The organism is Mitsuaria sp. CC2, assembly GCF_048957715.1.
Classification (GTDB): Bacteria; Pseudomonadota; Gammaproteobacteria; order Burkholderiales; family Burkholderiaceae_C; genus Roseateles.
The window spans coordinates 170,527-225,942 of sequence record NZ_JARVXN010000018.1 but is presented as its reverse complement, the minus strand read 5'-3'; the positions used below and the strand labels follow the sequence as shown (position 1 = coordinate 225,942).

Below are 55,416 nucleotides of genomic sequence, written 5' to 3'. Positions count from 1 at the left end.
CGGCAGCCGGTGGCGGTGGCGCTGTCGGACTATTACGGGCTGCGCCGTCAGATCATCCTCAGCGCCATCCTGCTGCTGGCGGCGGCGGTGCCGCTGAGCTGGTGGCTGGCGCGTCGCATGAGCCGCCCGCTGAACGAACTGGCCAACGCCATCGCACAGCGGCGCCACCTGAGCGAGGACGCGCTTCCCAGCGTCGGCGGCTACCGCGAGGCCGCGATGCTGTCGCACGCGCTGAACGACCTGGCGCACCGGCAGGCCGAGCAGGACCGCTCGCTCGCTGAGCTCAACGCGTCGCTGGAGCTGCGCGTCCAGGCGCGGACGCTGGAGCTGCATGAGGCGCTGCAGCTCCAGGAATCGAGCGAGCGCCGCCTGCGCACCATCGCGGACAACCTGCCGGTGCTGATCTCCTACATCGACGCGGAGGAGCGGCTGCAGTTCCTCAACGCGACTTTCCGGACCTGGCTGGGCATGGAGCCGGACGCCGCGTTGGGCCGGCCGCTGCTGGAGGTGATCGGCCCGGTGCTGCATGCGCAGCGGCTGCCGTTCCTGAAGGGGGCCCTGGCGGGCGTGCGGCAGCGCTTCGAGACGCGCTCGGAGACCAACGGCGTCGCGCGCGACATGCTCGCCGAGTACGTGCCCGACCTGCGCCCCGACGGCAGCGTGGCAGGCGTCTACACGCTGGCGACCGACATCACGCCGTTCAAGCAGGTCGAGCGTGAGCTGGACCAGCTCAGCCGCGTCGACCCGCTGACCGGCTTGCCGAACCGGCGCCAGTTCGAGTCCCGCCTCTCCGAGTCGATCGCGCGCACGCGGCGCAACCAGCGGACGATGGCGCTGATGTTCATGGACCTGGACCACTTCAAGGCGATCAACGACACGCTGGGCCATGCGGCCGGGGATGTGGTGCTGCGCGCCTTCGCCGACCGCGTGCGCGGGGCGATCCGCGAGACCGACCAGCTCTGCCGGCTGGCGGGCGACGAGTTCGTGCTGATCCTGGAAAATCTGCACGAGCCGCAGGCGGCGACGCTGGTCGCTGAGAAGGTGCTGGAGGTGGTGAAAGTGCCGCTGACCTTGCAAGGCCGAGAGCTCCAGCTGTCGACCAGCATCGGCATCGCCTGCCATGACGGCGGGGCGGAAAGCGATGTGGCGCTGCTGGGCCGCGCGGACGATGCGCTTTACGCCGCGAAGTCGGCCGGGCGAGGGTGCTGGCGGTTGGCGGACTGAGACGCGAGGAGTGCAGCGCGCACCCCGGCATCGGGTGTAATGCGCGCATGGTTGCCCGATCGACTCCCGCTCCCGCCACGCCCCAGCCGGCGCTCAAACCCGCGCTCAAGCCCGCGCTCAAGCTCCGCATGCGCGTCACCGTCGGTGACGTCATCGCCATCGGGCCGGGCAAGATCGCTTTGCTGGAGGCGCTCGATGCGACCGGCTCCATCACCGCAGCAGCGAAGTCGCTGGACATGTCCTATCGCCGCGCGTGGCTGCTCATCGATGAAACCAACCGCGCCCTCAAGCAACCCGCCGTCGCCACCGCCGCCGGCGGTGCGAAGGGCGGCGGGAGCGCACTCACCGATTCTGGACGGGCGCTGATCTCGCTCTATCGGCAGATCGAGGAGACGGCGCTACAAGCCTGCAAACCCGAGATCAAGCAGCTTCTGAAGCTCCTCGACTCCTGAAGGCAGCGCGGACGCCGGCAGCGCCGGTGCCCCTTTCCGCTCAATCTCCTCCTCGCCGCTCGGAATTCGCTCCAAGGGGCACCGGCGCCGCCGGCGTCGAGACACCGAGGTGTTCGGATCGCGCAATATCCTGGGATATATTGCGAGCCTCCTCTTCGTGTCCACCCTTCGAGGGACTCGCCATGCGCTCGATTCGCCCCATCCTGATCGCCCGCCGCGCCGCCGCGCTGACCCTCGCACTGTTGGCCACCGGGATCGCGCACGCCGCCGACGTGACCGTCTCCGCCGCCGCCAGCCTGACCAACGCGTTCAAGGAACTGGCCCCGGCCTTTGAAGCAGCGCATCCCGGGACCAAGGTGCAATTCAACTTCGCCGCTTCGGACGCGCTGCTCGCACAGATCGCCAAGGGCGCTCCGGTCGACGTCTTCGCCTCCGCCGACCAGGAAACCATGGACAAGGCCCAGCAGCAGAAGCTGCTGGTCGACGGCTCGCGCCGCAACTTCGTCAGCAACGCGCTGGTGGTGATCACGCCGGCGCAGAACGGCGTGCCGGTGAAGTCGCTGGCCGAGCTGCAGCAGCCCACCGTCAAGCGCATCGCCATCGGCAGGCCGGAAGGCGTGCCGGCCGGCCGCTACGCGAAGGCCGCGCTGGAGAAAGCCAACCTGTGGACCGCCCTCGAACCCAAGGCCGTCTTCGCGCAGAACGTGCGCCAGGCGCTGGACTACGTCGCGCGCGGCGAGACCGAGGCCGGTTTCGTCTACGCGACCGACGCCTTCGTGATGAAGGACAAGGTCCGCATCCTGTTCAGCGTGCCGACCGAAACGCCGATCTCGTATCCCATCGCCGTCACCAACGGCGGCACGAACGCCGACGGCGGCAAGCAGTTCCTGGACTTCGTCGCCTCGGCACCAGGTCAGGCAGTGCTGGCCAAATTCGGCTTCCAGAAGCCTTGATCGTTGCCCGCCCAGCGGCCCACAGCCGTCTGAACATCGGCCGCGACTGAGCCACGACATCGCATGGAATCCGCCTGGATCGCGCTCGCGCTGTCGCTGAAGGTCGCCGGTTGGGCGACGGCGCTCAACCTGGTGCTCGGCGTCGCCGCCGGCTTCGCGCTCGCACGGCTGCGTTTCCCGGGCCGGGAGCTGCTCGACGCCGTGCTGACGCTGCCGATGGTGCTGCCGCCGACGGTGCTCGGCTATTACCTGCTGGTCGTCATCGGCAAGCGCGGCTGGCTGGGCGCCTGGCTGTGGGACACCTTCGGCGTCAACCTGATCTTCACCTGGCAGGGCGCGGTGATCGCGGCGACCATCGTCGCCTTCCCGCTGGTCATGAAGTCCGCGCGCGCCGCGTTCGAGGGCGTCGATCCGCAGCTGGAGCGCGCCGGTCGGGTGCTGGGACTCAACGAATGGGCGCTGTTCTTCCGCGTGACGCTGCCGATGGCCTGGCGCGGCGTGCTGGCGGGCGTGCTGCTGGCCTTCGCCCGCGCGCTGGGCGAGTTCGGCGCAACCTTGATGGTCGCCGGCAGCATCCCGGGCAAGACCCAGACGCTGTCGGTCGCCGTCTACGAGGCGGTGCAGGCCGGTCAGGACGACACGGCCAACCTGCTGGTGCTGATCGTGTCGCTGACCTGCATCGTGGTGCTGCTGGCCGCGGGCCGGTTGGCCGGCCCGAGGAGCACGACATGAGCTTCGAGGTCCGCATCCGCAAGCAGGTCGAGGGCGGCGGTCGTCGTTTCGAGCTCGATGTCGCCTTCAGCACCGACGCGCGCCGCACGGTGATCTACGGCCCGTCGGGCGCCGGCAAGAGCCTGACGCTGCAGGCGATCGCCGGGCTGCTGAAACCCGACGAGGGCACGATCTACGTCGACGGCCATCCGGTCTTCGACAGCGGGTCGCGCATCGACGTGCCCGCCCGCGAGCGGCGTCTCGGCTACCTGTTCCAGGACTACGCGCTGTTTCCGCAGCTGACGGTGCGGCAGAACATCGCCTTCGCGCTGAAGCGCGGATGGCTGAATCCGTCGCGCCATGAGGGCGGCGAGGCGGTCGATCGCTGGATCCAGGCTTTCGAGCTGGAACGCGTGGCGCAGCAGCGGCCGCACCAGCTGTCCGGCGGCCAGCGCCAGCGCACCGCGCTGGCCCGCGCGCTGGTGAACGAGCCGCGCGCGCTGCTGCTCGACGAGCCGTTCTCCGCGCTGGATCCTGAGCTGCGCGGCCGCATGCGGACGGAACTCGACACGCTGCTGGAGCGCATCGGCATGCCGATGCTGATGATCACGCACGACCCCGAGGACCTGGCGCGCTTCGGCGATCACCGCGTGATGCTGCGCGACGGCAGGGTGCGAGACGCCGAGCAGGAAAGATCCTGACAGCGGTTGTCGCCCGGACCCTGAGAATCAGGCGTCATGGAGGGCGACGACATGCAGCAGTCGGAGACGGAAGGGGTCAGTCATTGCGACCTCGTCATGAAGGGCGGCGTCACCAGCGGGGTGATCTATCCGCGGCTGGTGGCCGGGCTCTCCGATCGCTACCGGTTCAAGAACATCGGCGGGACGTCGGCGGGCGCGATCGCGGCCGGGGCCAGCGCCGCGGCGGAACTCGGCCGCCAGCGCGGCCATGCCGGCGCGTTCGAACGCCTGGCCCGACTGCCGGAGGAGCTCGGAGACCCACTGCCGGGCGCAAGACCTGGCACCGGCCGCAGCCGGCTATTGACTCTCTTCCAGCCGGTCCCGGCGCTGCGACGCCATTTCGAGGTCCTGACGCGGGCGCTCGGCAAACCGGCGGGTGCGGCGGCGGCATCGGTCCTCGGCGGGATGGTGGCGATGCACGGTGCCGCGGCCTTGGCGATCACCGGCGTCGGCGTGGCGCTGCTGGTGCCGTACTTCCGACTGCTCGCCTCCGATGCGACTACCGGACCGTGGCAGAAGCTGCTCGCGGTCATGGGGCTGGCGATCATCGTTGCGCTGGTGACAGCGGCGCTGGTCGGGACGGTGCTGGCGCTCTTCACCCGCAGCCTGCTGCGCGGGCTCAAGGACAACGGCTACGGGCTGTGCAGCGGTCTGACGCAACCGGAGCAGGGCGGAGCTGGTCGGCCTGGAAAGCCTGGCGGGTCAGGCGGGCCGGGCGGATCAGGCGGGTCGGGCGCGTCGGGTGAGCAGACCGCGCTCACCGACTGGCTCCACGTCTACTTCAACGAACTCGCGGGGAAGAGCGTCGACGGACCGCCGCTGAGCTTCGGCGATCTGTGGGGACCGGACCCGGCGACGCGCCGGATCAACCTGGAGGTGATCACCAGCGCGGTCAGCCAGCAGATGGTCTACAGCATCCCGTTCCGACCCGGAACACCGATGTTCTATTACGACCCGCTGGAATGGTCGCGGCTGTTTCCGCAGGCGGTGATGGCGGCCCTGGCGGCGCCTTTCAGCGGCGGCCACGACGGTCCGGTGATCGAGAGCGCCCAGGGTCGCGAGTTGCGTCCGCTGCCGCGCCACGGCGACCTGCCCGTGGTGGTGGCGATCCGCATGAGCCTGAGCTTCCCGCTGCTGCTGTCGGCGGTGCCGCTGTATGCGGTGGACTGGTCGCGCACGGCCAACCAGCGCACGCAGACGGCCGTCCGCGCCGCCGCGACAGCCGAGGAGCGCCGCCGCCTGCGCCTGCGGGCGACGCGGATCTGGTTCTCCGACGGTGGCATCGGCAGCAACATGCCGCTGCACCTGTTCGACGCGATGCTGCCGCGGCATCCCACCTTTGCGGTGAATCTGAAGCGCCCGCATCCGGACCACGTCATCCGACCCGAGCATCCGGGCAACGACGGCGGACGGATCTACCTGCCCGAGGACGATCGCGGCGGTCGCCTGCGCTACTGGCCGGAACCCGATCTGGTCGACGACTGGGAGCGGCAGGCGCCGGGCGCACGAGAGAAGACACCGCTGGCGGCACTGGCCGGTTTCCTGTGGAGCATCGTGGGCACCATGCAGAACTGGCGCGACGAGATCCTGTTCCCGACACCGGGCTTCCGCGACCGCATCGTCCAGATCAGCCAGAAGCCTGACGAGGGCGGGCTGAACCTGACGATGCCCGCCGGCACGATCGCCGCGCTGGCGGAGGCCGGCGGGATGGCGGCACAACGCCTGATCGCGCGCTTCCATCCGGCGGGGGCCGAAGGCGGCGCGGGCTGGGACAGCCACCGGCGCGCACGGCTGACGACCTTTCTCGGCGTGATGCAGCCGGCGACGGTCGGGCTGGCCTCGGCAATGGGGATGGCGATGGGGACAGCGATGGGGGCGGCGGCAAGGACTGGCCCCGGCCCCGGCGGGAAAACGGACGCGCGAACGCCGGCCGATTGGCTGGTGCTGCTCGCCACCGATGCGCGCTACCAGCGTTCCTCGGGGCTGCGGGCCGAGGCGGCGCGTTTCCTCACCGGTCTGGACGAACTGGGCGCCGCCACCCCGCGCAAGCTGTCAGGGCAGGCACGCACGCTGGATGTGGGCTCGCTCAAGCCGATCCCTCAAGTGCGGTTGACGCCGCGGATCTGACGATCGCCCACCTCTGGTGCTCGAGGGCGAAGCGGCTCTTCGGCGATCGCGGTGTTCAGGCTGGATTGATCAGGTGGACCTGAGGTGGCCGGCGCCGCCCGGGCCGCTCGGGCGGTCGGTGGCGGAACGGCCGGCGAGGATCTCGGCCTCGCGCTCCGGCGCCAGCGTGGCGACGAGCTTGCTGGCGTCCCAGTCCGGTTCACGCGGGGTTATTGCCCAGGCGAGCGTGTCGGCCGCCGTTTCCTGGATGGCTCGGGTCGTGAGGCCCGCTGCCGTCGCGCGGGAGGCGTCACCGAGCAGCATGCCTCCGACCGCCGGATCCTCTTCGGGCAGCCAGAGAGGCAGCCCGGTCCACGGCGCCACGCCGAGCACAAGCAGCATGGCGTCCGGCTTCCAGCTGAAGCGGGCGTCGCTGCCCGGTACGGCCTGCACGCAGGCGTCCAGCAATTCCTTCATGGGTAGACGAGGGCCGACGGCGTTGAACGTGCCGGTCGTGCGCGACTCCGCAAGCGTCACGCAGAACGCGGCGAGGTCGCGCACATCGATGACCTGCACAGGCCGCTCCGGCCGTCCGGGGGCGAGGATCTCGCCGCCGCGGGCGACGCGTGTCGGCCAATAGGTGAATCGACCCGTCGGGTCATGCGGTCCGACGATCAATCCGGGCCTCACGACCGCCTGCCGGCCGGGCAGGGCGCGGGCGAGCGCCTCTTCAGCCCGGGCTTTCAATGGCCCGTACCCTTCGTTGCCTTCAGCGAGGGGCGTCGATTCGTCGAAGACGCGATGCGGCGGGAACACGCCGTACGCCGAGATCGAGGACACGAGCACCACATGCGGCGTCCCCGTGTCGAGCGCGGCGACGGTGCGCTCGACCTGCGCGGGGTTGAACGCGCTGCAATCGATCACCGCATCGAACGCACGACCGCGCAGCGCGCTCATGTCGCCGTCGCGATCACCGATGAGGCGTTCGACCTCGGGGAACAGACCCGGGCCGTGCCGCCCGCGATTCAGCATCGAGACCGTGTGACCGCGCGCCAGCGCGGCATCGATGACGTGGCGACCGAGAAAGACGGTGCCGCCGAGAATGAGGAGGCGCATGGCGCGATTCTGACCGCTGACCCAGCGCCATGCCGGGCCGGAATGAAAGAAGCCGGTTGCCACTCTCGTGACAACCGGCTTCTCGTGATTCTGGTGCGACCGGCAAGAATCGAACTTGCGACTAAGCCTTCGGAGGGCCCAATGATATCCACTTCACCACGGTCGCCGCGGGAAGCGGGCATTCTAGCCTCGTTCTGAGGCTCCCCGAGCCAAGCACACGCTTCCCGTCAAAACGGCACCACCGCGAACACCTGCGCGACCCTCGCGCAACACCTGCCCCACAGACGTGCCGACCTTGACGAAAGCCCCAGGGTGGGGCGACAGGGGGCTGGCTATACTGCCCTCGCTTCTGCTGTATCCGATTCGATTCGATCCACGAGGAATTCATGAGCGGAACCCAGGACCACGCCAACGCCCAGGACACGCACGCCGAAGGACACGACGCCCACGAGGGCCCGATCAAGACCCCCAAGCAACTGATCGTTGCCGTCTTCTTCGCCTTCGTCATTCCGATCGTGATCATCGTGATGCTCGCGAACTACGTGTCCAGCGAGATCAAGCCCGGCGCCGGGGGCTCCGGCCTCGAGGCCGAGGCCGTCGCCGCCCGCATCCAGCCCGTGGGCTCGATCGAGCTCAAGGACCTGAGCAACCCCGCCGCCATGAAGTCCGGCGAACAGGTCTTCCAGGCCCAGTGCTCGGCCTGCCACGCCACCGGCGCGGCCGGCGCCCCCAAGCTCGGCGACCATGACGCCTGGGGCCCGCGCCTGAAGTCCGGCTTCGACACCCTCGTGCACTCCGCCCTCAAGGGCAAGGGCAACATGGGCCCGCAAGGCGGCGGCGACTTCAGCGACTTCGAGATCTCCCGCGCCGTCGTCTACATGGCCAACCAGGGCGGCGCCAAGTTCGACGACCCCAAGCTCCCCGCCGCGGCCGCCTCGGGCGCCGATGCAGGCGCTTCGGCACCTGCCGCGCCCGCCTCTGGCGCTTCGCAGTAAACAGCCGCCGAACGAGCCGCGCGCTCCGGAGACACGAAAGCCGACCCATGGGTCGGCTTTTTCATGGGGATCGGTGGACCGGGCCGCTTCGCCAGGGTCAGGTCTTGCCCAGGTTCCCCCTCGGGTCGACAGGCGCCAGCACCACCCCGTGACGGGCGATGAGCTCGGCATGCGTGGCGTTCGACATCGTCCACTGGCCGGCTTCGAGCGTATCCGCCGCGGGGCCCATGTCCTGCGTATGGACCAGGCCCAAGCCCAGATCGGTCTCCAGGAACAGCCGATCCTGCTCGTCCAGCACCGCAGCGGCGACCTGCACTTCGCGTCCGGTGTGACTCAGCACGCGACCGTCCGGTTGCAGGCGCCAGATCCAGGGGGCAAGTTCGAGTTGCACGTAGACCCGTTGCGGCCCGTTCTGGAAGAACCAGGCCCCCTGATCGTCCGAGGCGTAGTTGCGATCGATGAAGCCGATCAGCTTGTCGTGCACGATGCGGCTGCCCTTCACCGTCGGAAACGGGCCGGCGGCCTGGATGCGCTCGTCGCGCATGTACCAGTCGCCTCGCGCGTCCAGCGCCAGCCAGCCGTAGCAGTGCGGCACGTTGGGCCACTTCTTCAGTGCCGCTTCGACGATGGCATCCATGCGAATCCTTTCCGTGCGGCTCAGAGCCGCGTCGCCAGCCAGTCGGTCACGCGCTCCGGCATCGTGCGCACGTGGCCGGGCGGCCGGCCCGACGGGAAACCGACATGCCCGCCCTCGCGCGGCTGCCACAGCGTCACATGCGCGCCGACATGGCTCTGCTCCGGCAGGCTGTGTGCCGGCACGAAGGGATCGTTGCGCGCGTTCAGCACCAGCGCCGGGATGCGGATCCGCGCCAGGTGCGGCTTGGCCGACGCGCGCAGCCAGTAATCGTCGACGTCCCGGAAGCCGTGCACCGGGCCGGTGAAGATGTTGTCGAACTCGTAGAGGTTGCGCACGCGCCGCATCCGCTCGGCATCGAAGAGGCCGGGATGCTGCTTCAGCTTGTTCATGGCCTTGGGCATCATGGTCTTCAGGAACATGCGCGTGTAGACCAGCTTGTTGAAGCCCTTGCCGATCGCGTGGCCGGCGGCCGTCAGGTCGACCGGAGAACAGACCGAGCACACGGCCTGGACCGTCGATGCGGCGCTCTCGCCGGCCTCCTGCGCCCAGCGCAGCAGGGCGTTCCCGCCGAGCGAGATGCCGACGGCGATCATCGGACCGCGATGCGAGGCGCGCAGCTGCTCCAGCATCCAGCCGATCTCGAGGTAATCGCCCGAGTGATACGCGCGCGGCGCGAGGTTGAGCTCGCCCGAGCACCCTCGGAAGTAGGGCATCGCGAAGGCCCAGCCGCGATGCTGCGCAACTGCGGCGAAGGCCTGCACGTACTGGCTCTCGACCGAGCCTTCGAGACCGTGGAAGAGCACGAGCAAGGGCCGTCCGGCCGGAGACGCCGCAGGATCCGTCGAGGGCGTCGCGGCGGGATCGACCAGATGTTCGACGTCCACGAAGTCACCGTCGGGCGTCAACCAGCGTTCGCGCCGGAACTGCGGCGGGGGGCCTTCGTAGCGCCGCGAGAACAGCACGGGCCAGATCGTCTGGGCATGGCCTCCGGGCAACCAGGGAGGTGCCTGGTACTGCATGGACAACCCTCTCAATGCAGCGTCGTGGGCGCGCCGGCGGACACGATGGCCAGCTCCTGCTTCACGTCCTGCGAGGTGCCCGGACTGGCATGGTGCGCGACCATGCGCCAGCCCAGCGCCGTCTTCAGGTAGACATTCGTCGCGACGACCCACGCGCTCTGCACGCCGTCCTCGTCGGTGATCTCGACGCGCTCGAGCACCTGGTGGATCGCCGTCTCGCCGTTGACCAGCTTGCGCTGGCACTCCGGATGCACGGGGATAGCACCTCTGGCGAAGATCTGCTCGAAGCTCGCCCGGATCGCCGCCGCGCCGACGACACGCGGCCCGCCCGGATGCACGCAGCAGACCTCGTCCTCGTCGCCCCAGACGGCCATCAGCCGTTCCAGGTCGCCGGCCTGCAGGGCCTCGTAGAACTGCGCTTCGGTGTCCTCGGGAGAGGCCAGCAGCAGGGCGGTCTGAGGCTTGCGCACCATGGGGCTCGTTCCTTGTTCAAGGGAGCGGGAAGGCCGGTCGCGGGGCGGCCGGCCGTCGTGGCTCAGTGACCGGAGGGCAGGTGCTCGCCGGCCTTCAGCTTGTACAGCGTGCCGCAGTACGGGCAGGCGCCTTCGCCGGTGTGGCTCAGGTCGATGAAGACGCGCGGGTGGTTGCTCCACAGCGGCATCTTGGGATTCGGGCAGAAGACGACGCCGGGACCTTGCAGGTCCTGGGCGGTGACTTCGACGGTGGCCTTGGGCGTGGTGGTGTTGGCGCTCATGATCTTGTTCTTGAAGGCTTGCGGAGGCTGGCGACCCGTTGCGGTACGACGGCAGAAAAGGCGGCGGAGACCGGGCCGGTCAGACCACGCTCAGCCAGTGGGCGTACTTGGGATTGCGGCCGTTGACGATGTCGAAGAAGGCCGACTGGATCTTCTCGGTGATCGGGCCGCGGCTGCCGCTGCCCAGTTCGATGCGGTCCAGCTCGCGGATGGGCGTCACTTCGGCGGCGGTGCCGGTGAAGAAGGCCTCGTCCGAAATGTAGACCTCGTCGCGGGTGATGCGCTTCTCGACCAGCTTCAGGCCCAGGTCCTCGCAGATCGCGAAGATGGTGTTGCGGGTGATGCCGTTGAGCGCGCCCGCCGACAGGTCGGGCGTGTAGACGACGCCGTTCTTGATGATGAAGAGGTTCTCGCCCGCGCCCTCGGACACGAAGCCCGAGGCGTCCAGCAGCAGCGCCTCGTCGTAGCCGTCCTCGGTCGCTTCCATGTTGGCCAGGATCGAGTTGGTGTAGTTGGACACCGTCTTGGCCTGCGTCATCGTGATGTTGACGTGGTGGCGGGTATAGCTGCTGGTCTTGACGCGGATGCCGCGCTTGAGGCCTTCCTCGCCCAGGTAGGCGCCCCAGGCCCAGGCGGCGACCATCAGGTGGATCTTGTTGCCCTTGGGGCTGACGCCCAGCTTCTCGCTGCCGATCCAGGTCAGCGGACGCAGGTAGCCGCTGGCCAGCTTGTTCTCGCGGACGACCGCCTTCTGCGCTTCCTCGACCTGCTCGATCGAGAACGGGATCTTCATGCGCAGGATCTTGGCGCTGTTGAACAGGCGCTCGGTGTGCTCGCGCAGCCGGAAGATCGCAGTGCCCTTGTCGGTCGGGTAGGCCCGCACGCCCTCGAAGGCGCCGCAACCGTAGTGCAGGGTGTGGGTCAGCACGTGGATCTTGGCGTCGCGCCAGTCCACCAGCTCGCCGTCCATCCAGATCTTGCCGTCGCGATCGTCCAGGGACATGGGTCTTCCTTTTGCGGTTCTGCCGCCGCGGACGGACCGCGGCGCTGCGAAGTCGGGGATTTTATGCGGCCGGTGTGTCGGCGGGGGGCGCCGATGCGGGCTCCGGGGCGCGGACCAGCGTCCATCGCGTGACCACGCTGTTTTCCATGACCACGTCCACCGCGTCGCCGCCGGTGTCGGTCCAGCGGTAGGTGTTCTCCTGGACCTTCACGCCCAGCGACTTGCACAGGCGGATCAGGTCGATCAGCTTCATGCCGGCGTGCAGCTTCGAGTTCAGCATGATCGCGCTGGAGACGTGGCCCAGCGGCGACTTCTGGGCCGTGCGCATGACGCGCATCAGCTGCGAGAACTGCAGCAGCAGATAGAAGATGACGGCGGAAGTGCCCAGGATGGCGCCCTTCCAGCCGAAGTAATAGATGCCGACGACGATGGCGGCAATGGCGAGAAGGATGCCGACTAGGCGGTTCATGCGGGGGAACTCCGAAGGGGGTAGGGCCGGATCCCGGAGGGATGGAGCCGAACCCGCGATTGTCGTCGGGCCGCGTCGGCGGCGGGTGTGGCGATTGCGGATGCCGGCGTCGTGGATCCCGACGCCGGCGCCGACATCGTTCCCGACGCCGCCGACGTCACAACCCGCGCAGGATCTCGATGGCGTCCTCGATGCGGGCGACCGGGTGAACGGTCAGGCCGTCGATAGGCTTCTTGGGTGCGTTGGCCTGCGGCACGACCGCGATCGAGAAGCCCAGCTTGGCGGCTTCCTTCAGCCGTTCCTGGCCGCGCGGCGCGGGCCGCACCTCGCCGGCCAGACCGACTTCCCCGAAGGCGAAGAAGCCCTTGGGCAGCGGCTTGCCGCGCAGCGAGCTCTGGATGGCGAGCAGCACGGCCAGGTCGGCCGCCGGCTCGCTGATGCGCACGCCGCCGACGGCGTTGACGAAGACGTCCTGGTCCATGGTCGCCACGCCCGCGTGCCGGTGCAGCACCGCCAGCAGCATGGCGAGGCGGTCGCGCTCCAGGCCCACCGACAGCCGGCGCGGGCTGGGGCCGCCGCCGTCGACCAGCGCCTGCAGCTCCACCAGCAGCGGCCGCGTGCCTTCCAGCGTGACCAGCACGCAGGAGCCGGGCACCGGCTCGCCGTGCGTGGACAGGAAGATCGCGCTCGGATTGGTGACGCCCTTCAGGCCCTTCTCGGTCATCGCGAAGACGCCGATCTCGTTGACCGCGCCGAAGCGGTTCTTGATCGCGCGGACCAGCCGGTAGCTGCTGTGGGTGTCGCCCTCGAAGTAGAGGACGGTGTCGACGATGTGCTCCAGCACGCGTGGCCCGGCCAGCGCGCCCTCCTTGGTCACGTGGCCGACCAGCACCATCGCGCAGCCGCCCGACTTGGCGGTGCGGGTCAGCTGCGCGGCGCATTCGCGGACCTGCGCGACCGAGCCCGGCGCCGAGGACAGCTGCTCGGAGTACATGGTCTGGATGGAGTCGATGACGCAGAAGTCGGGTTTCTCGACCTCGATCGTGGCGAGGATTTTCTCCAGGCCGATCTCGGCCAGCACGCGCACCTGGGAGCCGTCCAGGCTCAGGCGCCGGGCGCGCATCGCGACCTGCGCGCCGGATTCCTCGCCGGTGACGTAGAGGACCTTCATCTGGCGGGACAGCGCGTCGACCGCCTGCAGCAGCAGCGTGGACTTGCCGATGCCCGGGTCGCCGCCGATCAGCACCACGCCGCCGGTAACGATGCCGCCGCCCAGCACGCGGTCCAGTTCCTCCAGCGAGGTGGGGGTGCGCTCGAAGTCGCGGGCCTCGATCTCGGACAGGGTGGCGACGGGCTGGCTGCGGGCCAGCGCCTGGAAGCGGTTCTTGCCGCCCGTGGGCTCGGCGGCGGTCTCGACCAGGGTGTTCCAGGCACTGCAGGACGGGCAGCGGCCCAGCCACTTGGCGCTCGTGGCGCCGCATTCGGAGCAGACGTATTGGGATTTCTGGGTGGCCATGGGGCGCGATTGTCGCCGCCCGCGCTGTGGACAACCCTGTTGAGAAGCCTGTGGATGGGCGGTGATCCGGCTGTGGACCTGTTGTGCGCAGGTTGTGGGCCGGCTGTGGGTTGATCGTAGTCAACCCCGCAGCCCAGCTGTGGGAGACCTGTGCGCAAGCTGTGGGTCGGGTGTGTGCAACGGCCGTCCTGGACCCGGATCGGGGGTTGTTTCTTCCTCGTGAAACACCATCTGAAGAGCCCGATCTGCCGACCGCAGGCCCTCTGACATCCACACCTTCAGCACAACGACCGATGACCCTGCCTCACGTCGACCGCGTCCTGGAACGATTCAAGCGGATCCGGGCCGTGTTCTCGGAATCGTTCGCCAATACGCGTCCGCACTCGACGTCTTACGACTGGTTTTCGGAGAGCGAGGTGGCCAGCCTCGACCGCGCGAAGGACGTCGACGCGCCGGAGCACGTCGACGACCAGTCGTGGCGGGACCTGGACATGCCGGCGTATCTCAGGCGCATCGGCCAGCACGCAAGCCTGTGCGCCCGCCAGGCGACCTATCGACGCCTCAGGCGGGGGGCGATCGCCCAGCGTGTCGTCGCCGACCTGCTCCGGGCGCATTCCCCCGCTGAGCTCACCGCGTTGATCGAACCCGCCGGGCCGATCCGGGATGCCCTGCGCTGCGCCAGGGACGACATCACGCCGCATCTGTTCCACGGCGCCAGGATCGTCACCCCGGGCTGGACTGAATGTCTGTGGCTGGCGCCCTGGGGACTGGCCCTCATCTGGACCTTGCAATGGTTGTTCGCCTGGCCCGCGGTCGTCGGGATCGGTGCGACGCTGGCCTACGTGGGTCTCGTCGGCTTCGTGCAGATCCGGCTGTTCCCGCGCCTTCAGGAATGGAAGAAGCTCCGAGCCGGGCTGCTGCTGGTTCTCGCATCGGCCCGATCGTTCGGAGAGCTGGGCGTCACCCGCCGCGGCCGCCTGTACGGGGCGCTGACAGATGATCTGGCCGAGACGGACCGGCTCGCCGCGCTGATCTCGGGGCGTCTGTATGACCGCTTCGCGGCGATCGCGGAATACGCCAACCTGCTGGCGATGAGCGAGTACGCGACGCTGCGCGCGTCGGTGGAACGGTTCGAAGCCGCCCTTCCGTCGCTGCGCCGAGTCTATGAGCGAGTGGCGGAATGCGAGGCGGATCTGTGCTTCCTTGAGCACGCGCTCTCCGCCGGCCAGCTCTGCGTCGCCAGGCTGGAGACGGACGGGGATGTCGTCTTCACGGATCTGAAGAGTCCGCTCTTCGACGACTGCCAGCCGCTCAGCCTCAGGATGGGCGACAGGAGCCTGCTGCTCAGCGGGCAGAACGGCATCGGAAAGAGCACGCTGCTCCGGGCCATCGGCATCAACCTGCTGGTCGCGCGCGCCTTCGGCGTCTGCTATGCCGCCCAGGCGCGGGTGCCTCCGGTGACCGTCTGGGTGAGCATCGAGAACAAGGATTCGATCGAGGACCGCCAGAGCCTTTACATGGCTGAACTGCTGCGCGCCCAGACCCTGGTCAAGGCCGCCGAATCGGAGGGCCGGACGGCCTTCTTCATCATCGACGAGGTCTTCCGCGGCACCAACAACATCGAATCCGTGGCGGCCGGGGCCGCCGTGCTGCAGCACCTTGCCGCGCATGCGCGCGTCGTTGTCACCTCGCACAACCTCGCGCTGGGGAAGATCCTGCGGCGAAGCTACCGGCCGCTCCATCTGGTCAGGATGCAGGGGAAGGGACTGATCCTCGAGGACGGGCTGCTGCCCGACACCAACGGGATCGCGCTGATGGGCCGCTACGACTTTCCGCCGTCCGTCCTGCGGGAGGCGGACCGGGTGCGGGCCTGGTATGCCGACTACGTCCTTCAGCCCGGCGACTTCCCGCTGGAGGACGGCGCGGGCCGCGAACCGGCCCACAGCCCGCCGAAGGTCAGCGCGGCATTCACCAGCAGCAGCTCCAACCCCATCCGGTAGTTCCCGAAGAGGGTGGCCTGGTGGGCGTCGATCACCCAGCACAACGCCGGGGCCGCCAGTGCGACCCAGGGCAGCACGCCTGCGCGCAAGGTCCGCGTCGTCAGGATGCCGAAGGCGAACAGCCCCAGCAGCGGACCGTAGGTGTAGCCCGCCAGCTTCAGGATCACGGAGACCATGCTCGGATCGTCCAGCCAGCGGAAGCCCAGCGTCAGCAGCAGGAAGACGAGCGCGTAGCCCAGGTGCACCGCCTTGCGGATGCGGCGCTTGCGGGCCTCGTCCCAGTCGCGGCGTTCCTGCAGGCCGATCAGGTCGATGCAGGTGCTGGAGGTGAGCGCGGTGATGGCGCCGTCGGCGCTCGGGAACAGCGCCGAGATCAGCGCGACCACGAAGATCAGCTGCACCCAGGCCGGCAGGTGGCCCATCACGACGGCGGGGAAGAGCCGGTCGCCGTGGGCGGCGATGCCCTGCTGCTGCGCATACATCGTCAGCAGGCCGCCGAGGAACAGGAACAGCAGCACGACGGCGGTCATGATGGCCGCCATCACCATCATGTTCTTCTGCGCGTCGGCCAGGCGCCTGACCGAGATGTTCTTCTGCATCATCTCCTGGTCCAGGCCGGTCATGGCGACGGCGATGGCCGCGCCGGCGAGCAACTGCTTGGCCCAGTGCGAGGCGCTCATCGGATCGGTGACGAAGACGTCGGCGAGGCCGGCCGCGCGCATCGACTGCCAGCCCGACGCCAGGTCCAGCCCCAGCGCGTGGAGCAGGAACACGACGCAGATCACCAGGCCGCCGAGCATGCCGGTGGTCTGGAGCGTGTCGGTCCAGACGATGGTCTTGACGCCGCCTTCCAGCGTGTAGAGCAGGATCATCACGAGCACCAGCAGCGCGCTGAGCCAGAACGGCATGCCGAACTGGGCCAGCACCAGGTCCTGCAGGATGCGCACGACGAGGTAGAGGCGGGCGGTCGCGCCCAGGGTGCGGGACAGGATGAAGAAGCCCGCGCCGGTGCGGTGGGCGGCGACACCCAGCCGCGCGCCGAGGTAGCGGTAGATGGAGCTGAGGTTCAGCCGGTAGTAGAGCGGCAGCAGCACGAAGGCCACGACGGCGTAGCCGGCGAACTGGCCGATCATGATCTGGAAGTAGCCGAAGGCGCCGGCGCCGACCGAGCCCGGCACGCTGATGAAGGTCACGCCGGAGAGCGACGTGCCGATCATCCCGAAGGCGACCAGGCCCCAGTGGCTGTTGCGGTTGCCGATGAAGAAGCTGTCGTTGTCCGCGCGTCGGGATGTCCACCAGGCCACCGCCAGCAGCAGCGAGAAGTAGACGACGACGACGGCGAGCAGGACGGAGGCGGACATGGCGCGGGATTATTGGAGCGCCGGCGCGCGCGCTGCATTCCGAAATTGGCAGCAGGCATAACCGGGCCCCCCGCCGCCCATGCCCTGACCTTCGTCGTCGCCTGGGGCGCCGTGCTACAACTCCGCTCCTTCGAAGGAGTTGATCATGGAGTTGTCAGTCTGGCTGGGGTTTTTCGCGGCCTCCTGGGCCATCAGCCTGTCGCCGGGCGCTGGGGCCATCGCGGCGATGAGCGCCGGGCTGAATCACGGCTTCCAGCGCGGCTACTTCATGACGATGGGCCTGATCCTGGGCATCCTGACCCAGATCGTGGTGGTCGGCGCCGGGCTGGGCGCGCTGATCGCGGCCTCCGAACAGGCCTTCGCGGTGGTCAAGTGGGCCGGCGTGGCCTACCTCGTGTACCTGGGCATCCAGCAATGGCGCTCGCCGGCCAGGCCGCTGGTGGCTGAACAGGCCGAGGGCCGGCAGGTCTCGCGTCGCGACCTGGTGCTGCGCGGCTGGGGCATCAACGCGGTGAACCCCAAAGGCACGGTCTTCCTGCTGGCCGTGGTGCCGCAGTTCCTGAACCTGCATCACAGCCTGACGCAGCAGTACGCGGTGATCGGCGCGACGCTGGCCTTCACCGACGCCGTCGTGATGGCCGGCTACACGCTGCTGGCCGCCCGTGTGCTGCGGGCGCTGAAGTCGGAATCGCACCTGAAGGCGATGAACCGGATCTTCGGATCGCTGTTCGTCGGCGCCGGCGCGCTGCTGGCCACCTTCAAGAAGGCGGCTGACTGAGGCGCATGTCCACCGTTTCCACCTCCCACGCTTCCAATCGCTGGTTGTTCTGGGGCCCGACGCTGATCTGGGCCAGCACGTGGCACGTCATCCTCTACCAGCTCGCCTCGGGCGTACCGGTGCTCAATTCGGTAGGGTGGCGGTTTGGCATGGCCGCGCTGATGCTGGCCGGTTTCGCGCGCTGGCAGAAGCTGTCGCTGAAGCTGCCGCTTTCCGCGCACGGGCTGATGCTGGCGACGGGAATCGTCCAGTACAGCGGCAACTACTACTCCGTCTACGAGGCTGAACGCCACATCCCGAGCGGCCTGGTCGCGGTGCTGTTCTGTCTGATGGTGTTCGGCAACGCGCTGTCGGGGCGGATCTTCTTCGCCCAGCGGGTGACGGGCCGTTTCCTGGCGGCGTCGGCGGGCGCGGTGGCGGGGGTGGTGATGATCTTCTGGCCGGAGATCGCGTCGACGGGCGCCCGCCCGACGGCGGCCTACGGGCTCGCCATCGGCCTGGCGGCCGTGCTGGCGGCCTGCATCGGCAACGTGCTCACGCTGACCCTGACCCGCCGCGGCTTGGCCTTGGTGCCGGTGCTGGCGTGGAGCATGGGGTATGGCGCGGCATTCCTGCTGATCACGTCGGTGGCATCCGGGCAGGGCCTGCACTTCGCGTGGACGCCGGAATACGTGTTCAGCCTGCTGTACCTGGCGGTGTTCGGCTCGGTGATCGCCTTCGTCCTGTACTTCAAGCTCGCCCAGCGTGACGGCACGGCGCGCGCGGCGCTGACCGGCGTGGTGATCCCGGTCATCGCGCTGGGGATCTCGGCGATCTTCGAAGGCTGGCGACCCACGCTGCTGGCGCTCGCCGGCATGGTGCTGTGCCTGGGGAGCATCTATGTGGCGACACGGCCGCAGCGGTGAGCGGCACGTCGCTTCCGGTTCGCACTCTCTCCCTGAGCTCTTGCTGATGGGCTCCCACTGAGGCGGGAACCGGGGTCGAGTCTTGCGTAATAGCAAGGTCGCCCGCTTCATTCGACCAGACGCTTCGTCCTCGATGACGGAGCGCCTCTTGAGCAATTCCGTCGTTAACCAACTAGGTTAATATTCGATGGAAAAGAACAAGGCACATTACCCACTCAGCACGGTCAAGCAGTTGGTCTCCCAAGGCGGTATTCGAGCGACGCTCTCGGCGTCCCTGGGAGCGGAAGCGTTGGGCGTCGACGAAGAGGCAAGGGTCAGGGTGGTCCTGGCGTTGAGCCAGGGAGACTTCTACAAGAGCATGACCACGTATCACGACCATCGCGAGTGGCAAGACGTCTATCGGCCCACGACATCACGAGGTCGGCTCTATCTCAAACTCACCGTGGTGGAGGAGGTTGTGCTTGTTTCGTTCAAGGAGCTGTGAGATGAAATGTCCGGCTTGCGGATTCGCGAAGACGGTGCACGACACCCGTGATATCGAACATGTCTACAAAGGCATGTCCACGACCATCCCCGCAGTGACCGGAGACTTCTGCCCAGTCTGCGATGAGGTGACGATGAGCATGGACGAATCGGGTCGCGTCATGCGCGCTGTGCGGGCGTTCTCCAAGCAGGTGAACGCCACGCAGGTCGATCCGTCGTTCATCGCGGAGGTCCGCAAGAGGCTTGCGCTGGATCAACGCGAAGCCGGAGAAATCTTCGGCGGTGGCGTGAACGCCTTCTCCCGCTACGAGACCGGCAAGACGCAGCCGCCGCTCGCGTTGATCAAGCTGCTGCGGCTGCTCGATCGCCACCCGGACCTGCTGGAAGAGATCAGGACTTGATCGCTCCTGCCGCGCGGCGACGCCGAGCCGCGAATCCGACCGCTGCCACGCCGGCCAGCATCAGCGCGTAGGTTGACGGCTCCGGCACCACGGCGCTGAGCGATCGCATGCTGAATCCGGACACGGTCCCGGCATAGGTGAACATCGTCATCCCGCCGTCCGCGCGGTTGTGCGTCATCAGGTCCACCGAGAAGGAGTTCCTGCAGCCGGCGCACCAGAAGTCCTGGTTCATGCGGTCGATGAACTGGCTGGTCGTGAACGACTCGCCGACGTTGGCCGACGTGACCGCAAAGGGCGCCCAGTTGAACAACTGCACGTTGGCCCACAACGGCGAGCCGTCGGCCTGATTCCACGCGCCGCTTCGGGTCATGCCCCAGATGTCCGTCTTGTCTTCGGGAGGGCGCATTCCCGCGTAGGAGTTGCTCTCCCGGTAGTGCAGGGCGTCCTTCTGTCCCTGGACGGGATCGGTGGGCGCCGCCACGTTGGCCCATGCCAGGAGGCCCGACGGCAGCAGGAGCGGTTCCGTCGAGGCGTTCAGCGACTGTCTGCCCATCGTCTGGCTGCTGAACTCGGCCTGAACCGGCCGCCCGTCGGCATCCGTTGCGGGATAGCTGAAGACCATGGGGTCGTCCATCCCGGCCGCCTTGCCGATGTCGACGACCCATTTCTGCGAGAACGACAGCGGTGCGAGCGGGGTCACCGTCAAGACGCCCTCCGAGCATGTGCCGCAGAACTCGTAGGTGTAGGACGAGGTGAACGTGCCCGTGAAGGTCACCTCGATGCGCTCCGCGTGCGCGGGCGCCGCAGCCATGCTCGTGACAGCCGCCAGGGCGAGCGTCAGCCCGCCGATCTTCTTGTTCATGGAAATCCTTCCCTCTTCGGGCGGAATTCTCTCCGTGTCAGCTTTGCAAAGCGCCGCGCAGCCCCCTCGAACGGAGGGGGTGGAACGATCCCTTACCTCTTCAGCGTGTCACTTCACCCAACCGATTTCCGCGGCGGTCGCCGGACCGACGAGCGTCTCGCTGAGACCCGCGGGGACCCGCAGTTCCCCCTCCCGGACCGGGACGCGGCCGGCCATCAGCTCGGCCGCTGTCTGCGGGTAGCGCGGCTCCTGCCGCGGCGCCGCATAACCGTCGGGGAAGACCGGTGCCAGCGTCGCCCGGTCGTACTTGTCGCTCGCGCCGAAGGTGTGCAGCGCCTCGTGCGCGATGACGACCTCGTTCTGCGCCTGCTGCGACTTCATCGCGAACAGGTGCACCAGGCCGAGCCGGCCTTTTTCCAGCCCGATCGAATGCGGCAGCGCGCCGGCGAAGTCCGGCGGGTGGTACATCAGGAAGAGCTTCACGTCCGGCACCGGCGAGCTCGGCGGCGTCTGGCGCCACGCCCACCAGCGCATCCGCAGGCTCCAGGAGATCGCCGACAGCGGCCCCGCGTCGCGCGGCGGCGTCGGCGGCACGACCCGGACCCTGCCGCCCAGCACGAGGCGGACCGGCTCGGCCAGCGACACGCCGTAGCGGGCCGCTTCCTGCCGGAAGTAGGGCGCCAGGCCCGCGAAGGCGGACTCGTCCAGGCGTTCCAGATAGAGGTCGGTCACCGCGTCGCCGGAGGCGTTGATCGGATACAGCGTCACGACCTGCGGTCGCTTCCAGGATTGGGCCTGCCAGCGGCCGATCAGCGTCGTGCCCGCCACCGTCACCAGGATCCCGAGCAGGATCAGGATGCGGAATGCCTTGAACATGGGGTCTCCCTCGAAAGTCCTCGGGTCGGGGCGCTCACTCGCCGCGGACCTTGCCGCGCCCGGCCTTGATGTCGCCGCGCTGGCTCTTGGCTTCCAGCCGGCGCTTCTGCGAGCCGTAGGTCGGCTTGGTCGCCCGGCGTGCCTTGGGCGTGTGCGCCACGCTCTGCGCCAGCGCGATCAGCCGCGCAATTGCGTCGGCGCGGTTCTGCTCCTGGCTCCGCGACTCCTGCGCCTTGATCACCACGACGCCCTCGGCCGTGATGCGCTGGTCGCTGAGCGCCAGCAGGCGTTCCTTGATCAGCGCCGGCAGCGTCGAGCGCCGGATGTCGAAACGCAGGTGCACCGCGCTGCTGACCTTGTTGACGTTCTGCCCGCCCGGACCGCTGGCCCGGATCGCGGAGATCTCCAGTTCCCAGTCGGCCGGCGTCCAGTCCAGGTGCATGACGCCGACGGAGGCAGTCCGAGGCGAAGGTCGGCGCGCCGGGCCTCAGCCCAGCGTCTCGACGTGCACCGGCACGCGCTTCGTCACCGCGCACATCAGCTCGTAGCCGATCGTGCCGGCGGCGCGCGCCACCTCGTCGATCGGCAGCACCGAGCCGTGCGGGCCCTGGCCCCAGAGCGTGACCTCGCTGCCGATCCCCTCGTTCGGCAGGTCGCTCAGGTCCACCGCGAGCATGTCCATGGACACGCGTCCGATGGTCGCGCTGCGCCGGCCGCCGACCAGCACCGGCGTGCCGTGCGCGGCGTGGCGCGGATAGCCGTCCGCGTAGCCGCAGGCCACCGTGCCGATGCGCATCTCGCGCTGGGCCACGAAGCTGCTGCCGTACCCGACGCTGTCGCCTTCCTTCAGATGCTGGACCGCCAGGACCTTGGCCCGCAGCGTCATGGTCGGCTTCAGATCCCAGTGGGTGATGTCGTGTTCCGGGAAGTCCGGCGCGCTGCCGTAGGTCATGATCCCCGAGCGCACCCAGTCGGCCCGCACCTCCGGGTCCGTGCTGTGACGCAGGATCGCGGCGCTGTTGCTCAACGTGCGCGAGCCCGGCAGGTCGGCGGTCGCCTCCTTGAAGACGGCGGTCTGGTGCGCGATGCCGCGCGGGCCGTCGGCGTCCGAGAAATGCGTCATCAGCGAGATCTCGTCGACCTGCGGTAGTGCGTTCAGCCGTGTCCAGGCGCCGCGGAACGCGCTCGGCGTGAAGCCCAGCCGGTTCATGCCGCTGTTGAGCTTCAGGAACACCCGGTGCGGCTCGTGCGTCTTGTGCATGGCCAGCCAGTCGACCTGCTGCTCATGGTGCACCGCGTGCCAGAGCTTCAGCCGCGAACAGAGTTCCAGGTCGCGCGATTCGAAGCAGCCCTCCAGCAGCAGGATCGGACCGCGCCAGCCCAGGTCGCGCACGCGCTGGGCCTCGTCCAGGTCCAGCATCGCGAAGCCGTCGGCGCTGCGCAGTGCGTCGAAGGCGCGCTCGATGCCGTGACCGTAGGCGTTGGCCTTCACGACCGCGAACACCTGCGCGTCGGGCGCGCAGGCGCGGGCGCGGGCGATGTTGTGAGCCAGCGCGGGCTGGTGGATGAGGGCTTCGATCGGACGCGGCATGGGCACACATTGTGCCGCGCCACGAACAGGTTCGCGCCCTCGGGCGGTGCGACGGGGCGGCCCCGCGCGGCCTCCGGGACGGCGGAAAAGCGGGACCGGATAGCACAGAGACACTGTCCCGTGAAGCGCTGTTACGAAAACGAGCGCGTGCTATAAACCCGCCGCAGCGCTGCCCTTTCCCCACCCCGTGGACCCAGCGTGATCACCGCAGTTCCAGGTATGCCGGGTCGATGAAAAAAGGCTTCTACACCATCATGTCAGCGCAGTTCTTCAGCTCGCTGGCTGATAACGCGCTGTTCGTGGCCGCCGTTGAACTGCTCCGCACCAGCGGTGCCGCCGAATGGCAACGCGCCGCCCTGGTGCCGATGTTCGCGCTGTTCTACGTCGTGCTCGCCCCCTTCGTCGGCGCCTTCGCGGACGCGGTGCCCAAAGGCAAGGTCATGTTCTTCTCCAACACCATCAAGGTGCTGGGATGCCTGAGCATGCTGGTGGGGGTGCATCCGCTGATCGCCTACGCGATCGTCGGCCTCGGCGCCGCCGCCTACTCGCCGGCCAAGTACGGCATCCTGACCGAACTCCTGCCGCCTTCCCAGCTGGTGAAGGCCAACGGCTGGATCGAGGGGCTGACCATCGCGTCCATCATCCTGGGCGCCGTCTTCGGCGGACAACTGATCGGCGACAGGGCGTCCGCCTGGCTGCTGGCCATCGACGTCCCGTTCATCGACACCGGCATCGACACCGCGCCCGAGGCGGCCATCGCCTTCATGGTGGTGCTGTATTTCATCGCGGCGCTCTTCAACCTGCGCATCCCGCGCACCGATTCGCCGCTGCAGCCGATTTCGCACAACGCGGCCGACCTGGTGCGCGAGTTCGCCGCCTGCAATTCGCGGCTGTGGCAGGACAAGCTGGGCCAGATCTCGCTGGGCATGACGACGCTGTTCTGGGGCGTGTCCGGGAACATGCGCTACATCGTCTTCGCCTGGGCCGCCGCGGCGCTGAGCTACGGCACGACGCAGGCATCGGCGCTGGCCGGCGTGGTGGCGATCGGCACCGCCGTCGGCGCGATCGTGGCTTCCGCGGTCGTGCGCCTGGACAAGGCCACCAGCGTCATCCCGCTGGGCATCGGCCTGGGCCTGTTGATGCTGGTGCTGAACTTCATCAACAACCTGTGGGTGGCGATTCCCTTCCTGATCCTGCTGGGCGGGATCGGCGGCTACCTGGTCGTGCCGATGAACGCGCTGCTCCAGCATCGCGGCCACAACCTGATGGGCGCGGGCCGCTCCATCGCCGTGCAGAACTTCAACGAGCAGGCCTGCATCCTGGGGCTGGGCGCGCTGTACACGATGCTGACCCGCTTCGGCACCTCGGCCTTCGGCTCGATCACCATCCTCGGCCTGCTGGTCGCCGGCACGATGTGGGTGGTCGGACGCTGGCACGAGCACAACAAGCGCCAGCATCCCGAAGAGCTGGAGCGGCTGCTGGCCATCGCGCGCAGCGACAAGCACTGAGCGGAGCTTCCGCTGAAACGAAGACGGCCCCTCGCGGGGCCGTCTTCGTTTGGGGGGGCCTCAGCGCCGCGCGCGTCCCCGCCCGGTGGGCGGCGTCGCCACGACGATGCCGCCGGTGGTCAGCACCTCGTCGATGTGGGCCGACCAGGCGCTGCCGATCTTCAGGCAGCCGCTGTGGTTGAGGTGGATCTCGTTGTGCCAGTCGCCGCTGATGCCGCTGGCGCCCGGCGTGGCGGAGGCCAGCGGGACCGCGGTGGAATCGAACACGAACAGCCCCGGGAACTGCTCCTTGTCCGCCATCAGCGTCTTCAGGAACTGCGCCAGGTGCATCACCATGAGGCGGCTGACCGCTGCCCAGTCCGCGGCGGGAATGGAATAAGCCTTCAGCGCCGGATACAGCCAGGGACCATGGCCAGCGTCCTCGGCGCCGGCCGGACGCGGCATCGGCACCGCATAGCAGTGCATGAAGACCGGCTTGCCCGCCGAGGCGCCCTGATCGCGCAAGGTCAGCAGATGCCGCAGGTTGGCCTTCAGGTAGTCGGCGTAGGTCTCCCAGCCGGGTTCCGAGAAGTAGCGGCCGACCCCCGCGGAAGGCGGACCCCATTCGGTCTGGTTGCGCAGCAGGCGCAGGTGCAGCGGCACTTCCACGCCGTCGATCTGCGTCGGCGTCTGCGCCGCCTTGATCAGGTCGTTGCCGCCGACGGACATGAGGATGCCGTCCCAGACGGGGGCGTCCGGCGCGGTGAGCAGGCGGACGAAGTCGGGCGAAGACGCCAGTTCCACGACCTTGGACAGGCTCTCGCGCTGTCCGGCGCAGTTGATCGCGACGGCCGGCTTGGTCAGCACCAGTTCCTGGAGCAGGTTCGCATGCGCGCTGAGCTTGGCCTGGGCGGTCGAAAACCAGGAGTCCCCTTGAGCCAGCAGGCGCCAGTGATAGCCCTGCAGGTCGGGCCCGGGCTGGGACTGCAAATCCTCGGGGGCAAAACAGGCCAGGTGATCCAAGAAGCTCTCCCTACTTTGGTGGACGGGTCACACGCGACAGGGTAGGCCGCGTGCATGACAGGCGCACGGCGCCCCGATTGGAGGTCAGGGTCAGTCCTTGCGCCATGCTACAAACCCTGGGCATTGTTGGCCGGTCCGCAGGCCGGTTCCAAGCCCTGTCGGGGGGACTGTTGCACAAGCCCCACCCCTTGTGCGCATCTGTCGTGCCTCCTGTCCCCTCCTCTGTCCCTCCCTCTGCCGCTTTCCGTCTCCAGTTTCCGAATGCCGATCCTCGCCTTGATGCTCAACGCCACCATCTGGGGGCTGTCCTGGTGGCCGTTCCGACAATTCGAGGGGGCCGGCATGCACCCCTTGTGGACCACGGTGATCCTGTACGTCCTGTCCCTGGCCGTGGTGCTGGGGAGTCAGCGGGGCGCCATGGCGGAATGGCTGCGCTCCCCCGGGCTCTGGGTGGTGACGCTGGCGGCTGGCATGACCAATACGGCGTTCAACTGGGGCGTGTCGACCGGCGATGTGGTCCGGGTCGTGCTGCTGTTCTATCTCATGCCGCTGTGGGCGGTGCTGCTGGCTCGGATTGTCCTGGGCGAGCCGCTCACGGTGTCGGCCGGACTGCGCATCGCCCTGGCGCTGGGAGGCGCCCTGGCGGTGCTGGCGCCGGCGGACGGCGGCTGGCCGCTGCCGTCCAGCCTGCCGGACGTGCTGGGGCTGGTCGGCGGCATGACCTTCGCGTTCAACAACGTGATGCTGCGCCGCGAGGCCGCCCGCAGCCCCGGCGCGCGGGCGCTGGCGATGTTCGCCGGTGGCGTGCTGGTGGCGGGACTATCCGCCTCGGCCATGGCCGGCCGGGGCCTGGCGCCGTGGCCGTCGCTGCCGGGCGCGGCCTGGCTGCTGCCGCTGGCGGGCATGGCGTTGTTGTTCTTCATCTCCAACCTGTCGCTGCAATACGGGGCGGCGCGCCTGCCGGCCAACGTCACGGCGGTGGTCATGCTGACGGAGGTGCCGGTCGCGGCGATCTCCGCGCTGCTGCTGGGCGGCGGCACGCTGGACGGGAAGACTGCTGTCGGCGGCGCGGCCATCCTGGGCGCGGCGATGCTGGCGGCGCTGGAGCGGCGTCGCGCCTGAACCCTGTCGCCGCGCTAGGATGCACCCCGGGCCACCCGGGCCGCCACGAGCCCCCGGGCCGTCACCACGATCACGAGGAGGTCCCCCATGAGCGCCAATGGCAAGACTGCCTTCGACTTCGACGCTGTCACCATCGCCGGTGAGCCGGTCGAGCTGTCCCAATACCGCGGCCGCGTGCTGCTGGTCGTCAACACCGCCAGCGAGTGCGGCTTCACGCCGCAGTTCAAGGGTCTGGAGGACCTGTGGCGCGATTTCCAGGCGCGCGGACTGGTGGTGGTCGGCTTCCCGAGCAATGAATTCGGCGGCCAGGATCCCGGCAGCAACGAGGAGATCTCGTCGTTCTGCCAACTGAACTACGGCGTGAGCTTCCCGATGATGGCCAAGGTCAAGGTCAACGGCGGGGAAGCGCACCCGCTGTGGCAATGGCTCAAGGGCGAGAAGCCCGGCATCCTGGGCACGCAGGCGATCAAGTGGAACTTCACCAAGTTCCTGATCGGCCGCGACGGACAGGTGCTGAAGCGCTTCGCGCCGAACGACGCCCCGGCCGCCATCCGCGGCGAGATCGAGGCGGCGCTGGCGGAGTGATGGCGGAGTTGGGGCACGTCGCCCAGCACTTCACGCGGTTTGCGCAGACCGACGGTGCGGACGATGGGCTGTATCAGGCGCTCGCGGGCATCATCGCCGCCGATCCGGCGCTCATGGCGCTGCTGCTCGACGCTCCGGCAACGCAACGCAAGCCGGTGCTGCTGCTGGCCGCGCTGCACGATCGGATCCTGGCCGGCGAGCCGCATCCGCTCGCCGCGTACTACGCCAGCGTCGGCGGCACGCGGGCGCCGGACGGCGAGCTGGCGGCGCTGCTGAGGGACTTCATCCGCCGCGAGGACGCCGCGCTGCGCGCGCTGATCCGCATGCGCACCACGCAGACCAACGAGACGGGGCGCTGTGCCGTGCTCCGACCCGTCCTGCAGGCGCTCGCCACGCGACTCGGAGGCACCGAGGACCAACCGGTCGAGCTGGCCCTGTTCGAGTTCGGCTGCAGCGCCGGCCTGCTTCTGGGTGTCGATCGCCATGCCTACGACGACGGGGTCGAGACGACGGCCGGTGAGCGTCCCGATGCGCCGTTGATCGCCACCACCTGGCGTGGCGAGCGCCCGGCCGCGCTGCTCGGTGCGCCGCGCTGGCGGGCGAGCCGGCGCATGGGCGTCGACCTGCAACCGATCGATCCGGCCGACGAGGCGGGCGCCCGCTGGCTGCGCGCCTGCCTCTGGCCCGGCGACGCCGCGCGGCGGGAGCGCCTGGACCGGGCGTTGGCCGACGCCCGTCGACACCCGGTGCCGCTGCTGCGCACCGAGGACGGTCTGGCGGCGCTTGAGCGGTGGATGGACGAGCTGCCCGCCGGCGTCACGCCCGTGATCTTCAACGTCTGGGTGCTGGCCTACTTCGAGCCCGAGGCGTTCAAGGTCCACGTCGCGCGCATCGAACGCCTGGTGCGCGAGCGCGGCCTAGCCTGGATCAGCGGCGAGGTCGGCAAGTTGGCGCCGATGGACTCGCCGCCGGCGTGTCCCGCGGGCGCATCACCTGGCAGCGGTACGCTGTGGACGCTTCAATGGCGCGATGGCGCCGAGCTTCGCACCGAAGCGCTGGCGTGGTCGCACCCGCACGGGCGATGGATCGAGTGGCTCAGGCCAGCGGCGTCAGCTTGATCAACTGAAGCGGAGCGCCCAGCAGCGCCGGTGCCTTCTTCGCGAAGGCCTGGAAGTGCGGCATCGCGCGGTGCGCCTCCAGCGCGGCTTCGTCGTCGAACTGCTCGTGCATCTGGAAGGTGCCGGGCGACTCCTCCAGCTCGAACAGACGGTAGTCGCGGCAGCCGGGTTCCTGGCGGGTCGGCGCGACCAGCGCGGTCAGTTCGGCGCGCAGGTCCTCGCGACGGCCGGGCGCGGCGACGATCACCGCGATCATCGTCACGGTGCGGGAAGAGGTGGGAACAGGGGAACTCATGGGTGGGTCCATGCAAGTGCTGTGGAGCGTCGGATGCTAGGCGCCCCGGGCACGTCGCGACAGCCCCTCGCACACGAAACACTTTCAACCCGGCCGCAAGGACGCCGCCCCGATAGGATGGCCGCTTCCTTCGCTCCCGAGGGGGCGGTTCCTTCAAGAACGATCTGGAGACCTCGCCGATGACCGCTTCCCTTCCCACCCTGCGCCGCGCGGCGCTTGCCCTGGCCGCGATGACCGCCCTCGGTGTGACCGGCGCGCAGGCGCAGACGGTCCCCGAGCTCCACGCGCTCGCCGCCAAGGAGCAGCCCGCGCTGATGAAGACGCTGCAGCAGCTGGTCGAGATCGAGTCCGGCAGTTCCGACCGTCAGGGCCTGGACCGCATCGCCGGCGTCATCGCCCAGCGCCTGCGCGAGCTCGGCGGCCAGGTCCAGCTGGTCGATCCGGACAAGACCATCGCCGCGCCGACCTCCGACGCGGGCGACGGCCCGGCCAAGGTCGGCCAGGTCGTGCAGGCCTCGTTCAAGGGCGGCAACGCCAACGGCAAACGCGTGATGCTGATCGCGCACATGGACACCGTCTACCAGCGCGGCGGCCTGAAGCAGCAGCCCTTCCGCATCGACGGCAACCACGCCTACGGCCTGGGCATCGCCGACGACAAGCAGGGCGTCGCCACCATCCTTCATGCGCTGGCCATGCTGAAGTCGGTCGGCTTCAAGGATTACGCCGAGATCACCGTGCTGATCAACGGCGACGAGGAGATCGGGTCGCCCGGTTCCAACGCGCTGATCACGAAGCTCGGCGGCGAGCATGACGCGGTGCTGTCTTTCGAGGGCGGCGGCGGCCCGACGACGCCGGAGACGGTGCGCCTGGCCACCAGCGGCATCGCCTCGGTCGACCTGAAGGTCAAGGGGCGCTCGTCGCATGCGGGCGCTGCGCCGGAGAAGGGCATCAACGCGCTGACCGAGCTGTCGCACCAGATCCTGCAGACGCGCGATCTCTCCGATCCCAAGCGCGGCCTGCATCTGAATTGGACCTTGTCCAAGGCGGGCTCGGTCCGCAACGCGATTCCGGAACGTGCCGAGGCCCAGGGCGATGCGCGCGCGGACCGTTTCTCCGATTTCGATGCCCTGGAAGCCGAGCTGCGCAAGCGCATCCAGAACAAACTGGTCCCGGACGCGGAAGTGACCCTGAGCTTCAACCGCGGCCGTCCGCCGCTGGCGGCGACGGACGCCTCGCGCGCGCTGGGCGCGAAGGTCAAGGCCCTGGCCGACGAGCAGAAGCTGGAGCTCGTCGTGCGCGACCGTCCGACCGGCGGCGGCACGGACGCCGCCTATGCGTCGCTGGCGACCAAGGCGCCGGTCATCGAGGGCCTGGGCGTGCGCGGATTCGGCGCGCACAGCAGCGACAGCGAGTACGTCGTCGTCGATGCCATTGCGCCGAAGCTGGTCCTCGTCACACGTCTGGTGATGGCGATCGGCAGCGGCAAGGCGCTCTGATCAGGCCTTCGGGTACAGGACCATCTGCGTGCAGCGGAACAGCGCGATCGTCTTGCCGTTGTGCGTGACGGTCGCGTCCCAGACCTGCGTCGTGCGGCCCATGTGGACGGCGGTGGCGAGGCATTCGATGACGCCGTCGCGGGCGGTGCCCAGGTGGTTGGACTTGAGTTCGACCGTGGTGAAGTTCTGGGCGCCGTCGGGCAGCGACGAGATGCAGCCGTAGCCGCAGCAGGTGTCGGCCAGCGTGACGACGCTGCCGGCGTGCAGGTAACCGTTGGGGGCCATGACCTGCTGGGTGACCGGCAGGCGCGCGAAGACGCGGCCCTTCTCGACCTCGACGATCTCGATGCCCATGTGGCCGGGCAGGCAGGCGGCGCCGCGCGCGTTGAAGTCCGTGATCATGTGATTCTGTAGAGCGGGTAATGCGAAGCCCGCATTGTCGTCGGCCTGTATCGGCGCCTTGGCAGGCGGGCTGTTCCGGTGCGGGCGGGCGGGGCTGGGGATAATGGTGCGAGCCGATAGTCCAACGTGGAGTTTCCAGCATGTTCCAGCACGTCGACGCCTACGCGGGCGATCCCATCCTGAGCCTGAACGAGGCCTTCCAGAAGGATCCGCGCACGCAGAAGATCAACCTGTCCATCGGCATCTACTTCGATGATGACGGTCGCATCCCGATGCTGGACTCCGTGCGCCGGGCGGAGCTGGCCGTGGTGGAACAGGCCGGCGCGCGGCCGTACCTGCCGATGGAGGGCGCGGCCAACTTCCGCACCGAGGTGCAGAAGCTGCTCTTCGGCGCCGACAGCGAGGCGCTGCAGGGCAAGCGCGTCGCGACCATCCAGGGCGTGGGCTCGTCGGGCGGGCTGAAGGTCGGCGCGGACTTCATCAAGCGCTACTTCCCCGACAGCGCGATCTACCTGAGCGACCCGACCTGGGACAACCACCGCGCCGTCTTCGAGGGCTCGTACATCGAGTGCCGCAGCTACCCGTATTACGACGCCAAGACCGGCGGCCTGCGTTTCGACGCGATGCTGCAGGCCTTGTCGGAAGCGCCGGCGCGCAGCGTCGTGCTGCTGCACGCCTGCTGTCACAACCCGACCGGCGTGGACCTGTCGCAGTCGCAGTGGGACGCGTTGATCCTGGTGCTGAAGGAGCGCGAGCTGATCGCCTTCCTGGACCTGGCCTACCAGGGTTACGGCGACGGGCTGGAGCAGGACACCTTCGCGATCCGTGCGCTGGCCGCGGCGGGCTTGAGCTTCTTCGTCGCCAACAGTTTCTCCAAGAACATGAGCCTGTACGGCGAGCGTTGCGGCGCGCTGTCGGTCGTGTGCCCGGACGCGGCGCAGGCGGCGAACGTGCTGGGGCAGTTGAAGTTCACGATCCGCCGCAACTACTCCAATCCGCCGATGCACGGCGGTCAGGTCGTGGCCAAGGTCCTGGGCGACCCGGCGCTGCGTCCGCTGTGGGAAGGCGAGGTCGAGGAAATGCGTGAGCGCATCCTGGCGATGCGCAACGCGCTGTTCGAGGTCGTTTCGGCCAAGGTGCCGGGCCGCAACTTCGACTACTTCCTGAAGCAGCGCGGCATGTTCAGCTACACCGGCCTCACGCCGGAGCAGGTGGATCGCCTGCGCGAGGAATTCGGTGTCTACATCCTGCGCTCGGGCCGCATGTGCATCGCGGGCCTGAACACGTGCAACGTCGAGGCCACCGCGAACGCGATGGCGGCCGTCCTCGCCTGAGGGGAAGACGGGGGCGGGCACCCCCCTTGCGCGCATTCAACAAGGTTATGGGTAGCGGCACCGCTTTCATTGGCTGAGGGTGTCGTGAATCCGTAACCTTCCGGACCATTCAAGAATGAATTCGTCCGGGATGAAGCAGCTAGTCGTGATCGGTGGGGGCGTCGTGGGCGTCACCACCGCCTGGGCCCTGGCGGAGGCGGGGCATCGGGTGACGCTCGTGGAGCGCGAGGCCGCGCTGGGCACAGGCGCGAGCCGTGCGAACGGCGGGCAGCTCAGCTACCGCTATGTGTCGCCGTTGGCGGATGCCGGCGTGCCGCTGAAGGCGCTGCGCTGGCTGCTCGATCCGGACGGTCCGCTGCGCTTCAAGCCGGACGGCACCACCGCGCAATGGCGCTGGCTGGCGTCCTTCCTGGCGCATTGCCGCGGGCCGGTGAACCAGCGCACCACCGAGCGCCTGCTCGAACTGGGCGCGTTCAGCCAGCAGTGTTTCGGCGAACTGCAGCGGCATGCCGCGCTGGATGCCATCTCGCTGCGCACGCCCGGCAAGCTGGTGGTGTATCGCAAGCCCGAAGAATTCGCGCGAGTCGCCGCCCGGACGCCGAGCCGCGGGCCGGAACGGGCGTTGACCCGCGATGAATGTCTGGCGATCGAGCCGTCGCTCGGCGACGGCGGTGCGCATTGGCTGGCGGGCGGCATCTTCACGTCCGGCGAAGCGGTGGCCGACTGCCATGCGCTGAGCGTGCAACTGGGCGAACGCCTCGCGCGCCATCCGAATTTCAGGGGCCGGGTGAAGGCCAACGCCACCGGTTTCGCCGTCGAGGGCGACCGTGTCGCCGCGCTGAGGACGGACCAGGGTGATCTGGTCGCGGACGGCATCGTGCTGGCCGCCGGCCTGCAGAGCGCGGCACTGGCGGAACTCGTCGGCATACGGCTCCCGCTGTATCCGCTGAAGGGCTACAGCCTGTCCGCGCCGATCAACGGCGTGCATCGACCGCCCACGGTCAGCGTCACGGACTTCGAGCGCAAGACGCTCTACGCCCGCATCGGCGACCAGCTGCGCGTCGCCGCGATGGTGGACCTGGTCGGCGACGACACGAGCATCGACCCGAAGCGCCTGGCCGCGCTGCAGCGCAACGTCCGCGAGACCTTCCCGAAGGCGGCCGACTACGATCATGCCGTGCCCTGGGCCGGCCTGCGTCCTGCCACACCGAGCGGCGCGCCCATGCTCGGCGAGACACCGATGCGCGGGCTGTGGCTGAATGTCGGCCATGGCGCCCTGGGATTCACCTTCTCGTTCGGCTCGGCCCGCATCGTGGCCGACCTCGTGTCCGGCAAGCCCAGCCCGATCGCGCTGGACGGCCTGCAACTGCGCGCCGCCTGAGGGGCCGCAATGACGGCGGCCGCCAAGCCCGTCAAGCCCGTCAAGCCCGTCAAGCCCGTCGCGCTGGACGCCGCCTCGCTCGCGGAGGCGCTGCGCGCCGCGGTGCTCGCGCAGGACTTCGGCGCCACGCGCGATCCGCAGGACGACGGCCGGCCGATCCGGCATTTCCCCAGCATCGATCTGGCCGTCGTCGCGTTCCCGGAGGAGGGCGCGCCGGTCGCGGCCAACGTGCTGTTCTCGCGGGAGCATCCCGAGGGCCTTGTCGCCGACATCGCGGCGGATGCGGGGCCCGTGCGCAACATCCGCTACCTGGCCGATCAACGCGACGCCGACGGCCACTCGATCGCCTGGCGGCCGACGTCGGATTGGTCCGCGATGGACTGGGTCCCGCTGGCCGGCGAAAGCGGCGACCGCGTGGTGGCGCCTTATCCGGCCTCGTTGCTGAAGCTGATGCTGCTGGCGGGCGTGGGCCGACTCGTCGACCTGGGACGCGCCGGCTGGTGGCAGCCGCTGACCTACGCCGGCCGTGAACGCGCGGTGTCCGACTGGGCCTACGACATGGTCACGTGGAGCAGCAACGAGGCGACCTCCGCGCTGGTGACGCTGATGCATGCCGCCGGCGCGATCCGTCGCGACGGCGGGCGCGAGGTCCGAAACGAGCTGCACACGCTGTTCGCCTCGCTCGGTCTGACGACGCTGCGTTTCGCCAATACGACGGCGGAGGGCGGCTGGGGCAACGGATCGGGATCGGGCGTGGGCCAGATCCAGATGACCGCATGGGACACGGTGCGGCTGTTGTGGTGGCTGGACCCGGTGGCGCCGCGCGCGCCATGGCTGCGCGCCGATGCGCCGCGACTGTCGCCCGAGAGTCGCAACCAGGCGATGCACGCCTTGCAGGACCAGGCGCTGCATCAGGTGCTGTCGAGCAGCGCGCTCGGCGGCGTGCCCGGCTGGGTGCCGGGGTTGCCGGCGCGTCTGCCGGGGCGTTGGCTCATGCCGGACGGCGGGCTGCATGCAGGCGAGGTGTCCCTGCCCGGCGACCTGCGCCGTTTCGCGACCGGCGGCGAAGTCTGGTTCGCGCACAAGACCGGCAACACGGAGAACTACACGTCCGATGCGGGCATCGTGCGCGGCATCCTGCCCCGACGCCGGCATTACCTCATCGCACTGCTGAGCAACCTCGGCTCGCGCTATGCGCCGCACCCCGACTGTTCCACGACCTGGCGCATCCCGGCACTCGGCGCCGCAATCGACGCGCGGATGGCAGCGTGGCTGGAGTCCTGATCCATGGCTGACGACACCTTCCTGCTGCCTCCGCTGCCCGAGCGCGCCTGCCTCGGCGTGATTGCGCCTGCCGGTCCGCCGAGGGATGGCACGCTCGACCTCGTGGTGCCGATGATCGAGCGGCTCGGTTTCCGTGCGAAGGTTTTTCCCGGCTGCCAGGGGCCGACCTTCCTCGGCCACCTCGCCGCGGACGATGGCCGTCGCCTCGCCGATCTGCACGAGGCATTGGACGATCCCCAAGTCGATGCGGTGATCGGCCTGCGCGGCGGCTACGGCTGCCTGCGTCTGCTCGACCGCATCGACCGCGCGCTGCTGCACCGGTCGACCAAACCGTTGATCGGCTACAGCGACCTGACGGCACTGCATGCGCTGCGGCAACAGCTCGGCATGGCCGGATGGCACGCGCCGATGCCGGCCTCGGACTGGCACAAGGGCGAAGCCGGATGGACCGATGCCGTCGCGCTCGCCGAGCGCCTGCGCCGCGGCCTCCGTGCCGGCGATGCGCTCGGTCCGGCGCTCTCGCCGCATCCGCTGAATCGCGGATCGACGCCGGTGCGCGGCCTGCTGAGCGGCGGCAATCTGGCGGTGCTCGTCGCGCTGATGGGCACACCGTTCATGCCGGACCTGCGCGGCGCGATCCTCTTCCTCGAAGACATCGGCGAGGACCCCTACAAGATCGATCGTCTGCTGTGCCAGCTGCGCCTGGGCGGCGCGCTCGACGACATCGCCGGTGTGCTGCTCGGCAGCTTCACCGACGCCGACGCGCCCGACGAGGTGCTCGCCGACTACTTCGGCGAGCTCGGCATTCCGGTCCTCGCCGGCTGGCCGAGCGGCCACACGACGCCCAACGTCCCGCTGCCGACCGGCGTCGCGGTGACCTTGGATCCGGGCGAGAGAACGCTGAGGGCCTGAGCGCTGCGCCTCCCCCAACAGGGGGCCGCCTTCAGGACGAATCAGTCCTGGGCATGACCTGTCACTCAGTCGTCTCGCAACAGTGCGAAGAGGTCGAAGTGGCGAATGTCGTCTATCTGGTCGAAGGCTTTCAACCGTGGATGCGCAAGCAGGAACTGCGCAGACGCGGACCTGTGCCGCGCCGTGGCGGAAATGGAACGCGGGCTGATCGATGCAAATCTCGGTAGTGGACTCATCAAGAAACGGATCGCACGATCCGGGGCCGGCAAACGCGATGGGTATCGCGTGATCGTGGCCCATCGACAAGACGCTCCGTGGTTCTTCATCGAAGGTTACGCGAAGAACGTTCTCGCCAACATCGAAGCTTGGAGGCTCGACAGCTGCAAGCAAACGAACGCTCTCCTGAAGGAGATGGGCGCCGATCAATTGGCGAATGCCGTCGAATCAGGATTCTTGAAGGAGGTGATCTGTGATGCGCAAGCGCAAGTGCGAATCGATTGACCGAATGGTGAAAACTGGACGAGCCATGCACGCTCGCGGGTGGGTGAGCGACGAACGAATGACACGTCTGGCATGGTGCGGCATGCCACCTCCTGCGCCGCTGACGCCGGAGGAAGTCCGAGCCATCCGGGAGGCGGAGGATCTGAGCATCTACACCTTCGCCAACATGCTCAACACGACGGCACGCCTGCTTCGCCGGTATGAGCAGGGCATCACTCGCCCCACCGGGCCCGTCCTGCGCCTGTTGCACGCGATCCGGGAACAGGGCATGGGGCGCGTATTTCCATTGACTCCGCGCATTCCGGACGCCAAGACGTAAAAAGCCCGCCGGTCTCCCGGCGGGCTTCGCATCTGCGGGCCTGTCGCGAATGGCGGCAGGCGGTGCCTGATCAGAAGAACTTGTAGTCCAGGCCCAGCGTGAACGAGCGTCCGCGCGGGTCGGCCACACGCGGCTCCCACGAGCTGCCCGACCCGGTGTTCGTGTCGTAGCTGTTCGCGAACGGCGGGTCCTGGTCGAAGAGGTTCTTCACACCCACGGTGACCGTCAGGTTCTTGATGCCGCTGTAGGCCACGCTGGCGTGGTGCAGGTAGTACGGCTTGACCCACGGATCGAAGGCCGGTGCCGACGCGTTGCCGTTGGCCACGCCCGGCGGGACGTAGCCGTAGTAGCCGGTCGAATACTGCTGGCGCAGCGTCCAGGCCCAGTCGCCGTACGAGTAGCTGATGTACGCGCTGTGCTTCCAGCGGATGCCCAGCTCGCTCGACCGCGTGAACTGGCCGATCTCGCTCGGGCCGAAGGCCACGTTGTCCAGCAGCTTGGAACGCTTCTTCAGCAGGTAGGTGCCGTCCAGGCCGGCGCTCAGGCGGCCGCCGTTCATCGGCGTGCTGCCGCGCATCGACAGCTCCAGGCCACGGGTCTGCGTCTCGCCGGTATTCACCCAGCGGGTGTCCACCGTCTGCAGCGCCCCGCTGGCGTCGCGGAAGAAGGCCTGCGGGAACAGCTGGTAGTTGTTCAGGATCTGCGTCAGCGTCAGGCTCTGGATCTGGCCGTCACGACGGATGTCCCACAGGTCCACCGAGGCGCTGAAGTCCTTCACCGGCTGCCACACGAAGCCGATGTTGGACATCTTCGACTCTTCCGGCTTCAGGTCGGGACGACCGCCGAAGAGGGTGTTGAAGGTGACCGCCTGGCAGCCCGGCGCGTTGCTGACCACGTTGGTCGGGCAGGTCGCCGGATCCGGCACGCCGGCGCCGGTGTACGGCGATTCGGTCACGCCGTTGAACAGCTGGTTGAAGGTCGGCACGCGGAAGCCGGTGCTGTACGACGCGCGGAACACCAGGCTGTCGATCGGCTGATAACGGATCGAGGCCTTCGGGTTGGTCGTGCTGCCGAAGCCGGTGTACTTGTCGTAGCGCACCGAGAGGTTGAGGTCCAGGCCCTTGACCACCGGGATGATCGTCTCGCCGAAGATCGCACCCACCTTGCGCTTCACGCCGTTCAGCGCGTTCACGTTGTCGAACGGCGCGTTGAACACCCAGGTGTTGATGTCGTTGGTGTTGACCGTCTGGTTGCCGTCGAAGCGGTACTTCTCGATCCGGTAGTCCACGCCCACGGCTGCCATCACGTCGCCGGCCGGCAGCTTGAACAGCGGGCCGGAGGCGGTCGCGTCGTATTCGTCGGTCGTGTACTTGCCGCCGTAGAGCTTGGTGCCCTCCGCCGAGATCGCGTCCAGCGCCGCCAGCGCGGCCGGCGTCTGCGACTGGCCCGCCAGCAGGAAGGGGTTGAGCACGCCGGTGTTGATCAGGTTGGCCAGGCCCACCCAGTTCTGGTAGCCGGTGCCCAGCACCGAATTGCTCTTGCTGAAGGCCTGCGAGGCGCCGACCTTGTAGTCCCAGTCCTTGAGGAAGGGCAGCGGGCCGTCCATGCTCAGCAGGTAGCGGCCGGTGTCGGTGGTGGTCTCGAACTCGCGCTGGCCGCACTCCATGCAGCGCCAGCGGAAGGCCAGCGGCTTGCCGGCCTGCGACGCCAGCGACGGGAAGGTGCCGACCAGCGCGTTCCACACGGTCTGGTAGCTGGCGCCGCTGGAGGGATAGGCCAGGCTGCGGAACGGGCTGGGCACGGTGGTGCCATTGGGCAGGCCGATCGTCGCCGTGGCGCTGCCGCTGCTGATCTGGTTGGCCGAGAAGATCTTCTGCGACTCGGACTTGCCCAGCAGCACTTCGCCGGTCAGCGTGTGCTCGCCGAGCTTGAGCATGCCTCGCGTCACCAGGTTGGTGTTCTTCACCGGCTGCTGGATCACGGCGGCCTTGCCCGAGTCCCAGGCGCAACCGAACTGGTTGGCCGGCGACGCGGCGGCGGAGTTCCACAGCTTCTCCGCGTACGGGGCCATGCCCGGCTGCGAGGCGCAGCCCGCGCCGCCCGGCAGATCCAGGATGTTGGCGCTGGTGATGGTGGTGCCGTTGTAGACCGGCGCCGTGATCGTGGGCGAGAAGAAGACGGTGGCGAACGGCGTGCCGCGCGTGTCCGGGGACAGGCCGCGCTCGGGCTGGAAGCTGTTGACGAAGTCGCGCTGCGAGCCGTCCAGGCGCTTGTTGTCCGTCATGGACAGCACGGCCATGACGTTGAAGCCGTCCTTGTCGATGTTGCCGACGCCGCCGGTCACCGAGCCGCGGTAGATGTTGCCGCCGCTGTGCTGCGTCACGTCGGTGAAGCCGCTGACGGTCAGGCCGGTGTAGTCCTTGCGCAGGATGAAGTTGATGACGCCGCCGACGGCGTCGGTGCCGTAGGTCGACGAGGCGCCGTCCTTCAGCACTTCGACGCGCTCGATCGCGGCCATCGGGATCTGGTTCAGGTCGACGACGCCGCCGTTGAGGCCGTGCGCGGCGATGCGGCGGCCGTTCAGCAGGATCAGCGTGGCGTTGGCGCCCTGCAGGCGCAGGTTGGCGGAGGTCGCGCCGTTGTTGCCGCGGGACTGGCCCGACACCACGTCCGCGTTGGAGGCCAGGTTGTCCAGCCCGTTGCCGTTGGAGGAGAGGGTGGCGATCAACTGCTCGGCCGACACGATGCCCTGGCGGTCCAGGTCGCGGCGCGAGATGGTCTGCACGGGCAGCGCGCCCTCGTCCTGGATGCGCTTGATGCTCGAGCCGGTGATCTCCACCCGCTCGATCTTCTGGACTTCCTGCGACCAGGCCGCCGCGTGGGCGCCCAGTCCCACCACGACGAGGCAGCGGGCGAGTTGATTCAGTTTCACGACCTTCTCCTTGTTAACCGGTCCGGCGTCCTGGAACGCCTCCAACGACTGCGGCCGTCCGATGCGAGGGCGACCTGTGGGTGTTGCTGTTGCTTGGGGCTGTGTTGCGAGCTGTGAACGATCTTCAAGCACGAGCGGTTTTCACCGTCATAGGAACGTCACCCATTTGTTGTTTCCGTCCCGATGAATGCTTGTCTCGCGCGTATAACCTGCGGGAATGCAGCGGGGCCGGGAATATACAGTCGCTGCTCATGCGAGCCTTCCCCGCCCTCCTGCCCACCGTTCTGGTCCTGGTTGCCGCGCTGGCCACGAGCGGCTGCGCGACCCTTGTCGATACCCCGCCGGCGCCGGTCGAGACCGCGCTGCGACAGTCCGGTGTGCCGGCCTCGTCGCTGGCGGTGGTGGCCTATCCGCTGGACGCGCCCGGCACCGGGCTGCGCCTGAACGCGGACCGGCCGATGGCGCCGGCCTCGACGATGAAGACGATCACCGCGGTGGTGGCGCTGGACCGGCTCGGCCCCAACAGCCGGGGGCAGACCCAGCTGCTGGCTGCGGGCGAGGTCCGCGACGGCCGTCTCGACGGTCCGCTGGTGCTCAAGGGCGGCGGCGACGCGGATCTGGACTGGCCCGCGCTGTGGGCGATGCTGCGCGAGGTGCGCGAGCGCCACGGCGTGCGCGAACTGGCGGGCGGCATCGTGGTCGATCGCGGCCTGTTCAACCCCGCGCGCCTGGACATTGGCGCGCCGCGTTTCGACGAGCAGGCCGAGTTTCCGTACAACGTGATCCCGGACGCGCTGCACCTCAACGGCAGTCTGCTGCAGTACGACTTCTGGTCCGACGACCGCAGTCTGACGGTGCGGCCCTACCCGCAGTTCGGCGGACTGGCGATCGACACGAGCGCGGTGCTGCTGAACGACAAGCCCTGCAAGGACTGGGACGACGACTGGAAGCCGTCGCGCTTCGAGGCGCTGCCCGAGGGCGGCGGTCGGCTGGTGCTGGCGGGTGAGTTCCCGCGCGGGTGCCAGGTCTCGCAGTCGCTCAACGTGCTGGACCGCCAGTGGGAGACGGCGCAGGCGCTGCAGCAGCTGTGGGGCTCGCTCGGCGGCACGCTGTCGGGCGAGATCCGCGAGGGCGCGACGCCCGAAGGCGCCCGTGTGCTGGCGCAACACCGCGACCGCCCGCTGGCCGAGTTGCTGCGCCCGGTCATGAAGGCCTCCGACAACGCGCTGGCGCGGATGCTGTTCCTGCGGCTGGGCGCGTCGGCGGTCCAGCCCGGCGAGGACACCCGCGAGGCCGCCGCGCGCGTGGTGCGCGAGTGGTTCGCCGCGCAGAAGATCGACACGGCGGGCCTGGCGCTGGAGAACGGTTCCGGCCTGTCGCGCAGCGAGCGCGCCTCGGCCGCGCAGATGGCGGCCATGCTGCAGGCGTCGGCCCGCGGCGCGCACGGTCCGGAGCTGCTGGCCACGCTGCCGGTGGCGGGCGTCGACGGCACCTTGTCCCGGCGTTTCAAAGGCACGGCCGCCGAGGGCCGCGCGCGGATGAAGACCGGCACGCTGCGCGACGTCGTGGCGCTGGCCGGCTTCGTGCCGGACTCGACGGGCAAGACCTGGATCGTGGTGGCGATCGTCAACGACGATCAGGCGGCCAAGGCGCGTCCGGCGATCGATGCGCTGGTGGACTGGGTGGCCCGGCGCTGAACGAGCACCAGCACCTGGCGACTCGAGCTGGATCTAGAAACGTCGCAGCGGCGTCGGGGAGATCTTCAGGGCGAAGGTCTCGAGCTGGCTCAGGCACTGGACGCCCTGCCTGGGCTGGGAGCAGGTTTCCAGCTCGTCGATGAGCTGGTTGAAACGGTCTCGATCAGCCTGCGGAGCGCGGGCCAGGTGATCGAACGCGCCCTTGTCGTAGCGTTTGAAGAACTGGTTCCGATTGAGCAGGAACTCGGCGGCGAGGTCTTGCGCCTCCCGGGGGGCGCTCGTGGTCGAGTGCGACAGCCATTCCGAGCTGGCCAACTGGATGCGCTTGAATTGGTCGATCTGCTGATGGAACCCGTCGAGTTCGCCACGGCGGGCACGATCGCCGAGCTGCAAGGCCAGGGCCTGGAGCCGGTCGCCCCACCCTTGGAGGGCCGCCCGGAATGGTGCGCCGTAGAGGGGTTGAAGTTCCTTTGACGCCCAGTTGAGCACCTGCCAGTGCTTGCGCCAGACTTCGGCTTCCTGGATCGCCATGTCAGGCGTGATCGCGCAAGCCGCGCCGCTGGCGGCGCCTGGGTTCCAGGCGTCGCCCAGCCAGGAGTCGCACGCAGGTGAGGGGGTGTTGGGGAGCATCGGACAAGCCCATCGCCAGTGGAAGACGTCCTGAGTCATCCGGACGATCGGAGCATCCGACACCCATCAGCGTCGGCGACGAACTCGCAGGCCGTCGCCTCCAGCGACATCCTTCGACGCGGTCACCTCAGAGCACCGCCGCCGACAGCAGCCGCAGCGTGCCGGCCCGGGCGTCCATCTCGGCGGGCTGGCCCACCGGCACGGTGAACTTGCGCTTGATGTGGCCGATCATGGCACCGCGGTACACGGGCACATTCAAGGGCAGGAAATAGTCGTCGAAGACCTCGTCCAGGGTCAGCGTGCCGAAGCTGCCGTCGCCGGGGCCGCACTGCGTGAACTTCCCCAGCACGACGCCGGCCAGCTGGTCGAGCGCGCCGCACAGGCGCAGCGTCGACAGCATGCGGTCGACGCGGTAGATGTACTCGTTGACCTCTTCCAGGAACAGGATCGCGCCGCGCGTGTCCGGGAAGAAGGGCGAGCCCGCCAGCGAGCTCAGCACCGCCAGGTTGCCGCCGACCAGCGGTCCGCGCGCGACACCCGGTCGCAGTGTGCTGATGCGGTCCTCGCGCTGGACGAGATTCGCGCCGCGCTCGCCCTGCGGGTTCTGCAGCAGGTCCGGCTCCGCATCCATCGCGACGGCGCGGAAGTGCTGGAGGGAGAACTCGTTCCATTCCGAGCCTGCGACCGGACAGTGGAAAGTGATCAGCCCCGTCTGCTTGTGGATCGCGTTGACGAGGCTGGTCAGGTCCGAGAAGCCGCCGAAGAACTTCGGCTTGCGTCGGATCAGCGCGTAGTTCAGCTTGTCGACGATGCGGTTGCAGCCCGAGCCGCCGGTGAGCGCCAGGATCCCCGCGACCTCGTCGTCGGCGAAGAAGTCGTTGATGTCCGCCGCGCGCTGCACGTCGGTGCCGCCGAACTGGCCGTAGCGACCGCGCACGTTGGCCCCGAGCTTGACCTTGAAGCCGAGCGCTTCAAGCGTTTCGACGGCAATCTCCAGCGGCTCGCGCTCGTAGGTGGCGTTGGCGGGACTGACGAGGCCGATCGTGTCGCCGACCTTCAGCCGCCACGCGCGAAGCAGCGGCGGCGCGGCCTCGGTACGCGCGCTGCGGGCAGTGCCGGCGGGCGCGGCGGTCTGCGCCTGCGCGCCCGGCAGGGCGCCGGCCAGCGCGGCGGCGGTCGCCGAGGCGGCGCCTGTGAGCATCATCCGACGGGAGGCGGTCATGGAATCTCCGGAAGAAAGTGGCCGCGGCCGAGGGCTTGGCGGCGGTCGATCAGATCACCAGCGGCAGCTCGCGGCGGACGCGCTCCCGGTCGCCGAAGTCGAAGTGCCACCACTCGGTGCTGATGGTCTGGAAGCCGGCATGGCGCATCGCCGCGCGCAGCCAGCCGCGGTGGCGGAGCTGGTCGGCGGTCAGCCCGCCGGACGCCAGTTGCTCCGCCTCGAATTCGGGATGCGAGGCCGGCGTCATCTCGTCGAAGCCGGTGCCCATGTCGAGCTCGCGGCCCTCGGCGTCCAGCAGCGTGACGTCGACCGCCATGCCGAAGGAATGGATGGAGCGCCTCGCCGGATGCGCGAGGTACTTGGTCAGCGGCGTGCCTTCGAGCTCCGCCCACAGCGCCTCCTGCACGCGTTGCGGCCGCAGCGCGTCCAGTACGACCAGCGTCACGCCGGGGCAATGCCGGCCCAGGTAGGCGGCAGCCTCCGCCACGGCGTCCGCCGATTCGCGCCTCAGGTAGGCGCAGTCCAGGCCGCCGTAGACGGCGCGGCCGACGAAGTTGTCGGGCGTCGCGTAGCGCAGGTCCACCGCGATGCCGGGGATCGTCAGCAGCGCGCGGAACTCGGCGTGCGAGGCGATCTCCTCGCAGGGGATGGGCGGGGGAGGGGCATTGGCGACGGAGGCGTCCGGGATCATGGCGAGGCGAAGCAGGGCAAGGCGACGTGGAGCCGGAAGATCAGACGCCGGAGCGCGTCATGCCAGGCTCTCGAGGTTGGCGCGGGCGGCATCCCGCAGGTAGGTGACCAGCCGGCGCGCGGCCTGCGCCAGCGGCGCGCTGGCGGAGGTCAGCAGGTACAGCTGGACGCTCATGGCCGGCGCCAGCGGACGCACCTTCACGCGGGTGCGGTCGGCCGAGGCGGCGGTGAAGGGATCGACGGCGGTCATGCCGACGCCGGCCTCCACCAGCGCGCGGGCGAGCTGGTAGGTCTGGACGGTGATGCGGCTGTCGAGGTGACGGCCTTCGGCCTCGCTGGCGTTGTGCAGCATGTGGCCGAGCGGATCGTCCTCGGCCATCGCGATCAGCTCGGACTGGATCTCGTCCAGCGGCAGCGGACCGGTGCCTTGCGCCTCGGGGCTGTGCATCGGGCACAGCGCCATCATCGTGCCGCTGGCCAGCACCTCGGCCTTGATGCCGGGATGGCGCGGGTCCTGCAGGCTGAGCGCCAGGTCGGCTTCGCCGAGCAGCAGCGCGGAGACGATCTCGCGCGTGTGGTTGGTGCTGAGCTGGCAGCGGCTGCGCGGGAAGGCCTGCGCCCAGTGCGTCATCGCCGCGGGGATCACCGAGGCGCCCAGCGTCGGCGTGGCCATCAGGCGCAGCGATTCGGATTCGCCGCTGCGCAGGTTGGCGGCCAGGCGCCGGATCGCGACCAGGTCGCGGTTGAGCTTGTCGATCTCGACGAACAGGCGCTGCGCTTCCGGCGTCGGATAGAGCTTGCCGCGGACGCGGTCGAACAGCGGCATGCCCAACTGCAGCTCGCAGTGCTGCAGCACCTTGGTCACGGCGGGCTGGGAGATGTGGAGCAGCTGCGCCGCGCCGCTGATCGTGCCGGCCTGCATGATCGCGTGGAAGACTTCAATATGACGAAGACGCATGGTCACTCGCGGTAGACGTTCTCGAAGACAACCCCACCGTTCGGCTGCATCTTGAAGCCTCGCAAATCCTTGCTGGTGGGGATGTACACCGTCGAGTGTGCCATCGTGATCCACGGGCGTTCCCGCTTGAAGATCTCCTGGGCCTTTTCGTAGAGGGCGATGCGTTTGGCCTGATCGGCCGTCGCGCGCGCGGCATCGATGAGGCGCTCGAACTCCTGATTGCAGAACTTCACGCCCGACTTGTTGGTCGCGCAGCTCAGGTTGGGCGTCAGGAAGTCGTCGGCGTCGCCGCTTTCGCCAGACCAGCCGCTCATGTAGACCGTGTGCTCGCCGGCGTTGGCGCGCTTGAGGTACTCGCCCCATTCGTAGGTGCGGATCTGCGCGCGCACGCCGATGCGGGCCCAGTCCTGCTGGATCAACTGCGCCATCAGCTGGCCGTTCGGATTGGTGGGGCGCGTCACGGGCAACGCCCACAAGTCGAGGTCCAGTCCGTCCGGATAGCCGGCCTGCTTGAGCAGCGCCTTGGCACGGTCGGGGTTGTACTCGTTCCGGATCGACCGGTTGTAGCCGGGGATCGCGGGCGGGAAGGGATTCACCGCCTGCATCGCGTCGCCGCGCGGGAACAGCGCGCGGAAGATCGCGTCGCGGTCGACTGAGATGTCCAGCGCCTCGCGTACGAGCCGGTTGTCGGTCGGCGCCTTGCGCAGGTTGAAGGACAGGTAGGAGATGTTGAGCGCCTGGATCTTCTCCAGCTTGATGCGCTCCGGATGGCGGTCGATCGCGGCGACGTCGATGTCGCGCAGCGGCGAGGTGATCTGGCACTCGCCGGCGAGCAGCTTCTGCACGCGCACGGGTGCCTCGCGGCTGATGGTGAAGATCAGCTTCTGCGTCTTCTGCGGCTCGCCCCAGTAGTCGGGGTTGCCTTCCATGCGGACGACGTCGTCCTTGGCATAGCTGCGGAAGCGGTACGGGCCGGTGCCGATGGGCAGGCGGTTGATCTGCGCGGCCTTGCCGTCGCGCAGCAGCTGGTTGCCGTACTCCGCCGACTGGATGCCGGCGAAGGCCATCGCGAACCAGGTGACGAAGGTGACGTTGGGCTGGGTCAGCGTGAAGCGGACGGTGCGATCGTCCAGCTTCTCCATCTTCGCGATCGCCTTGGCCAGGCCGAGGTTCTGCGGATAGATGAAGTTGGCGGGGAAGGCCTTGTTGAACGGGTGCTCGCGGTCGAGGAAACGGCCGAAGGTGAAGAGCACGTCATCAGCGTTGAGCGTGCGGGTCGGCGTGAACCAGGGGCGGGTGTGGAAGCGGACGTTCTCGCGCAGCGTGAAGGTGAACTCGCGGGCGTCGGGGCTGATGGTCCAGCTCGTCGCGAGGGCCGGCTGCAGCGCGGTGCCGCCGCGCTCGAAGCGCACCAGGCCCTGGAACATCTGGTTGTTGACGTTGTTCGTGCTGGCCGAATCCCATAACCCCGGGTCGAAGCCCTCGGGGCTGGCGTCGGTGCAGTACACGAGCGGCTTGACCGCGGCGGCGCCGGCCGCATGAGCGGCGGGGAATGCGACGGACAGGAGCAGGGCCAGCGAGAGGGGGAGGACTGAGCGCATCGGGAGGAGGGCAAGCCGGCGCATTGTGGAAACGCCGCTCCCCAGGTCACAACTGAAATGGGCGGGTTGGACCATAACACTGGGTTATGTGGAGCCCGTCGCGCCTGTCGCCCCACCCTCAAAGGACATCACAAGCCACGAGCCGTCCATCCACTTCCCGCAACTCCGGCCGCACCTCCGCGCAGCGCGCGACGGCCATCGGGCAGCGTTGATGGAACGCGCATCCCGTCGGCGGCTTCAGCGGGCTGGGCAGCTCGCCGTGGATGCGGATGCGCTGGCGGCGGTCGGCCGGGCGCAGCGCCGGCGTGGCGCTGATCAGCGCCCGCGTGTACGGGTGCAGCGGGTGCGCGAAGACGCGGCGCTTGTCTCCGTGCTCGACCACGCGGCCGAGGTACATCACCATCACCTCGTCCGCCACATGCTCCACCACCGCCAGGTTGTGCGAGATGAACACGTAGCCCGTCCCGAACTCCTCCTGCAGGTCCATGAAGAGATTCAGGATCTGCGCCTGGATCGACAGGTCCAGCGCCGACGTCGGCTCGTCCGCGACGACGATGCCCGGCTGCATCACCATCGCCCGCGCGATCGCGATGCGCTGGCGTTGGCCGCCCGAGAACATGTGCGGGTACCGCTGCAGGTGCTCCTGGCGCAGACCGACCTTCGCGGCCAGCGCCTCGATGCGTTCCCGGCGCTCGGCGCGGTTCAGCGGCGTGTTGATCACCAGCGGCTCGGCCAGCGTCGACGCGATCGTCTTGCGCGGATTCAGCGCTGAATACGGGTTCTGGAACACCATCTGCACGTCGCGTCGCAAGGCCTGGCGCGCCGACGCGTCGGCGGCGTCGCGTCCGTGGATGCGCAGATCGCCGGAAGTCGGTGTCTCGATGAGCGTCAGCGCCCGCGCCAGCGTGGACTTGCCGCAGCCGGATTCGCCGACCACCGCCAGCGTCTTGCCCGGCGCGAGTGAGAAGCTGACGCCGTCCAGCGCCCGCACCGTCGCCTTCGGTGCGAACCAGCCGCGGCTCACGCGGTAATGCCGGGCGAGGTCGCGCGCCACCAGCAGCGGCGCCGTGCCGGCGCTTGCGCCCGCAGCGACAGACTTGTCTGGCGCGGCATTCATGCAACGGACCCCTTGATCAACGGATAGAAGCAGCGCACGCCTTCGACGACGTCCGGACGCGCCTCGCGGCAGTGCGGCTGCACGCGCGCGCAGCGTGGCGAGAAGAGGCACCCCGTCGGCCGGTCCAGCGCGCCCGGCACGATGCCCGGCAGCGCCTGCAGCCGACGCGCGCCGCGGTTGTGTTCCGGGATCGCCGCCATCAACGCCGCCGTGTACGGATGCTTGGGCGCCTCGAAGACTTCCGGCAAGGGGCCCGTCTCCACCACCTGGCCCGCATACATGACGGCGACGCGCTGTGCCATCTCCGCCACCACGGCCAGGTCGTGCGTGATCATCACCAGCGCCATGCCCTGCTCGCGCTGCAGGCACAGCAGCAGATCCATGATCTGGGCCTGGATCGTCACGTCGAGCGCCGTGGTCGGCTCGTCGGCGATCAGCAGCTTCGGCGAGCACGCGATCGCCAGCGCGATCATCACGCGCTGGTTCATGCCGCCGGACAGTTCGTGCGGATAGGCCCTCAGCCGGCTCGCGGCGTCGGGGATCTCGACCTGCTCGAGCAGTTCCTTGGCCCGTTGACGCGCCGCCGCCCCGCGCAGGCCGAGGTGGGTGCGCAGCACTTCCTCCAGCTGGTGGCCGACGGTGTAGCTCGGGTTGAGGCTGGCCAGCGCGTCCTGGAACACCATCGCGACGTCCTTGCCGATCAGCCGGCGCCGCTGCGACGCGCTCATGCCCAGCAAGTCCTGACCCTGGAAGCGCAACGCCGCGGCGTTCACCTGTCCGGGCGGATCGATCAAGCCCATCAACGCCATCATGCTCACGGACTTGCCGGAGCCGGACTCGCCGACGATGCCCAGCACTTCGCCGGGCGCGACGTCGAGGTCGACGCCGTCCACCGCCGGGAACGCACCGAAGCGCACGCGAAGATCGCGGATCTCCAGCATCACGAGACTTTCTTCAACCGGGGATCGAGCGCATCGCGCAGCCCGTCGCCCATCAGGTTGACGCTCAGCACCGACAGCAGGATCGCGAGACCGGGCAGCGTCACCACCCACGGCGCGCGGACGATGTAGTCGCGCGCGGACGACAGCATCGTGCCCCACTCCGCCGTCGGCGCCTGCACGCCCAGTCCGAGGAAACCGAGGCCCGCGGCTTCCAGGATCGCCGCCGAGAAGCTCAGCGAGGCGTTGACGATCAACGGCGCCAGGCAGTTCGGCAGGACCGCCGAGAACATCAGCCGCCAGGTCGACGCGCCCGCCACGCGGCTGGCGGTGACGTAGTCCTTGCCGAGCTCCGCCATCGCCGCGGCGCGCGTGAGCCGGACGTACTCCGGCAGGCTGCCGACGGCGATCGCGATCACCGTGTTGGTGAGGCCCGGGCCGAGCACGGTGATCACGCAGATCGCCAGCAGCAGACCGGGCAGCGCCAGCATCACGTCCATCACGCGCATGACGACGGGCGCTAGCAGCCGTTGGTGGAAGGCCGCCAGCAATCCCAGCAGCACCCCCGGAATCAGCGACAGCACCACCGACGCCAGGCCGATGCCGAGCGACACCCGCGCGCCGTGCAGCAGTCGCGACAGCAGGTCCCGGCCAAGTTCGTCGGTGCCGAGCAGGAAGCGCGTCTGGCCGCCGTCCATCCAGATCGGCGGCGTCAACATGTGCTCGCGGTACTGCCGCACCGGATCGTGCGGCGAAATCCAGGGCGCGAGCAGCGCCGCCACGGCCAGCAGCGTGAAGACGATCAGCGCGACCAGCGCGCCGCGGTTGGCGGAGAAGCCGTGCCAGAACTCGGCGAACGGGCCGGGCGGTGTGACCGCCACCGTGGCCGTTGAAGTGGAGGGAAGGGCGCTCATGGACGTCTCATCCCTGTTTGCGAATGCGCGGATTGACCACGCCGTAGAGCAGGTCCACCAGCAGGTTGACCGCGATGAAGGTGCAGGCCGAGATCAGGATCCCCGCCTGCACCACCGGATAGTCGCGCCGTGCGATCGCGTCGATCAGCCACTTGCCGATGCCGGGCCAGCTGAAGATGGTCTCGGTCAGCACCGCGCCGGCCAGCAGGCTGCCGACCTTCAGGCCGATCACCGTGATCACCGGGATCAGCGCGTTGCGCAGGCCGTGCACCAGCACCACCCGCGCCGGTGACAGGCCGCGTGCGCGCGCACTGCGCATGTAATCCTCGCGCAGCACTTCGAGGAGGCTGGAGCGCGTCATCCGCGCGATCACCGCCGTCGTGCTGGTGCCCAGCACCAGCGCCGGCAGCAGCAGGTGCCGCAGCGCCGAGCGCCATGCCCCCGCCTCGTCGTGCAGCGCCGCGTCGATCAGCATGAAACCGGTGACGCGCTGGACGTCGTACTCGACCGCGATGCGGCCCGACACCGGCGTCCAGCCCAGGCCCACCGAGAAGAACATGATGAGGATCAGCCCCCACCAGAACACCGGCATCGAGTAACCGACCGTCGCCACGCCCATCACGCCCTGGTCCAGCAGCGAGCCGCGCCGCAGCGCCGCGCCGGTGCCCAGCGCCATGCCGAGCACGATCGCCAGCAGCAGCGCGAACAGCGCCAGTTCCGCCGTCGCCGGGAACAGCGCGAGGAACTCGTGCGACACCGGCTCGTGCGAGACCAGCGAGCGTCCCAGGTCGCCGTGCAGCAGGCCGCCGACGTAGTCCGCGTACTGGCGCCACAGCGGCTGGTCGAGGCCGAGCTCGTGCATCAGCCGCGCGTGCGTGGTTTCGTCGAGCGCGCGCTCGCCCATCATGATCGCGATCGGATCGCCCGGCACCAGCCGGATCAGACCGAAGGCGACCAGCGTCACGCCGATCAGGGTCGGCAGCAGCGTGGCCAGGCGGCGGAGCAGGAAGTTCAGCAAGGCGGTCGGATCAGAACGCGGAGCGTGGCTGGCTGTCGGCGGGCAGCGGCTGCTTCATCAACAGGCCGCCGGGTGTCGTGACGACCTCCAGCAGCGCGGCGGTCTCGGCGTCCATGTCGCCGGTGATGTTGGTCGGCCGGTACTTCATCTGGAAGGTGCTGATCACCTCGCGCGTGGCGGTGTCCAGCATGCCGGTCTGCGGCGTCTGGTAGCCCACCTGCGCCAGACGCTTCTGGAACCACACCGCATCCGGCACCGGCGCGACCTGGTAGATCGCCTGCTTGATCTGGACCTGCGCGGGGTCGGGCCAGGCGATCAGGCCGGCGTCGGCGAGCTGTTTCCACGGGAACTCCGGACCCGGGTCCTGCTTGCGGCCCGGCGCGATGTCGTTGTGGCCCAGGATGCGGTCCGAGCGGATGCCGTGGCGCGCGACGATCTCCTTGACCAGCTTGATCACGTCGTCGATCTGCGCCTGCGGATAGGGCGCGTAGACGCGGCCCATCGGCGTCTCGGTGAAGCCGGGGTTCACGATCTCGATGCCGATCGAGGCCGAGTTGAGGTTGGTCGCACCGCCCCAGTAGCTGACGCCGCCGTGCCAGGCGCGGCGGTTCTCGTCCACCAGCTGGTAGACCTTGGAGGGGTTCTCCTGCACCAGGTAATGGGCCGAGACCTTGCCGCCGGTGGTCAGCACCTTCATCGACTTCTCGAAGTCGATCACCGTGTAGTGGATGATCAGGAACTGCGCGCGGCTGTCCTGGTTCTCGGACACATGGGTGCGGTCGATCTGCAGCGTGGACGTCGGCGTGGCGCAGGCCGCCAGCAGGGCGGCGGCGGCAAGGGTCAGCAGCTTGGTTTTCATGGGGCGAGCGCGGCCCGCCTCGCGGCGGCCAGGGCGGTGTCGGGTTGATGAACGGTGAGGGGCAGGTCTTGCGGCAAGGCGTCGCGCAGGCCTGCTTCGATCGCGGGATGGAGTTCCAGGACGCGTCCGGCGGCGCTGACCGGACGCGGGCCCAGCCGGCGCACCAGCGCCAGCGGCAGACGGGCGAGCTCGCGGCCCGCGCGGTGCAGCAGGGCCAGCGCGTCGGCGTCGCCGTCCGCGGCGGCGCGCGCGACGGCCAGCGCCAGGCGTCCGATCGAGCCGCGGCGGGCCGCGCTGTCGCCGCCGTACATGAAGGCGCGCGTCGTCGGCCAGTCGGCGCCGCCGAGCTCGTCGAAGAGATGCCGCGCAAGCGGGGAGCCGTTCCAGGCGCCCGGTGATTCGTCCTCACGGCGCCAGACCAGCGCGAGCGCTTCGCGTGCGATCCACTGGCCGCCGCCTTCGTCGCCCAGCAGCGGCCCGCGGCCGCCGGCGCGGTGCAGCGCGCCGGACTCGTCGATGAAGGCCGCGATCGCGCCGGTGCCGGCATAGACCAGGTAGCCCTCGCCGGGACGGAAAAGCGCGTGCCAGGCCTGGGCGATGTCGCTGTCGCACTGGATCTGCGCCGGCGCCAGGCCCAGCTGTTGCGCGAGCAGGGCACGCAGCTGCCGGCCGGCGGGGCCATCCGGTTCGCCAAGTCCGGTGATGCCGGCCTGCAGGCCGCGCAGCGCGCCGGGCGCCGCATGCGGCAGGACCGCGGCGGCCAGGGATTGCAGCGTCTGCGCGAGCACGACGCGTCCGGCGCTCGTCTCCAGCAGCAGCGCGCTGAAGCCGCCGACCTCGCCGCGCGCCACCAACGCGCCGTCGGGGCGCGCCAGCGCCCAGCGCGTCTGGGTGCCGCCGGCGTCCAGGCCCAGCCCGACCGTTCCGGACGAAGCGCCCGCGCGCGCCGGCGCGGCCCGGGCGGGCCTGTCAGGGGCGAGGAGATCGGCGGTGGCGGAGGGCGTGGAACTCATGGCGGCGTCGGCGCGCGGAGCTTACGAGGCGCGCCGTGCGTTCGCCATTGTCAATGCACGTGGCAGGTATGAGTTGGGCTCATGGCCGGACGAAAAAAAACCGCGCCGGGAAGGGCGCGGTTTTCTCGCGGAGCGGCCGAGGCCGCTGCGTTGCGTCGACTTAGAAGTCGGCGCTCAGGTTCATCGACACGAAGCGCGGGGCGCCCAGGTAGTAGAAGACCGTGTTGGCGTTCTGCGTGTAGGTCGTGCCGCCGAGGTTGCGGTACTGCAGCGCGTTGACCACCGTGCCCGAGCTCGGGTTGCGGTAGCTGGCGTTGCCGATGTTGCTGACGTTCAGGCGCAGCTGGATGTTCTTCAGCCAATCCTGGACGTTGCCGAAGTTGTAGCCGGCGTCGACGTCGCCGACCCAGTACGCCGGCACTTCCTCGTCGTTCATCAGCGTGCCTTGCTGCTTGCCGGTGCGCTTGACCTTCACGCGGGCGTAGAACGGGCCGTAGGTGTATTGCACCGAACCTGCCAGGATCATGTCCGGCGTCAGCGTCATTTCCTTGCCCTTGGTGGGCAGGAAGACCTGTTGACCGTTGACGACGGAGACCGGCAGGTCATCCTTCACCTTGCTCTTCTGCACGGTCAGCGAGGCGTAGGCAGAGAAGCCCTTGAACGTGCCCGTGCCGGCTTCCATTTCCAGACCGTGGGTCTTCACGCGGCCGATGTTCGTATACACGCTGTTGAGCGTGTTCGGGTCGTAGGCGTTGCCTTGGCGGTCCTTGAAGTCCACGTTGAACACCGTCGCCGACAGCGAGATGTCCTTGGTCTGGTAACGGTAGCCGAGGTCGGTGTTGATCGAGGTCTCGGCCTTGGGCGCCAGACGCAGCGTGGCGACGTTGTTGGCCACGTTCACGTTCGAGCCGGTGAACGCGAAGTTCGGCGGCGCGCGGAAGTTCTTCGCGACGTTCATGAAGACCTGCTGGCTGGGCGTGAGCTGGTAGCGCACGCCGACCTGCGGCAGGAACTCGTTGAACGACTTCTGGAAGTTGTAGTCCGCCGTCACGCCCTCGTTGGCGAAGTTCTTGACGTCACGCTTCACGTAAGGCGTGCGGAATCCCAGCATCAGCAGGCCCTTGTCTTCGGCGAACGACCAGTTGTCGTTGGCGTAGAACTGGCCGGAGGTGCTGATGGTCTGCCAGTCGCGGCCTTGATAACGGCTGCCGTCCGGACGCAGGATGTAGTCGCTGTTCAGCCAGACGCTGGACAGCTCGCCGGCATCGCTCACGCGCACGCCCGGCTGGGTCTGCTTGTGGTTGGCGCGTTCGAACCAGACACCGGCCTTCAGGGCGTGGTCGCCCAGCTGGGTGTTGATTTCGGTGGTGATGCCGGGACGCACGGTGCGGGTCACCGAGGCGCGGCCGATGATCAGGGTGTCGAGCGTGTCGCCGTCACCGTTCAGATCCTGGCTGACCTTGGTGCCGGTCGCCGGATTCAGGAAGGTGTTGGTTTCCGCCAGCGTGGTCTGCTGCACGCCGCCGTTGCCGAAGCCGTACCAGAGGTAAGGCTGGACCTTCAGGTAGGTGTTCTCAGCCACCTTGAACGAGCCCGAGACCGACACGATCGCGTTCTCGAACGGGTTGTTGGCCAGCTTGTAGTACGCCGGCGAGGGCAGGTAGCCCGAGGCGCCTTCGTTCTGGGCCGTGCCCCCCACCGGCTTCAGGTGGCCGGGGAACTTCGTCGAGAAGTCGAAGTTGTAGCCGTTGGCGCGGAGCTGGGCCAGGCTGATGCTGTTGATGTTGTTGTTGATCGCGCGGTTGTAGAGCACCGAGCCCAGGATCACGTTGTCCTGGTTGAGGTCCCAGCGGAACGCGGCGTCGATGTGGTCCTTCTTGGCCTGGCCCTCGCCCTTCCACTTGTCAGCCTCGGTGTGCGAGTAGCTGACGAACACCTTGGCGCTGTTGTTGAGGAAGCGGCCGGTGTCGTAACGCAGGAAGGTGCGGGTGTAGCTCAGTTCGCCGAAGCCCTGGCTGACGCGGATGCGCTGCTTGTCTTCCGGGTCGCAGCTGGTGACCGTGATGTTGCCGCCCGTGGCGCCGGCGTTGGGCGAGTCCACGTCCGGGGTGCCCTGCGCCAGCGACTGGGTGCATAGGTTTTCCTGGTCGGCGTATTCCTGCGGGTAGACCGCGTAGCCGCCCGAGTCATTGACAGGCACGCCGTTGATGATCATGCCCATCTGGTCGGAGCCGAAGCCGCGGACCGTCAGGCCGCCACCGAACAGGCCGGTACCGTCGTAGTTGAACGTGTTCACGCCCGGCAGCAGGGCCAGCGCCTGGAACGGGTTGCCGGAGGCGCGGTCCTTGTCGATCGCTTCGCGCGTGACGGTGGAACGGCTCTTGGCGGTGTCCTCGTTCAGCATCTGGCCGGCGGCCAGCTTGCCGCCGCTGCCCACGATGGTGATCGTGCCCAGACGGACCTTGTCTTCCTTGGCGCGCGGCGCGCCGTCATCGGCGGACGTGTCGGCGTCCTTCTTGGCTTCCTGGGCCATGGCCGGGATGACGGCCACCATGGCGGCGGCGGCTGCCAACGCGGTTTTGCGGAAACCCGACCAATGCTTCTGATTCATTCCTGCGCTCCTGTGCGACGAGACCAAACTGAACTGACAACTCAAATCCGGGTGCGGCTGGGGAAGGCTTCCCGCCCTTCCGTCGGCAGATTCCTTGCGCAACCGTTTTCGCCTGTCGAAGTCATTCGCTCCGATCAGCTCGCAAACGTTTTACGTGGATTTTTCCGGCCCAGGAATTCATCCGTGGCCAAGCTCTGCTCGTTCCAGCCCGCCTGTGTCGGGGAGCCGTCTTGATGCGGCTCCTCCTTCATCTGAAGCAAAAAGCCTACCAGTCGAGACAGACCCCAGCAATGCGGCGAAATCCGCCGTGCGGGGGGCGCTGCGCGTTGGCGGGCCCTGTTGCTGGGCGGATTCCGGGAGTTCCGGCACCCGCCTTGGCGATGCACGGCCGTGAGTCTCTTTGCCGGATGTTGTGGGTTTGTGACAAGGAATGACAGGGGCGAGGCGGCTTCCCCACCTGTTTGCCGCACGCGACGGAACGGGCGGAGCACGCCCGAAAACGGGCTCTTCCGGGCTATTTGCGCACCAGAGTGACACAGGGTTTCCACGGGGGTCTGACGCGCCCCGACGCCCACCTGTCGTTGTGTGGAATCGACAGTTTCAGGTCAGTTCAGTTCAGTTCAACTGAAGAACGTAACGGAGGGGCCTTCCCGGTTCGTCGCGTTGACCGCGGTGGCTCGCAACTGCCATCCCGGATCGATGCGCCCGAGATGGCCGTCCGGCGCCACGAGTTCAAAGTGCCAGCGGCTGTCCGCGACCCGCGAATCGCGCTTCCAGAGCGAGAAAACACGCGCGGGGGTGCCGTCCCGGACGCTCAGGCGGAGGCGGCCGTCGGCCAGCCGCTCTAGGGCGACGGGGCCGCAGCCTCGTGATGGCAGCCACGGGGTTTCGGGCGGCAGCGCCGCTTGCACATAGGCGCCGCCTCGCAGCGTGTCCGCGATGCCGCGGCGGTTCTTCAGCAGCGCCACCATGCTGAAGTGCAGGTGTCCGCCGGTGCCCGGCGCG

The 55,416-nt window shown here is 68.7% G+C and carries 54 protein-coding genes and 1 tRNA gene (2 of these 55 cut by a window edge); 24 read left to right on the top strand and 31 right to left on the bottom strand.

Features of this window, described 5'->3' with window-relative positions; all coding sequences use genetic code 11:
* From PV762_RS13675 to PV762_RS13650, 6 genes are all read left to right on the top strand, one after another.
* Positions 1 to 1,224, top strand: partial view of a diguanylate cyclase domain-containing protein gene (locus tag PV762_RS13675; RefSeq protein WP_421035553.1) — the 3' portion only. Its footprint begins 927 nt before the window's first position; the window shows 1,224 of its 2,151 coding nt (coding positions 928–2,151); the start codon falls outside the window, past its left edge; it ends in the stop codon at positions 1,222 to 1,224.
* 128 nt (positions 1,225 to 1,352) lie between these two features.
* Entirely contained in the window at positions 1,353 to 1,676 is a 324-nt protein-coding gene (locus tag PV762_RS13670; protein WP_421035552.1) for a winged helix-turn-helix domain-containing protein, read from the top strand.
* Positions 1,677 to 1,858: 182 nt separating this feature from the next.
* The gene (gene modA, locus PV762_RS13665; RefSeq protein ID WP_421035551.1) at positions 1,859 to 2,629 is read left to right on the top strand and encodes a molybdate ABC transporter substrate-binding protein; all 771 of its coding nucleotides are present in this window, start codon (positions 1,859 to 1,861) and stop codon (positions 2,627 to 2,629) included.
* A 63-nt stretch (positions 2,630 to 2,692) separates the two neighbouring features.
* The gene (modB, locus tag PV762_RS13660) at positions 2,693 to 3,361 is read left to right on the top strand and encodes a molybdate ABC transporter permease subunit (protein ID WP_421035550.1); all 669 of its coding nucleotides are present in this window, start codon (positions 2,693 to 2,695) and stop codon (positions 3,359 to 3,361) included.
* Complete coding sequence (locus PV762_RS13655; protein WP_421035549.1) at positions 3,358 to 4,041, top strand: sulfate/molybdate ABC transporter ATP-binding protein; 684 nt, start codon at positions 3,358 to 3,360, stop codon at positions 4,039 to 4,041. The genes modB and PV762_RS13655 overlap by 4 nt, the downstream gene beginning before the upstream one ends.
* A gap of 36 nt (positions 4,042 to 4,077) precedes the next feature.
* Complete coding sequence (locus PV762_RS13650; RefSeq protein WP_421035548.1) at positions 4,078 to 6,207, top strand: hypothetical protein; 2,130 nt, start codon at positions 4,078 to 4,080, stop codon at positions 6,205 to 6,207.
* Between the two features lie 69 nt (positions 6,208 to 6,276).
* Here the strand turns inward: PV762_RS13650 and PV762_RS13645 are convergent, their stop codons facing one another.
* The gene (locus PV762_RS13645) at positions 6,277 to 7,365 is read right to left on the bottom strand and encodes an NAD-dependent epimerase/dehydratase family protein (protein WP_421035547.1); all 1,089 of its coding nucleotides are present in this window, start codon (positions 7,363 to 7,365) and stop codon (positions 6,277 to 6,279) included.
* 28 nt (positions 7,366 to 7,393) lie between these two features.
* Positions 7,394 to 7,468: transfer RNA gene (locus PV762_RS13640), tRNA-Arg, on the bottom strand.
* A gap of 220 nt (positions 7,469 to 7,688) precedes the next feature.
* Here PV762_RS13640 and PV762_RS13635 point away from each other — a divergent pair.
* Entirely contained in the window at positions 7,689 to 8,297 is a 609-nt protein-coding gene (locus PV762_RS13635; RefSeq protein WP_421035546.1) for a c-type cytochrome, read from the top strand.
* A gap of 97 nt (positions 8,298 to 8,394) precedes the next feature.
* Here PV762_RS13635 and PV762_RS13630 read toward each other — a convergent pair whose 3' ends face one another.
* From PV762_RS13630 to radA, 7 genes are all read right to left on the bottom strand, one after another.
* A complete protein-coding gene (locus PV762_RS13630; protein ID WP_421035545.1) occupies positions 8,395 to 8,934 on the bottom strand; it encodes a DUF2946 family protein in 540 nt (179 codons plus the stop codon).
* Positions 8,935 to 8,954: 20 nt separating this feature from the next.
* A complete protein-coding gene (locus PV762_RS13625; RefSeq protein ID WP_421035544.1) occupies positions 8,955 to 9,953 on the bottom strand; it encodes a YheT family hydrolase in 999 nt (332 codons plus the stop codon).
* A gap of 11 nt (positions 9,954 to 9,964) precedes the next feature.
* Positions 9,965 to 10,426, bottom strand: a complete 462-nt coding sequence (locus PV762_RS13620; RefSeq protein ID WP_088405687.1) for a YybH family protein — start codon at positions 10,424 to 10,426, stop codon at positions 9,965 to 9,967.
* A gap of 62 nt (positions 10,427 to 10,488) precedes the next feature.
* Complete coding sequence (locus tag PV762_RS13615) at positions 10,489 to 10,707, bottom strand: zinc-finger domain-containing protein (RefSeq protein WP_067279675.1); 219 nt, start codon at positions 10,705 to 10,707, stop codon at positions 10,489 to 10,491.
* Between the two features lie 79 nt (positions 10,708 to 10,786).
* Positions 10,787 to 11,710 (bottom strand): branched-chain amino acid transaminase, encoded by a 924-nt coding sequence (locus PV762_RS13610; RefSeq protein ID WP_421035543.1) that lies wholly within the window; start codon positions 11,708 to 11,710, stop codon positions 10,787 to 10,789.
* 61 nt (positions 11,711 to 11,771) lie between these two features.
* Positions 11,772 to 12,179, bottom strand: coding sequence for a hypothetical protein (locus tag PV762_RS13605; protein WP_421035542.1), 408 nt, complete (start codon positions 12,177 to 12,179; stop codon positions 11,772 to 11,774).
* A 157-nt stretch (positions 12,180 to 12,336) separates the two neighbouring features.
* On the bottom strand, positions 12,337 to 13,695 hold the full coding sequence (radA, locus tag PV762_RS13600) for a DNA repair protein RadA (RefSeq protein ID WP_088405690.1): 1,359 nt from the start codon (positions 13,693 to 13,695) through the stop codon (positions 12,337 to 12,339).
* Positions 13,696 to 14,111: 416 nt separating this feature from the next.
* Between radA and PV762_RS13595 the strand changes: the two genes are divergently transcribed.
* A complete protein-coding gene (locus tag PV762_RS13595) occupies positions 14,112 to 15,695 on the top strand; it encodes a MutS-related protein (protein ID WP_421035541.1) in 1,584 nt (527 codons plus the stop codon).
* Here PV762_RS13595 and PV762_RS13590 read toward each other — a convergent pair.
* The gene (locus PV762_RS13590) at positions 15,587 to 17,056 is read right to left on the bottom strand and encodes a sodium:solute symporter (protein WP_421035540.1); all 1,470 of its coding nucleotides are present in this window, start codon (positions 17,054 to 17,056) and stop codon (positions 15,587 to 15,589) included. The two genes, PV762_RS13595 and PV762_RS13590, sit on opposite strands and share 109 nt — an antisense overlap.
* Positions 17,057 to 17,201: 145 nt before the next feature.
* Here PV762_RS13590 and PV762_RS13585 point away from each other — a divergent pair, with 145 nt between their 5' ends.
* The 4 genes from PV762_RS13585 to PV762_RS13570 all read left to right on the top strand — a co-directional run bounded on the left by PV762_RS13585 (position 17,202) and on the right by PV762_RS13570 (position 19,623).
* The gene (locus PV762_RS13585) at positions 17,202 to 17,834 is read left to right on the top strand and encodes a LysE family transporter (RefSeq protein ID WP_421035539.1); all 633 of its coding nucleotides are present in this window, start codon (positions 17,202 to 17,204) and stop codon (positions 17,832 to 17,834) included.
* A 5-nt stretch (positions 17,835 to 17,839) separates the two neighbouring features.
* Positions 17,840 to 18,739, top strand: a complete 900-nt coding sequence (locus PV762_RS13580) for a DMT family transporter (protein ID WP_421035538.1) — start codon at positions 17,840 to 17,842, stop codon at positions 18,737 to 18,739.
* A 187-nt stretch (positions 18,740 to 18,926) separates the two neighbouring features.
* A complete protein-coding gene (locus PV762_RS13575; protein WP_421035537.1) occupies positions 18,927 to 19,223 on the top strand; it encodes a type II toxin-antitoxin system MqsR family toxin in 297 nt (98 codons plus the stop codon).
* A gap of 1 nt (position 19,224) precedes the next feature.
* On the top strand, positions 19,225 to 19,623 hold the full coding sequence (locus PV762_RS13570) for a type II TA system antitoxin MqsA family protein (protein ID WP_421035536.1): 399 nt from the start codon (positions 19,225 to 19,227) through the stop codon (positions 19,621 to 19,623).
* On the opposite strand, the gene PV762_RS13565 is transcribed toward PV762_RS13570, so the two are convergent.
* The 4 genes from PV762_RS13565 to alr all read right to left on the bottom strand — a co-directional run bounded on the left by PV762_RS13565 (position 19,613) and on the right by alr (position 22,952).
* Positions 19,613 to 20,485 (bottom strand): PEP-CTERM sorting domain-containing protein, encoded by an 873-nt coding sequence (locus PV762_RS13565; RefSeq protein ID WP_421035535.1) that lies wholly within the window; start codon positions 20,483 to 20,485, stop codon positions 19,613 to 19,615. The genes PV762_RS13570 and PV762_RS13565 overlap by 11 nt on opposite strands.
* A gap of 108 nt (positions 20,486 to 20,593) precedes the next feature.
* Positions 20,594 to 21,361 (bottom strand): hypothetical protein, encoded by a 768-nt coding sequence (locus PV762_RS13560; RefSeq protein WP_421035534.1) that lies wholly within the window; start codon positions 21,359 to 21,361, stop codon positions 20,594 to 20,596.
* A gap of 34 nt (positions 21,362 to 21,395) precedes the next feature.
* On the bottom strand, positions 21,396 to 21,803 hold the full coding sequence (gene arfB / locus PV762_RS13555; protein ID WP_421035533.1) for an alternative ribosome rescue aminoacyl-tRNA hydrolase ArfB: 408 nt from the start codon (positions 21,801 to 21,803) through the stop codon (positions 21,396 to 21,398).
* Positions 21,804 to 21,848: 45 nt separating this feature from the next.
* Positions 21,849 to 22,952 (bottom strand): alanine racemase, encoded by a 1,104-nt coding sequence (alr, locus tag PV762_RS13550; RefSeq protein WP_421035532.1) that lies wholly within the window; start codon positions 22,950 to 22,952, stop codon positions 21,849 to 21,851.
* Between the two features lie 230 nt (positions 22,953 to 23,182).
* Between alr and lplT the strand changes: the two genes are divergently transcribed.
* Complete coding sequence (gene lplT, locus PV762_RS13545) at positions 23,183 to 24,460, top strand: lysophospholipid transporter LplT (protein ID WP_421035531.1); 1,278 nt, start codon at positions 23,183 to 23,185, stop codon at positions 24,458 to 24,460.
* 60 nt (positions 24,461 to 24,520) lie between these two features.
* Here the strand turns inward: lplT and PV762_RS13540 are convergent, their stop codons facing one another.
* Positions 24,521 to 25,462: a hypothetical protein gene (locus PV762_RS13540; protein ID WP_421035530.1), complete on the bottom strand. Its 942-nt coding sequence runs from the start codon at positions 25,460 to 25,462 to the stop codon at positions 24,521 to 24,523.
* A gap of 261 nt (positions 25,463 to 25,723) precedes the next feature.
* Here PV762_RS13540 and PV762_RS13535 point away from each other — a divergent pair, with 261 nt between their 5' ends.
* The 3 genes from PV762_RS13535 to PV762_RS13525 all read left to right on the top strand — a co-directional run bounded on the left by PV762_RS13535 (position 25,724) and on the right by PV762_RS13525 (position 28,287).
* The gene (locus PV762_RS13535; RefSeq protein ID WP_421035529.1) at positions 25,724 to 26,584 is read left to right on the top strand and encodes a DMT family transporter; all 861 of its coding nucleotides are present in this window, start codon (positions 25,724 to 25,726) and stop codon (positions 26,582 to 26,584) included.
* An 87-nt stretch (positions 26,585 to 26,671) separates the two neighbouring features.
* Positions 26,672 to 27,169: a glutathione peroxidase gene (locus tag PV762_RS13530; RefSeq protein ID WP_421035528.1), complete on the top strand. Its 498-nt coding sequence runs from the start codon at positions 26,672 to 26,674 to the stop codon at positions 27,167 to 27,169.
* Entirely contained in the window at positions 27,169 to 28,287 is a 1,119-nt protein-coding gene (locus PV762_RS13525) for a DUF2332 domain-containing protein (RefSeq protein WP_421035527.1), read from the top strand. Before PV762_RS13530 ends, PV762_RS13525 begins: the two co-directional genes overlap by 1 nt.
* Here the strand turns inward: PV762_RS13525 and PV762_RS13520 are convergent.
* Positions 28,265 to 28,582: a putative quinol monooxygenase gene (locus PV762_RS13520; RefSeq protein ID WP_421035526.1), complete on the bottom strand. Its 318-nt coding sequence runs from the start codon at positions 28,580 to 28,582 to the stop codon at positions 28,265 to 28,267. The genes PV762_RS13525 and PV762_RS13520 overlap by 23 nt on opposite strands.
* Positions 28,583 to 28,761: 179 nt before the next feature.
* On the opposite strand from PV762_RS13520, the gene PV762_RS13515 reads away from it, so the two are divergent.
* Positions 28,762 to 30,078: a glutamate carboxypeptidase gene (locus tag PV762_RS13515; RefSeq protein ID WP_421035525.1), complete on the top strand. Its 1,317-nt coding sequence runs from the start codon at positions 28,762 to 28,764 to the stop codon at positions 30,076 to 30,078.
* Here the strand turns inward: PV762_RS13515 and PV762_RS13510 are convergent, their stop codons facing one another.
* The gene (locus PV762_RS13510; RefSeq protein ID WP_421035524.1) at positions 30,079 to 30,480 is read right to left on the bottom strand and encodes a PaaI family thioesterase; all 402 of its coding nucleotides are present in this window, start codon (positions 30,478 to 30,480) and stop codon (positions 30,079 to 30,081) included. It abuts the gene before it with no gap.
* Positions 30,481 to 30,620: 140 nt separating this feature from the next.
* Between PV762_RS13510 and PV762_RS13505 the strand changes: the two genes are divergently transcribed.
* The 6 genes from PV762_RS13505 (at position 30,621) to PV762_RS13480 (ending at position 36,211) form a co-directional block, all read left to right on the top strand.
* A complete protein-coding gene (locus PV762_RS13505; RefSeq protein WP_421035523.1) occupies positions 30,621 to 31,814 on the top strand; it encodes an aromatic amino acid transaminase in 1,194 nt (397 codons plus the stop codon).
* 88 nt (positions 31,815 to 31,902) lie between these two features.
* Positions 31,903 to 33,195 carry a D-amino acid dehydrogenase gene (locus PV762_RS13500; RefSeq protein ID WP_421035654.1) on the top strand — a complete coding sequence of 431 codons (1,293 nt, stop codon included), beginning with the start codon at positions 31,903 to 31,905 and terminating at the stop codon, positions 33,193 to 33,195.
* Positions 33,196 to 33,204: 9 nt separating this feature from the next.
* Complete coding sequence (locus tag PV762_RS13495; protein WP_421035522.1) at positions 33,205 to 34,479, top strand: hypothetical protein; 1,275 nt, start codon at positions 33,205 to 33,207, stop codon at positions 34,477 to 34,479.
* 3 nt (positions 34,480 to 34,482) lie between these two features.
* Positions 34,483 to 35,391: a S66 peptidase family protein gene (locus PV762_RS13490; RefSeq protein ID WP_421035521.1), complete on the top strand. Its 909-nt coding sequence runs from the start codon at positions 34,483 to 34,485 to the stop codon at positions 35,389 to 35,391.
* A gap of 105 nt (positions 35,392 to 35,496) precedes the next feature.
* Positions 35,497 to 35,892, top strand: coding sequence for a type II toxin-antitoxin system RelE/ParE family toxin (locus PV762_RS13485; RefSeq protein ID WP_421035520.1), 396 nt, complete (start codon positions 35,497 to 35,499; stop codon positions 35,890 to 35,892).
* The gene (locus tag PV762_RS13480) at positions 35,864 to 36,211 is read left to right on the top strand and encodes a helix-turn-helix domain-containing protein (RefSeq protein WP_421035519.1); all 348 of its coding nucleotides are present in this window, start codon (positions 35,864 to 35,866) and stop codon (positions 36,209 to 36,211) included. Before PV762_RS13485 ends, PV762_RS13480 begins: the two co-directional genes overlap by 29 nt.
* Positions 36,212 to 36,281: 70 nt before the next feature.
* Here the strand turns inward: PV762_RS13480 and PV762_RS13475 are convergent, their stop codons facing one another.
* Complete coding sequence (locus PV762_RS13475; protein ID WP_421035518.1) at positions 36,282 to 39,143, bottom strand: TonB-dependent receptor domain-containing protein; 2,862 nt, start codon at positions 39,141 to 39,143, stop codon at positions 36,282 to 36,284.
* Between the two features lie 251 nt (positions 39,144 to 39,394).
* Here PV762_RS13475 and dacB point away from each other — a divergent pair, with 251 nt between their 5' ends.
* On the top strand, positions 39,395 to 40,840 hold the full coding sequence (dacB, locus tag PV762_RS13470; RefSeq protein WP_421035517.1) for a D-alanyl-D-alanine carboxypeptidase/D-alanyl-D-alanine endopeptidase: 1,446 nt from the start codon (positions 39,395 to 39,397) through the stop codon (positions 40,838 to 40,840).
* Between the two features lie 33 nt (positions 40,841 to 40,873).
* Here the strand turns inward: dacB and PV762_RS13465 are convergent, their stop codons facing one another.
* The 13 genes from PV762_RS13465 to PV762_RS13405 form a co-directional block, all read right to left on the bottom strand.
* Positions 40,874 to 41,470 (bottom strand): hypothetical protein, encoded by a 597-nt coding sequence (locus PV762_RS13465; RefSeq protein WP_421035516.1) that lies wholly within the window; start codon positions 41,468 to 41,470, stop codon positions 40,874 to 40,876.
* A 127-nt stretch (positions 41,471 to 41,597) separates the two neighbouring features.
* Complete coding sequence (locus tag PV762_RS13460; RefSeq protein ID WP_421035515.1) at positions 41,598 to 42,692, bottom strand: S66 peptidase family protein; 1,095 nt, start codon at positions 42,690 to 42,692, stop codon at positions 41,598 to 41,600.
* A gap of 49 nt (positions 42,693 to 42,741) precedes the next feature.
* On the bottom strand, positions 42,742 to 43,383 hold the full coding sequence (locus tag PV762_RS13455) for a M15 family metallopeptidase (protein WP_421035514.1): 642 nt from the start codon (positions 43,381 to 43,383) through the stop codon (positions 42,742 to 42,744).
* 57 nt (positions 43,384 to 43,440) lie between these two features.
* Complete coding sequence (locus tag PV762_RS13450) at positions 43,441 to 44,340, bottom strand: LysR family transcriptional regulator (RefSeq protein WP_421035513.1); 900 nt, start codon at positions 44,338 to 44,340, stop codon at positions 43,441 to 43,443.
* A gap of 2 nt (positions 44,341 to 44,342) precedes the next feature.
* Entirely contained in the window at positions 44,343 to 45,941 is a 1,599-nt protein-coding gene (locus PV762_RS13445) for an ABC transporter substrate-binding protein (protein ID WP_421035512.1), read from the bottom strand.
* A 118-nt stretch (positions 45,942 to 46,059) separates the two neighbouring features.
* Positions 46,060 to 47,058 carry a peptide ABC transporter ATP-binding protein gene (locus PV762_RS13440; RefSeq protein WP_421035511.1) on the bottom strand — a complete coding sequence of 333 codons (999 nt, stop codon included), beginning with the start codon at positions 47,056 to 47,058 and terminating at the stop codon, positions 46,060 to 46,062.
* Positions 47,055 to 47,999, bottom strand: a complete 945-nt coding sequence (locus PV762_RS13435) for an ABC transporter ATP-binding protein (protein ID WP_421035510.1) — start codon at positions 47,997 to 47,999, stop codon at positions 47,055 to 47,057. The genes PV762_RS13440 and PV762_RS13435 overlap by 4 nt, the downstream gene beginning before the upstream one ends.
* The gene (locus PV762_RS13430; protein WP_421035509.1) at positions 47,999 to 48,910 is read right to left on the bottom strand and encodes an ABC transporter permease subunit; all 912 of its coding nucleotides are present in this window, start codon (positions 48,908 to 48,910) and stop codon (positions 47,999 to 48,001) included. Before PV762_RS13430 ends, PV762_RS13435 begins: the two co-directional genes overlap by 1 nt.
* A 7-nt stretch (positions 48,911 to 48,917) precedes the next feature.
* Positions 48,918 to 49,928 (bottom strand): ABC transporter permease subunit, encoded by a 1,011-nt coding sequence (locus PV762_RS13425; protein WP_421035508.1) that lies wholly within the window; start codon positions 49,926 to 49,928, stop codon positions 48,918 to 48,920.
* Between the two features lie 10 nt (positions 49,929 to 49,938).
* On the bottom strand, positions 49,939 to 50,787 hold the full coding sequence (locus tag PV762_RS13420; protein ID WP_421035507.1) for an N-acetylmuramoyl-L-alanine amidase: 849 nt from the start codon (positions 50,785 to 50,787) through the stop codon (positions 49,939 to 49,941).
* Positions 50,784 to 51,800: an N-acetylglucosamine kinase gene (locus PV762_RS13415; RefSeq protein WP_421035506.1), complete on the bottom strand. Its 1,017-nt coding sequence runs from the start codon at positions 51,798 to 51,800 to the stop codon at positions 50,784 to 50,786. Before PV762_RS13415 ends, PV762_RS13420 begins: the two co-directional genes overlap by 4 nt.
* Before the next feature lie 160 nt (positions 51,801 to 51,960).
* Positions 51,961 to 54,411, bottom strand: coding sequence for a TonB-dependent receptor (locus tag PV762_RS13410; protein WP_421035505.1), 2,451 nt, complete (start codon positions 54,409 to 54,411; stop codon positions 51,961 to 51,963).
* Positions 54,412 to 55,031: 620 nt separating this feature from the next.
* Positions 55,032 to 55,416, bottom strand: partial view of a glycoside hydrolase family 10 protein gene (locus PV762_RS13405; protein ID WP_421035504.1) — the 3' portion only. It continues 1,142 nt past the right edge of the window; the window shows 385 of its 1,527 coding nt (coding positions 1,143–1,527); its start codon lies off the right edge, out of view; it ends in the stop codon at positions 55,032 to 55,034.

Coding starts and splice junctions, on each gene's coding strand:
- PV762_RS13670 (WP_421035552.1), top strand. CDS start 1,353: ATGCGCGTCACCGTCGGTGACGTCATCGCCATCGGGCCGGGCAAGATC.
- modA (WP_421035551.1), top strand. CDS start 1,859: ATGCGCTCGATTCGCCCCATCCTGATCGCCCGCCGCGCCGCCGCGCTG.
- modB (WP_421035550.1), top strand. CDS start 2,693: ATGGAATCCGCCTGGATCGCGCTCGCGCTGTCGCTGAAGGTCGCCGGT.
- PV762_RS13655 (WP_421035549.1), top strand. CDS start 3,358: ATGAGCTTCGAGGTCCGCATCCGCAAGCAGGTCGAGGGCGGCGGTCGT.
- PV762_RS13650 (WP_421035548.1), top strand. CDS start 4,078: ATGGAGGGCGACGACATGCAGCAGTCGGAGACGGAAGGGGTCAGTCAT.
- PV762_RS13635 (WP_421035546.1), top strand. CDS start 7,689: ATGAGCGGAACCCAGGACCACGCCAACGCCCAGGACACGCACGCCGAA.
- PV762_RS13630 (WP_421035545.1), bottom strand. CDS start 8,934: ATGGATGCCATCGTCGAAGCGGCACTGAAGAAGTGGCCCAACGTGCCG.
- PV762_RS13625 (WP_421035544.1), bottom strand. CDS start 9,953: ATGCAGTACCAGGCACCTCCCTGGTTGCCCGGAGGCCATGCCCAGACG.
- PV762_RS13620 (WP_088405687.1), bottom strand. CDS start 10,426: ATGGTGCGCAAGCCTCAGACCGCCCTGCTGCTGGCCTCTCCCGAGGAC.
- PV762_RS13615 (WP_067279675.1), bottom strand. CDS start 10,707: ATGAGCGCCAACACCACCACGCCCAAGGCCACCGTCGAAGTCACCGCC.
- PV762_RS13610 (WP_421035543.1), bottom strand. CDS start 11,710: ATGTCCCTGGACGATCGCGACGGCAAGATCTGGATGGACGGCGAGCTG.
- PV762_RS13605 (WP_421035542.1), bottom strand. CDS start 12,179: ATGAACCGCCTAGTCGGCATCCTTCTCGCCATTGCCGCCATCGTCGTC.
- radA (WP_088405690.1), bottom strand. CDS start 13,695: ATGGCCACCCAGAAATCCCAATACGTCTGCTCCGAATGCGGCGCCACG.
- PV762_RS13590 (WP_421035540.1), bottom strand. CDS start 17,056: ATGTCCGCCTCCGTCCTGCTCGCCGTCGTCGTCGTCTACTTCTCGCTG.
- PV762_RS13585 (WP_421035539.1), top strand. CDS start 17,202: ATGGAGTTGTCAGTCTGGCTGGGGTTTTTCGCGGCCTCCTGGGCCATC.
- PV762_RS13580 (WP_421035538.1), top strand. CDS start 17,840: ATGTCCACCGTTTCCACCTCCCACGCTTCCAATCGCTGGTTGTTCTGG.
- PV762_RS13575 (WP_421035537.1), top strand. CDS start 18,927: ATGGAAAAGAACAAGGCACATTACCCACTCAGCACGGTCAAGCAGTTG.
- PV762_RS13570 (WP_421035536.1), top strand. CDS start 19,225: ATGAAATGTCCGGCTTGCGGATTCGCGAAGACGGTGCACGACACCCGT.
- PV762_RS13565 (WP_421035535.1), bottom strand. CDS start 20,485: ATGAACAAGAAGATCGGCGGGCTGACGCTCGCCCTGGCGGCTGTCACG.
- PV762_RS13560 (WP_421035534.1), bottom strand. CDS start 21,361: ATGTTCAAGGCATTCCGCATCCTGATCCTGCTCGGGATCCTGGTGACG.
- arfB (WP_421035533.1), bottom strand. CDS start 21,803: ATGCACCTGGACTGGACGCCGGCCGACTGGGAACTGGAGATCTCCGCG.
- alr (WP_421035532.1), bottom strand. CDS start 22,952: ATGCCGCGTCCGATCGAAGCCCTCATCCACCAGCCCGCGCTGGCTCAC.
- lplT (WP_421035531.1), top strand. CDS start 23,183: ATGAAAAAAGGCTTCTACACCATCATGTCAGCGCAGTTCTTCAGCTCG.
- PV762_RS13535 (WP_421035529.1), top strand. CDS start 25,724: ATGCCGATCCTCGCCTTGATGCTCAACGCCACCATCTGGGGGCTGTCC.
- PV762_RS13530 (WP_421035528.1), top strand. CDS start 26,672: ATGAGCGCCAATGGCAAGACTGCCTTCGACTTCGACGCTGTCACCATC.
- PV762_RS13525 (WP_421035527.1), top strand. CDS start 27,169: ATGGCGGAGTTGGGGCACGTCGCCCAGCACTTCACGCGGTTTGCGCAG.
- PV762_RS13520 (WP_421035526.1), bottom strand. CDS start 28,582: ATGAGTTCCCCTGTTCCCACCTCTTCCCGCACCGTGACGATGATCGCG.
- PV762_RS13515 (WP_421035525.1), top strand. CDS start 28,762: ATGACCGCTTCCCTTCCCACCCTGCGCCGCGCGGCGCTTGCCCTGGCC.
- PV762_RS13510 (WP_421035524.1), bottom strand. CDS start 30,480: ATGATCACGGACTTCAACGCGCGCGGCGCCGCCTGCCTGCCCGGCCAC.
- PV762_RS13505 (WP_421035523.1), top strand. CDS start 30,621: ATGTTCCAGCACGTCGACGCCTACGCGGGCGATCCCATCCTGAGCCTG.
- PV762_RS13495 (WP_421035522.1), top strand. CDS start 33,205: ATGACGGCGGCCGCCAAGCCCGTCAAGCCCGTCAAGCCCGTCAAGCCC.
- PV762_RS13490 (WP_421035521.1), top strand. CDS start 34,483: ATGGCTGACGACACCTTCCTGCTGCCTCCGCTGCCCGAGCGCGCCTGC.
- PV762_RS13485 (WP_421035520.1), top strand. CDS start 35,497: ATGTCGTCTATCTGGTCGAAGGCTTTCAACCGTGGATGCGCAAGCAGG.
- PV762_RS13480 (WP_421035519.1), top strand. CDS start 35,864: ATGCGCAAGCGCAAGTGCGAATCGATTGACCGAATGGTGAAAACTGGA.
- dacB (WP_421035517.1), top strand. CDS start 39,395: ATGCGAGCCTTCCCCGCCCTCCTGCCCACCGTTCTGGTCCTGGTTGCC.
- PV762_RS13465 (WP_421035516.1), bottom strand. CDS start 41,470: ATGCTCCCCAACACCCCCTCACCTGCGTGCGACTCCTGGCTGGGCGAC.
- PV762_RS13460 (WP_421035515.1), bottom strand. CDS start 42,692: ATGACCGCCTCCCGTCGGATGATGCTCACAGGCGCCGCCTCGGCGACC.
- PV762_RS13455 (WP_421035514.1), bottom strand. CDS start 43,383: ATGATCCCGGACGCCTCCGTCGCCAATGCCCCTCCCCCGCCCATCCCC.
- PV762_RS13450 (WP_421035513.1), bottom strand. CDS start 44,340: ATGCGTCTTCGTCATATTGAAGTCTTCCACGCGATCATGCAGGCCGGC.
- PV762_RS13445 (WP_421035512.1), bottom strand. CDS start 45,941: ATGCGCTCAGTCCTCCCCCTCTCGCTGGCCCTGCTCCTGTCCGTCGCA.
- PV762_RS13440 (WP_421035511.1), bottom strand. CDS start 47,058: ATGAATGCCGCGCCAGACAAGTCTGTCGCTGCGGGCGCAAGCGCCGGC.
- PV762_RS13435 (WP_421035510.1), bottom strand. CDS start 47,999: ATGCTGGAGATCCGCGATCTTCGCGTGCGCTTCGGTGCGTTCCCGGCG.
- PV762_RS13430 (WP_421035509.1), bottom strand. CDS start 48,910: ATGAGCGCCCTTCCCTCCACTTCAACGGCCACGGTGGCGGTCACACCG.
- PV762_RS13420 (WP_421035507.1), bottom strand. CDS start 50,787: ATGAAAACCAAGCTGCTGACCCTTGCCGCCGCCGCCCTGCTGGCGGCC.
- PV762_RS13415 (WP_421035506.1), bottom strand. CDS start 51,800: ATGAGTTCCACGCCCTCCGCCACCGCCGATCTCCTCGCCCCTGACAGG.
- PV762_RS13410 (WP_421035505.1), bottom strand. CDS start 54,411: ATGAATCAGAAGCATTGGTCGGGTTTCCGCAAAACCGCGTTGGCAGCC.